Annotated in this window: 54 protein-coding genes and 1 tRNA gene (1 of these 55 running past the window's edge); 23 read left to right on the top strand and 32 right to left on the bottom strand. The window is 61.1% G+C overall.

Annotated features, from left to right (window positions below; translation table 11 throughout):
- From FHS54_RS13750 to FHS54_RS13730, 5 genes are all read right to left on the bottom strand, one after another.
- Positions 1-57 carry the 5' portion of a hypothetical protein gene (locus FHS54_RS13750; RefSeq protein WP_167304601.1) on the bottom strand. The gene continues 948 nt to the left of window position 1, outside the view, so 57 of the gene's 1005 nt are visible here — the first part of the coding sequence; the start codon lies at positions 55-57; the stop codon falls past the left edge of the window.
- A 32-nt stretch (positions 58-89) separates the two neighbouring features.
- On the bottom strand, positions 90-923 hold the full coding sequence (locus FHS54_RS13745; RefSeq protein WP_243855813.1) for an enoyl-CoA hydratase/isomerase family protein: 834 nt from the start codon (positions 921-923) through the stop codon (positions 90-92).
- A gap of 5 nt (positions 924-928) precedes the next feature.
- Positions 929-1894: an alpha-ketoacid dehydrogenase subunit beta gene (locus FHS54_RS13740; RefSeq protein WP_167305158.1), complete on the bottom strand. Its 966-nt coding sequence runs from the start codon at positions 1892-1894 to the stop codon at positions 929-931.
- 79 nt (positions 1895-1973) lie between these two features.
- Positions 1974-2957, bottom strand: coding sequence for a thiamine pyrophosphate-dependent dehydrogenase E1 component subunit alpha (locus FHS54_RS13735; RefSeq protein ID WP_167304599.1), 984 nt, complete (start codon positions 2955-2957; stop codon positions 1974-1976).
- 22 nt (positions 2958-2979) lie between these two features.
- On the bottom strand, positions 2980-4146 hold the full coding sequence (locus FHS54_RS13730; protein ID WP_167304597.1) for an acyl-CoA dehydrogenase family protein: 1167 nt from the start codon (positions 4144-4146) through the stop codon (positions 2980-2982).
- 253 nt (positions 4147-4399) lie between these two features.
- Between FHS54_RS13730 and FHS54_RS13725 the strand changes: the two genes are divergently transcribed.
- The 3 genes from FHS54_RS13725 to FHS54_RS13715 are packed head-to-tail and all read left to right on the top strand — an operon-like array spanning position 4400 to position 7657.
- Complete coding sequence (locus FHS54_RS13725; protein WP_167304595.1) at positions 4400-5800, top strand: phosphotransferase; 1401 nt, start codon at positions 4400-4402, stop codon at positions 5798-5800.
- A complete protein-coding gene (locus FHS54_RS13720) occupies positions 5797-6939 on the top strand; it encodes an epoxide hydrolase family protein (protein ID WP_167304594.1) in 1143 nt (380 codons plus the stop codon). Before FHS54_RS13725 ends, FHS54_RS13720 begins: the two co-directional genes overlap by 4 nt.
- 22 nt (positions 6940-6961) lie before the next feature.
- Positions 6962-7657, top strand: coding sequence for a 2-oxo acid dehydrogenase subunit E2 (locus tag FHS54_RS13715; RefSeq protein ID WP_167304592.1), 696 nt, complete (start codon positions 6962-6964; stop codon positions 7655-7657).
- A gap of 75 nt (positions 7658-7732) precedes the next feature.
- On the opposite strand, the gene FHS54_RS13710 is transcribed toward FHS54_RS13715, so the two are convergent.
- The 3 genes from FHS54_RS13710 to FHS54_RS13700 form a co-directional block, all read right to left on the bottom strand.
- Positions 7733-9172, bottom strand: a complete 1440-nt coding sequence (locus tag FHS54_RS13710; protein ID WP_167304590.1) for an aromatic ring-hydroxylating oxygenase subunit alpha — start codon at positions 9170-9172, stop codon at positions 7733-7735.
- A gap of 25 nt (positions 9173-9197) precedes the next feature.
- Complete coding sequence (locus FHS54_RS13705) at positions 9198-9947, bottom strand: SDR family NAD(P)-dependent oxidoreductase (protein ID WP_167304588.1); 750 nt, start codon at positions 9945-9947, stop codon at positions 9198-9200.
- Positions 9948-10053: 106 nt separating this feature from the next.
- Positions 10054-10860: an enoyl-CoA hydratase-related protein gene (locus FHS54_RS13700; RefSeq protein ID WP_167304586.1), complete on the bottom strand. Its 807-nt coding sequence runs from the start codon at positions 10858-10860 to the stop codon at positions 10054-10056.
- 205 nt (positions 10861-11065) lie between these two features.
- On the opposite strand from FHS54_RS13700, the gene FHS54_RS13695 reads away from it, so the two are divergent.
- From FHS54_RS13695 to FHS54_RS13680, 4 genes are all read left to right on the top strand, one after another.
- A complete protein-coding gene (locus FHS54_RS13695; protein ID WP_167304584.1) occupies positions 11066-11596 on the top strand; it encodes a MarR family winged helix-turn-helix transcriptional regulator in 531 nt (176 codons plus the stop codon).
- A gap of 117 nt (positions 11597-11713) precedes the next feature.
- Positions 11714-12511: an enoyl-CoA hydratase/isomerase family protein gene (locus tag FHS54_RS13690; RefSeq protein WP_167304581.1), complete on the top strand. Its 798-nt coding sequence runs from the start codon at positions 11714-11716 to the stop codon at positions 12509-12511.
- Between the two features lie 103 nt (positions 12512-12614).
- Positions 12615-13820: an acyl-CoA dehydrogenase family protein gene (locus tag FHS54_RS13685; RefSeq protein ID WP_167304579.1), complete on the top strand. Its 1206-nt coding sequence runs from the start codon at positions 12615-12617 to the stop codon at positions 13818-13820.
- 4 nt (positions 13821-13824) lie between these two features.
- Complete coding sequence (locus FHS54_RS13680) at positions 13825-14949, top strand: acyl-CoA dehydrogenase family protein (protein ID WP_167304577.1); 1125 nt, start codon at positions 13825-13827, stop codon at positions 14947-14949.
- A gap of 12 nt (positions 14950-14961) precedes the next feature.
- Here FHS54_RS13680 and FHS54_RS16560 read toward each other — a convergent pair whose 3' ends face one another.
- The 3 genes from FHS54_RS16560 to FHS54_RS13670 all read right to left on the bottom strand — a co-directional run bounded on the left by FHS54_RS16560 (position 14962) and on the right by FHS54_RS13670 (position 16445).
- Entirely contained in the window at positions 14962-15087 is a 126-nt protein-coding gene (locus tag FHS54_RS16560) for a hypothetical protein (protein ID WP_279589141.1), read from the bottom strand.
- Between the two features lie 195 nt (positions 15088-15282).
- On the bottom strand, positions 15283-15552 hold the full coding sequence (locus FHS54_RS13675) for an SDR family NAD(P)-dependent oxidoreductase (protein WP_243855772.1): 270 nt from the start codon (positions 15550-15552) through the stop codon (positions 15283-15285).
- A 110-nt stretch (positions 15553-15662) separates the two neighbouring features.
- The gene (locus FHS54_RS13670) at positions 15663-16445 is read right to left on the bottom strand and encodes an SDR family oxidoreductase (protein WP_167304576.1); all 783 of its coding nucleotides are present in this window, start codon (positions 16443-16445) and stop codon (positions 15663-15665) included.
- Positions 16446-16658: 213 nt separating this feature from the next.
- Between FHS54_RS13670 and FHS54_RS13665 the strand changes: the two genes are divergently transcribed.
- The 5 genes from FHS54_RS13665 to FHS54_RS13645 all read left to right on the top strand — a co-directional run bounded on the left by FHS54_RS13665 (position 16659) and on the right by FHS54_RS13645 (position 21687).
- On the top strand, positions 16659-17561 hold the full coding sequence (locus FHS54_RS13665; protein WP_167304574.1) for an SDR family NAD(P)-dependent oxidoreductase: 903 nt from the start codon (positions 16659-16661) through the stop codon (positions 17559-17561).
- 86 nt (positions 17562-17647) lie between these two features.
- Positions 17648-18763 carry an alkene reductase gene (locus FHS54_RS13660; protein WP_167304573.1) on the top strand — a complete coding sequence of 372 codons (1116 nt, stop codon included), beginning with the start codon at positions 17648-17650 and terminating at the stop codon, positions 18761-18763.
- Positions 18764-18871: 108 nt separating this feature from the next.
- A complete protein-coding gene (locus tag FHS54_RS13655; protein ID WP_167304571.1) occupies positions 18872-19102 on the top strand; it encodes a biotin/lipoyl-containing protein in 231 nt (76 codons plus the stop codon).
- Between the two features lie 55 nt (positions 19103-19157).
- Positions 19158-20090 carry a 3,5-dioxohexanoate:acetyl-CoA acetone transferase gene (kce, locus tag FHS54_RS13650; RefSeq protein WP_167304569.1) on the top strand — a complete coding sequence of 311 codons (933 nt, stop codon included), beginning with the start codon at positions 19158-19160 and terminating at the stop codon, positions 20088-20090.
- The gene (locus FHS54_RS13645) at positions 20077-21687 is read left to right on the top strand and encodes a class I adenylate-forming enzyme family protein (protein ID WP_167304567.1); all 1611 of its coding nucleotides are present in this window, start codon (positions 20077-20079) and stop codon (positions 21685-21687) included. Before kce ends, FHS54_RS13645 begins: the two co-directional genes overlap by 14 nt.
- 27 nt (positions 21688-21714) lie before the next feature.
- On the opposite strand, the gene FHS54_RS13640 is transcribed toward FHS54_RS13645, so the two are convergent.
- Entirely contained in the window at positions 21715-22575 is an 861-nt protein-coding gene (locus FHS54_RS13640; RefSeq protein WP_167304565.1) for a MaoC/PaaZ C-terminal domain-containing protein, read from the bottom strand.
- Between the two features lie 169 nt (positions 22576-22744).
- Between FHS54_RS13640 and FHS54_RS13635 the strand changes: the two genes are divergently transcribed.
- On the top strand, positions 22745-23773 hold the full coding sequence (locus FHS54_RS13635; RefSeq protein WP_167304563.1) for an MDR family NADP-dependent oxidoreductase: 1029 nt from the start codon (positions 22745-22747) through the stop codon (positions 23771-23773).
- A 174-nt stretch (positions 23774-23947) separates the two neighbouring features.
- Here FHS54_RS13635 and FHS54_RS13630 read toward each other — a convergent pair whose 3' ends face one another.
- The 7 genes from FHS54_RS13630 to FHS54_RS13600 form a co-directional block, all read right to left on the bottom strand.
- The gene (locus FHS54_RS13630) at positions 23948-24250 is read right to left on the bottom strand and encodes a YciI family protein (RefSeq protein ID WP_208405012.1); all 303 of its coding nucleotides are present in this window, start codon (positions 24248-24250) and stop codon (positions 23948-23950) included.
- Positions 24251-24278: 28 nt separating this feature from the next.
- On the bottom strand, positions 24279-24803 hold the full coding sequence (locus tag FHS54_RS13625; RefSeq protein WP_167304561.1) for a MarR family winged helix-turn-helix transcriptional regulator: 525 nt from the start codon (positions 24801-24803) through the stop codon (positions 24279-24281).
- Between the two features lie 158 nt (positions 24804-24961).
- Positions 24962-26131, bottom strand: a complete 1170-nt coding sequence (locus FHS54_RS13620; protein ID WP_341785976.1) for an acyl-CoA dehydrogenase family protein — start codon at positions 26129-26131, stop codon at positions 24962-24964.
- Complete coding sequence (locus tag FHS54_RS13615) at positions 26124-27017, bottom strand: HpcH/HpaI aldolase/citrate lyase family protein (protein ID WP_167304559.1); 894 nt, start codon at positions 27015-27017, stop codon at positions 26124-26126. Before FHS54_RS13615 ends, FHS54_RS13620 begins: the two co-directional genes overlap by 8 nt.
- Positions 27014-27469, bottom strand: a complete 456-nt coding sequence (locus FHS54_RS13610; protein WP_167304557.1) for a MaoC family dehydratase — start codon at positions 27467-27469, stop codon at positions 27014-27016. Before FHS54_RS13610 ends, FHS54_RS13615 begins: the two co-directional genes overlap by 4 nt.
- Positions 27469-28665 carry an acetyl-CoA acetyltransferase gene (locus tag FHS54_RS13605; protein WP_167304555.1) on the bottom strand — a complete coding sequence of 399 codons (1197 nt, stop codon included), beginning with the start codon at positions 28663-28665 and terminating at the stop codon, positions 27469-27471. Before FHS54_RS13605 ends, FHS54_RS13610 begins: the two co-directional genes overlap by 1 nt.
- 14 nt (positions 28666-28679) lie before the next feature.
- The gene (locus FHS54_RS13600; RefSeq protein WP_167304553.1) at positions 28680-30119 is read right to left on the bottom strand and encodes a 3-oxoacyl-[acyl-carrier-protein] synthase III C-terminal domain-containing protein; all 1440 of its coding nucleotides are present in this window, start codon (positions 30117-30119) and stop codon (positions 28680-28682) included.
- A 192-nt stretch (positions 30120-30311) separates the two neighbouring features.
- Between FHS54_RS13600 and FHS54_RS13595 the strand changes: the two genes are divergently transcribed.
- From FHS54_RS13595 to FHS54_RS13575, 5 genes are all read left to right on the top strand, one after another.
- Positions 30312-31061, top strand: a complete 750-nt coding sequence (locus FHS54_RS13595) for an electron transfer flavoprotein subunit beta/FixA family protein (protein WP_167304551.1) — start codon at positions 30312-30314, stop codon at positions 31059-31061.
- 108 nt (positions 31062-31169) lie between these two features.
- Positions 31170-32099 (top strand): electron transfer flavoprotein subunit alpha/FixB family protein, encoded by a 930-nt coding sequence (locus tag FHS54_RS13590; protein WP_167304549.1) that lies wholly within the window; start codon positions 31170-31172, stop codon positions 32097-32099.
- Between the two features lie 59 nt (positions 32100-32158).
- Positions 32159-32926 carry an enoyl-CoA hydratase-related protein gene (locus tag FHS54_RS13585; RefSeq protein ID WP_167304547.1) on the top strand — a complete coding sequence of 256 codons (768 nt, stop codon included), beginning with the start codon at positions 32159-32161 and terminating at the stop codon, positions 32924-32926.
- A 162-nt stretch (positions 32927-33088) separates the two neighbouring features.
- Positions 33089-34132, top strand: a complete 1044-nt coding sequence (locus FHS54_RS13580; protein WP_167304545.1) for an alcohol dehydrogenase catalytic domain-containing protein — start codon at positions 33089-33091, stop codon at positions 34130-34132.
- Positions 34133-34726: 594 nt separating this feature from the next.
- The gene (locus tag FHS54_RS13575; RefSeq protein WP_425057319.1) at positions 34727-37108 is read left to right on the top strand and encodes a TonB-dependent receptor; all 2382 of its coding nucleotides are present in this window, start codon (positions 34727-34729) and stop codon (positions 37106-37108) included.
- Between the two features lie 41 nt (positions 37109-37149).
- Here the strand turns inward: FHS54_RS13575 and FHS54_RS13570 are convergent, their stop codons facing one another.
- The 4 genes from FHS54_RS13570 to galA form a co-directional block, all read right to left on the bottom strand.
- Positions 37150-37386, bottom strand: a complete 237-nt coding sequence (locus FHS54_RS13570) for a hypothetical protein (protein ID WP_167304543.1) — start codon at positions 37384-37386, stop codon at positions 37150-37152.
- Between the two features lie 262 nt (positions 37387-37648).
- Positions 37649-37810, bottom strand: a complete 162-nt coding sequence (locus FHS54_RS16670) for a hypothetical protein (protein WP_167304541.1) — start codon at positions 37808-37810, stop codon at positions 37649-37651.
- 148 nt (positions 37811-37958) lie between these two features.
- On the bottom strand, positions 37959-38882 hold the full coding sequence (locus FHS54_RS13560; RefSeq protein WP_167304539.1) for a ThuA domain-containing protein: 924 nt from the start codon (positions 38880-38882) through the stop codon (positions 37959-37961).
- Between the two features lie 17 nt (positions 38883-38899).
- Positions 38900-41791, bottom strand: coding sequence for a beta-galactosidase GalA (gene galA / locus FHS54_RS13555; RefSeq protein ID WP_167304537.1), 2892 nt, complete (start codon positions 41789-41791; stop codon positions 38900-38902).
- A 218-nt stretch (positions 41792-42009) separates the two neighbouring features.
- Here galA and FHS54_RS13550 point away from each other — a divergent pair, with 218 nt between their 5' ends.
- The 3 genes from FHS54_RS13550 to FHS54_RS13540 all read left to right on the top strand — a co-directional run bounded on the left by FHS54_RS13550 (position 42010) and on the right by FHS54_RS13540 (position 45066).
- The gene (locus FHS54_RS13550; RefSeq protein ID WP_167304535.1) at positions 42010-42666 is read left to right on the top strand and encodes a TetR family transcriptional regulator; all 657 of its coding nucleotides are present in this window, start codon (positions 42010-42012) and stop codon (positions 42664-42666) included.
- 511 nt (positions 42667-43177) lie between these two features.
- Positions 43178-44041 (top strand): OmpA family protein, encoded by an 864-nt coding sequence (locus tag FHS54_RS13545; RefSeq protein WP_167304533.1) that lies wholly within the window; start codon positions 43178-43180, stop codon positions 44039-44041.
- A 224-nt stretch (positions 44042-44265) separates the two neighbouring features.
- Complete coding sequence (locus tag FHS54_RS13540; protein WP_167304531.1) at positions 44266-45066, top strand: DUF2189 domain-containing protein; 801 nt, start codon at positions 44266-44268, stop codon at positions 45064-45066.
- A gap of 39 nt (positions 45067-45105) precedes the next feature.
- Here FHS54_RS13540 and FHS54_RS13535 read toward each other — a convergent pair whose 3' ends face one another.
- The 8 genes from FHS54_RS13535 to FHS54_RS13500 all read right to left on the bottom strand — a co-directional run bounded on the left by FHS54_RS13535 (position 45106) and on the right by FHS54_RS13500 (position 51663).
- The gene (locus FHS54_RS13535; RefSeq protein WP_167304529.1) at positions 45106-45783 is read right to left on the bottom strand and encodes a c-type cytochrome; all 678 of its coding nucleotides are present in this window, start codon (positions 45781-45783) and stop codon (positions 45106-45108) included.
- Between the two features lie 3 nt (positions 45784-45786).
- The gene (locus FHS54_RS13530) at positions 45787-46140 is read right to left on the bottom strand and encodes a cytochrome C oxidase subunit IV family protein (protein WP_167304527.1); all 354 of its coding nucleotides are present in this window, start codon (positions 46138-46140) and stop codon (positions 45787-45789) included.
- Positions 46141-46145: 5 nt separating this feature from the next.
- The gene (locus FHS54_RS13525) at positions 46146-46838 is read right to left on the bottom strand and encodes a heme-copper oxidase subunit III family protein (protein ID WP_167304525.1); all 693 of its coding nucleotides are present in this window, start codon (positions 46836-46838) and stop codon (positions 46146-46148) included.
- 27 nt (positions 46839-46865) lie between these two features.
- Complete coding sequence (locus FHS54_RS13520) at positions 46866-47459, bottom strand: cytochrome c oxidase subunit 3 (RefSeq protein ID WP_167304523.1); 594 nt, start codon at positions 47457-47459, stop codon at positions 46866-46868.
- Positions 47456-49174 (bottom strand): cytochrome c oxidase subunit I, encoded by a 1719-nt coding sequence (locus tag FHS54_RS13515; RefSeq protein WP_167304521.1) that lies wholly within the window; start codon positions 49172-49174, stop codon positions 47456-47458. The genes FHS54_RS13520 and FHS54_RS13515 overlap by 4 nt, the downstream gene beginning before the upstream one ends.
- Positions 49174-50043: a cupredoxin domain-containing protein gene (locus FHS54_RS13510; protein WP_167304519.1), complete on the bottom strand. Its 870-nt coding sequence runs from the start codon at positions 50041-50043 to the stop codon at positions 49174-49176. The genes FHS54_RS13515 and FHS54_RS13510 overlap by 1 nt, the downstream gene beginning before the upstream one ends.
- A gap of 154 nt (positions 50044-50197) precedes the next feature.
- Positions 50198-51091, bottom strand: coding sequence for a FecR family protein (locus FHS54_RS13505; RefSeq protein ID WP_167304517.1), 894 nt, complete (start codon positions 51089-51091; stop codon positions 50198-50200).
- Positions 51088-51663 (bottom strand): sigma-70 family RNA polymerase sigma factor, encoded by a 576-nt coding sequence (locus tag FHS54_RS13500; protein ID WP_167304515.1) that lies wholly within the window; start codon positions 51661-51663, stop codon positions 51088-51090. The genes FHS54_RS13505 and FHS54_RS13500 overlap by 4 nt, the downstream gene beginning before the upstream one ends.
- 179 nt (positions 51664-51842) lie before the next feature.
- Here FHS54_RS13500 and FHS54_RS13495 point away from each other — a divergent pair, with 179 nt between their 5' ends.
- On the top strand, positions 51843-54821 hold the full coding sequence (locus FHS54_RS13495; RefSeq protein WP_208405010.1) for a TonB-dependent receptor: 2979 nt from the start codon (positions 51843-51845) through the stop codon (positions 54819-54821).
- Positions 54822-54901: 80 nt separating this feature from the next.
- The gene (locus FHS54_RS13490; protein ID WP_167304513.1) at positions 54902-56257 is read left to right on the top strand and encodes a spinster family MFS transporter; all 1356 of its coding nucleotides are present in this window, start codon (positions 54902-54904) and stop codon (positions 56255-56257) included.
- Between the two features lie 1018 nt (positions 56258-57275).
- Here the strand turns inward: FHS54_RS13490 and FHS54_RS13485 are convergent.
- Positions 57276-57352: transfer RNA gene (locus FHS54_RS13485), tRNA-Met, on the bottom strand.
- Positions 57353-57368 lie beyond the last annotated feature (16 nt).

Below are 57368 nucleotides of genomic sequence, written 5' to 3'. Positions count from 1 at the left end.
CTCGACGTCGGGAAAGTCACCTTCCCACGGCGTTTCCTTGACGGGGATCTGCATCATCTTCTCCAAATCGTGGGAACGCGGCCCGCGTGCTAGCGGGCGGAGGGGAAAGCTGGCGCGCGCTTTTCCAGAAAAGCCGTCACCCCCTCCTCAAAATCATTGTCGCCAACGCAGGCAACGATACCATCTGTCTCGGCATCCAATATCTGCGCCAGGCTGCGCCCTGCTGCGCCGTTGACCAGCCTCTTGGCGGTAACGATCGCCCGCTGCGGAGCCTGCGCCAGCCGCCGGGCCGCCTTCATCGCCTGCTCTTCCAGCACGTCGGCTTCGACAACCCGATGCAATATGCCCAACCTGTGCGCCTCGGCAGCATCGACCTTCGCCGCCGTCATCAGCAGCATGCGCGCCATCCGCACGCCCACGACCTGCGGCAGCACAGCGGTCACGCCGCCATCGGGGCTCAGCCCGACACGCTGATGCGCGAATACGAAGGCGGCGCTGTCATCGCCAATCGCATAGTCGGCGACCAGCGGATACAACAACCCCGCCCCCGCCGCCGCCCCGCGCACCGACGCGACGATGGGCCGGTCGAACGCGACGATCGCCTCTACCAATTCCCGCGCCAGCGGCAAGCGGTGAGCAAAATCCGCCTGCCGCGTCGCCACATCCTGCTTGATCGAGTCGGCAAAGCTCGCGACGTCGCCGCCAGCGGAAAACACCTTCCCCTCGCCCCGCACCAGGATGCAGCGCACTGCCGGGTCCGCCTGCGCCGCCTGAAAAAGCGCGGTCAGCTGCGGCACCGTCGTCTTGGGAATGGCGTTGCCATATTGCGGCCGGTTGAACGACAGGCGCAGCACCCCATCGCTCAATTCGACCAGATAGCTTTCGTCCGGCGCGGACTGAAGCATCCGGGCGGCCCCCTCCATCGCGATCAAGCCAGCGCCTTGCGAACGGCGGCCTCAATCGTGTCGGCGCTCGGCGCAAACGCCTGCTCCAGCGGCTTGGAAAATGGCACGGCGCAATAGGCCGCGCCCACCCGCTGGACCGGACCCTTCAATTCGCCCCACAGCTCTTCGGTAATGACCGACGCGATCTCAGCGCCAATGCCGAACTGTTTCACCGCCTCATGCGCGACGACCGCACGACCAGTCTTGCGCACCGACGCGATCACGGCCTGGCGGTCCCATGGCGATATGGTGCGCAGATCGACCACCTCCACGGAAACGCCCTCGGCGGCCAACTTGTCCGCCACGGCGAGGCTTAGCGTCACCATCAGCGAATGGCCTATGATCGTCACGTCGCTGCCTTCGCGAGCGACCCGCGCTTTGCCGATAGGAATAGCCTGCTTGGTCACCGGCGCAGGCGTCCAATAGCTCGGCATATTTTCGATGAACAGCACGGGGTCGGGATCATCGATTGCCGCGCGCATCAGGCCATAGGCATCGTCGGGCGTGGACGGAGCGACTACCTTTATGCCCGCCATATGCGCGAACCACGCCTCCAGATAATCGCTATGCTGCCCGCCGGTGGAAAAGCCAGATCCGGTCATAGTGCGAATGACCATCGGCACGCCGGTCTGCCCGCCGGACATGAAGCGCAGCTTGGCCGCATGGTTGAAAATCATGTCCATCGGCACCGCGATGAAGTTCATCAGCATGATCTCGGCCACCGGCTTGTAACCGCCGACGGCAGCGCCAATCGCCGCGCCAATGATCGCCTGTTCGGAAATGGGCGTGGATTTGACCCGGTCCACGCCGAAACGGGTGGACAGGCCCTTGGTCACGCCCATGACGCCGCCATCCTGTGCATCGGCCACGTCCTCACCCAGGACCAGCACCTTGGGGTCAGCATCCATGGCGTCGTGAAGCGCCAGGTTGATGGCGTCCACCATCGTCATCTTCTTGGGTTCAACGCCTTGCGATGCGGCAGAGGCCTGCGCGTCGGATGCAGTGATTGTGTCGGTCATTGCCATTTCCTCAAGCGATTTCTTCAGCGAACACGTCACGCTTCAGCTCGGCGACGTCGGGGAAGTCCGCGGCCATGGCGGCCTCGATTGCTGCAACGATCCGGCTGTCCACCTCCTTCTCGATGGCGACCAGATCGGCTTCCGTAGCGATCCCTTCGGACAGCAGCCGGGCGCGCAGGATCGGCATCGGGTCCTTCGTCTGCGCCTCGGCATAGATGGACTTGTCCATATAATGCCCGGCCTCACCGAAAATATGGCCGTTGAAACGGAAGGTCATCGCCTCGATCAGCGTCGGCCCCTCGCCCGCCCGCGCGCGCTCGATTGCCACCTTGGCCGCGCCATACATCTCGTCGGGGTCATTGCCGTCCACGGTCACGCCGGGCATGCCATAGGCTGCCGCCCGGTCCGAAATACGGTCGATGGCGCGCGAATATTCGGGCGCGGTATGTTCGGCATAATGGTTGTTCTGGCACAGGAATATAACGGGCAGCTTCCATACCGCCGCCATGTTCATCGATTCATGGAAAGCGCCGATATTGGTCGCGCCATCGCCGAAATTGGCCACCGAAACACGATTGCGACCGTCCAGCTTCGCCGCCCAGCCAAGTCCCGTGGCAATCGGCATGGACGATCCGACGATGCCGGTCGTGACCATCATGCCCTTTTCCGGGCAGGTCAGATGCATCGGTCCGCCCTTGCCCTTGCAGGTGCCCGTCACCTTGCCCGCCAGTTCCGCCCACATTTCGTCCAGGGGAAACCCCTTCGCCAGCATGTCGTGAATGCCGCGATAGATGGTGCAGATATAATCGTCGTCATCCAGGCTGACGGATATCGCCGACGGAATGATTTCCTGCCCGCGCGGGCTATAATAGGGCATCACCAGCTTGCCGGCCATCATCTGCTTGATGACATGCTCGTCATTCTGCTTGATCAGGGTCGCCTTGCGATAGATTTCCAGCAGCGTCGCCGCGTCTGGTTTGGGCCAATTGGACATGTCATCCACTCCAGCTGAGTTCTTAATAGGACTTCGGTAGGTCGAGCACTTTTTCGGCGATGAAGCTCAGGATCAGCTGCTCGGTAATCGGCGCAATCCGCATCAGGATCGACTCGCGGAACAATCTTTCCACCTGATATTCGGTCGAATAACCCATGCCGCCATGCGTCATGACGGCGCGGGTGCACGCCTCGAATGCGGCTCGTCCCCCTAAGAACTTGCCCGCATTCGCCTCCGCGCCGCAGGGCTTGCCCGTATCGTATAGATGCGCCGCGCGCATGATCATCCAATAGGCGGATTCCAGATAGGTCCAGTTTTCCGCCAGCGGGTGCTGGATGCCCTGGTTCTGACCGATATAGCGACCGAAAACCTTCCGCTCGGACGCATATTTCGCCGCGCGCGCCAATGCGCCCCGGCCCAGCCCGACCGCCTCGATACCCACCAGAATGCGTTCGGGGTTCAGGCTGTGCAGTATATAGTGGAAACCCTTGCCTTCCTCGCCGATCCGGTCGTCGTCCGGCACGAAATAATCGTCGATGAAGGTCGCGTTGGAATCCACCGCGTTGCGGCCCATCTTGGGAATACGGCGGACTTCGACCTGACTCTTGTCAAGGTCGGTGTAGAACAGCGTCATGCCGTCGGTCGGCTTCTTGCACTGCTCCTTGGGCGTCGTGCGCGTCAGCAGCAATATCTTGTTCGCCACCTGGCCCGAAGATGTCCAGATCTTGCGCCCGGTGACGCGGTATCCCCCCGGCACCTTCGTTGCAAAGGTCTTGATGCTGGTCGTGTCCAGTCCGGCGTCTGGCTCGGTCACGCCGAAACAGGCGCGATCGGTGCCTGCGATCAGCGGCTTGAGCATCCGCTCCTTCTGCTCGACCGTACCATGCACGACCACGGCATGAGGGCCAAAGATGTTGAGGTGGATGGTGCTGGCCGCCGAATAGCCGCCTGCGCTCGCCGACACCTCATGCATCATGATGGCCGCTTCGGTAACGCCCAGGTTCGCGCCGCCAAACTCCTCTGGCATGGTGATGCCCAACCATCCGGCATCGGCCATCGCCTTGTGGAACTCGAATGGAAACTTCTTCTCATCCTCGCAGACCGACCAATATTCGTCGCCGAAACGGTCGCAGACCTTCCGCACGCTGTCGCGGATGGCTTCCTGATCGTCCGATAAGCTTATGTCCACTGCATCACTCTCTTCGCGTTGGGTCTGCTGCTTCCAAGCGCAGTCATATTTGGTACGCGACATTACTATATACCAACTGCCTTATGTCAAGAGCGTCCACCAAAGGCCAGGCAAAACCAGCAATATTTTTGACATCTGTCGTATAGCGCCAAGGGCTATAGCCCTGCCATATCGCGTATCACGACCGCGACAGCCGCCTTCATTGCATAATATGCTACATTACGATACGCATGTTGTCGAAGGAGAGAATATCATGACAAACGCGCGTCATCTCTGGGCCGTAGCCCGCGCCTTGCGGCGCGACGTGCGCCCTTGCGTTGACGATGGTGATGCGCGCGCGACTCTGGACAACAGTATCCGGGTTCTCACCGCTACCGCCAACGGGCTGGAACCGGGGCCATCCACTTTTCTGGACCCAGCCGTCGCCCTCCCATTGGCCGCCGACACTGATCGGCTGGGTGGCCCGGCGGAAAACGCCGCCGCCTATCGTTCGACCGGCGCAATCATCGCACAAACGGCTGATCGACTGGACAAGGGCGAAGGCCTGGCCGCGTTTCGCGACGCCATCGCCTGCGAACACGCCCTGCTGCAATCGGCTATCGATCGCATGGATGAAGTTGAGCACGCGCCGCCGCGCCTGACGGGCGGTGGCACGGATTCGATCGATCCCGAACGGCTCGCGGCCTATCTGCGCCAGCGCACCGGCTGCGACTCGCTGCGCATCGACTCGTTCAAACTGGTTGTCGGCGGTCGGTCCCGCCAGACAGCGCTTCTAGGGCTGTCCGGCATGGGCGACCTGCCCGCCCGGCTCGTCATCCAGCGCGGCATCCCCAATCTGGCGGCGGGTGATGCGTTCCTGGATGAAGTGACGCAATTCAACCTGCTCGATCGTCTCCATCGCGCAGGGATGCGCGTGCCGCGCCCGGTGCTGGTCGAAACCGATCCTGCGTGGCTGGACGCCCCCTTCATGCTGGTGGAACTGGCCCCCGGCGCGACCGCCCAGCCCGAATATTGGCTGCCCGTCGATGACAGGAACGTCGCTCTGGACCTCGCCCGGCAAATGGCGATCCTGCATATGCAGCCGGTGGGGGAAGCGGGCCGTGGCCTGCGCCCCTCACGCAGCAGCTTCGATATCGAAAGCTGGAAGGCTGAACTGGACGACATGGCGCGCGAATGGAACGCCCTCGCCCGCTGGCCTTCCATCACCATGTCGGCGGTCATTTCATGGCTGCGCGCCAATGTCGATTGCCTGGATGATCGTCAGGCTATCGTTCATAATGACATGATCTTTCACAACATTCTGGCACAGGACGGCCATATTGCCGCCGTCCTTGACTGGGAACAGGCGGCCATTGGCCATCCGGGCGAAGATTTGGGCTATTGCTATCCCGTGGTCATGGCCGTGACCGATTGGGCCAGCTTCATGGACGCCTATCGCGCGGCGGGCGGCACCGACATTCCGCAGCGGCAGATCGATTATTTCGCCCTGCGCGGCGGCCTTCGGCTCATGAATCTGGTGCTAAAGGGCGGTCGCGACACCTTTGAAAAGGGCCTCAGCGACGATGTGCTGGTCGCGAGCGCGGGTGCCTATTTCACCCAGCGCCTGATGCACCGCATCGCGACCGTCCTGCAATCCATTCTGGAACGTCCATGACCCCGCCGCCTGTCGAACCCTTCACCATCCATGTCGCGCAGCAGCAGCTTGACGACCTGCGCGACCGGCTGGATCGGACCCGCTGGCCCAATGATCAGCCGGTGTCCGGCTGGGAACAGGGCGTGCCCGCCGGGCGACTGCGGGCGCTGGTCGATCATTGGCGCACAGCCTATGACTGGCGGAAGTGTGAGGCCCTGCTGAACGGGCTTGGCCAATATCGCACACGGATCGACGGGCTGGACATCCACTTCCTGCACATCCGTTCGGCGCAGCCGGACGCGATGCCGTTGCTGCTGACCCATGGCTGGCCCGGTTCGATACTGGAATTCCGCAACGTCATCGGCCCGCTGACCGATCCGCAGGCCCATGGCGGGCAACCATCCGACGCCTTCCACCTCATCATCCCCTCCCTCCCCGGCTACGGCTTTTCGGGCAAGCCGACCGAAACGGGTTGGGGCGTGGAACGGATCGCGAAGGCCTGGGCCGAACTGATGCGGCGGCTGGGCTATGACCGCTATGTCGCGCAGGGCGGTGATTGGGGATCTTCCGTGACGATGTGCCTGGCCGTCGATGAACCGGCGGAACTGGCGGGCGTCCATTTCAACATGCTGTCGATCATCCCGCCCGACCTTGCAGACAATCTCACCCCGGACGAGCAGACCGCGCTGGAATCCATGCGCCAGTTCAATGACGTCGAATCCGCTTATGCCCGGCTTCAGGCGACCAAGCCGCAGACCATCGGATATGCGCTCGCCGACTCCCCCGTCGGTCAAGCAGCGTGGATCTATGAAAAGCTGCAGCGCTGGTCCGACTGCGACGGCGCGCCGGAAAACATCTTCTCGCTGGACGATATGCTGGACACCATCACCCTCTACTGGCTGACCAACAGCGGCGCGTCGTCCGCCCGGCTCTATTGGGAAAGCATGCACAGCTTCCGGCCTCGGAACGTGCGCATACCGCTGGGCTACAGCCATTTCCCGCGCGAAATCATCTGGCCCGCGCGCCAGTGGGCGGATCGCTATTTCGACCAGATCATCCACTGGAACAGCGTGGACAAGGGCGGCCACTTCGCCGCCTGGGAGCAACCCGGCATCTTCATACGCGAAGTGCGCGACTGCTTCCGCGCGCTCCGCACCTGAATCATCATCATGGGGACCACCAATGGCAGCTGACAATATCCTCCGCCTGACGGGCATCAGGGGCATCATCGCGCAAAAAATGAGCGAGAGCCTGCAAAAGACCGCGCAGCTCAGCTTCTTCTGCGACATCGACGCCTCCGCTCTGGTAGCCGCGCGCAACGCCTGGAAAGCGGCAGGCACGAAGCTGGGCTATGAAGATCTGATCATCGCCGCCCTGATATCGGTCCTGCGCGAATTCCCCCTCTTCAACGCCGTGGAAACCACGCAAGGCGTCGAGCCGCAGGAGCAAATCCACGTCGGTTGCGCCATCGCGCTGCCCGGCGCCCTGGTCGCCCCCGCCATTTTCGACGCGGGCAGCCTTCCCCTGCCGGACATCGCGCAAAGGCGCACCGACCTGGTCGAAAGGGCCAGGGCGAACAAGCTCAGCATCGCCGAACTGACCGGCGCGACCGTGACCGTCACCAATCTGGGCCTGACGCGCGTCGAACATTTCACGCCGATCCTCAGCTACCCGCAACAGGCCATCATCGGCCTGGGCCGCATGACGCCCAAGCCATGGGTCGCGCAGGACGGCGAAACCATCGTGGTGCGGCCCGTCATGGGCCTGTCGCTGACCGTCGATCACCGCATCATCGACGGCGCGCCCGCCGGGGACTTCCTCACCCGGCTCGCTCAACAGCTTGAGGGCGGAACCGGCCTGTCTCCCGCCGAAAATTGATCCGCCCTCAATGGGAAGGGGCCGCACATCACCCGATGCGCGGCCCCTTCCCTCACTCCAATCGAAGAAGCCGCCTCAGCCCCCCTTCTTCCCCTCCAGATAGAGGTCGAGTTCGGCGTAGAAATGCTGGATGCGCCGTTCCTGTTCGGAAAAGACGACCGTCCCATTCAGCCCTTTTGACCGCATGCCCCGCTGCATCGTCACCATGTTGGCGATGTCCTGCTCGACCACTTCACCGGCCTGCGGATTGTCGTGGGTGGACCGGCGGATCGGCGGACGCACCTTGCCCGAAACATCGACATCATCCTCCACCCCCATATAGGCGGGCGGACGCCGCCCCTCGGCCAGCTTGGCGGACAGCACGAAAACGTCCTGATAACCGCGTTCCGGGTCCGTGGGATGAGGCCGGAACCGCTGGAGCAATATGCCCTCCGGGTGCATGTTCATCGTCACGTTCGGGAACAGCGACGGGTTCCAGTCATCCGTCAGCTGATTGTCCGTATAGCCGGAATAATCCACGCCATAGGGATTGCCCTCGCTACGCTTCGCCTGCTGCAACGCCCGGCGAACATGCCGTGCGTCCCCTTTCAGCGCGGACATTTTCACCCCCGCTTCCTGCAGGAAATAGGCAAGCCCCACATTGACGAAGCGATTGTCCGGCCAGCGCGGGCTAACCGATCCTACCGAAAACAGGTTTCGATTATGGCCGTTGCGATAGAAATCATATTGAACATAATGGTCGTCGACATAAGGCTTGATCTGTGGATGCGTGGCATGCGCATGATAAGTCTCGTTAAACGCCGAATACATCGTCTTCCAATTGGCCGGAATATCAATCGTCAGATGTTTGACGACGAACATGTCCTCAATCTTGTAAGACGCCATCATCGGCAGCAGGTCGGCATAATATTCTTCGAACGGCATGGGATCGGGGTTCATGCTGACGAACACCATGCCGCCCCATTCCCGCACATGCACCGGCGTCAGGTCCAGATTCCGGCATAGCGCTTCCTCACGGAAGGTATCCCGGTCGGTAACGCGCACATTCTTGCCGTTCAGGTTGAACCGCCAACTGTGCACGATACAGGTAAAGGACGTCGCGCCATGGCCGAAATCGTCCTGCACCAACTCGTTTCCGCGATGCTTGCACACATTGTAGAATGCAGCGACGCCTTCCTTGTTGCGCACGATGATCATGGACTGTCTGCCCAGGTCGAACCGGAACCAGTCGCCGACATTGGGTATGTCGCTGGAAATGCCCGCCAGCAGCCACACCTTGCTCCACAACCGCTCTTCCTCGACCGCCATCACGGCGGGATCGATCGACCTGCTGGTCTTGGCGGTCCGATAGTCGGCAATGTTGGGATGCAGCTCCTCCAGCCGCCACGGCGATTTTTTCTCATAATCGGCGGTGATTTCTCCCGGCTCCAGGACAAAGCTTTCCGGGTCGGACAGCTGTTCCTTGATCGGACGGTCGTTGAACCGGATCTCCGCATAGCGTGCATTTGCCGCCATTTACCTTACTCCTGCGTACCCCGGTTCAGAACTGGACGCGCTTCGTGAAGCCCCCGTCGATGACCAGATTGGCCCCCGTCACATAACCGGCCGCCGGGCTTGCCAGGAATGCGATCGACTTGGCGACCTCCTCCGGCGAACCCAACCGTCCCATCGGAATCTGGGCGACGATGCCGTTGTAAAGGTCGGGCATCAACGCCTTGGCGCCTTCCCAATTGCCGCCCGGATAGCTGATCGGGCCGGGGGTCACCATGTTGACGCGCACGCCCTTGGGTGCCCAAACCTGCGACAGCTGCTTACCGTAAGTAATCAGCGCCGCCTTGATGGCGTTGAACGCCTGGGGCATCAGGAACGTCTCGATCGCGGCGGTGCTCGACATGAAGATGACGGACCCGGCACCGGACTTTTCCAGATATGGCTCCAGCGCCTCGCACGCATCGACCGCGCCCAGCATGTCGATGCGATAGCTTTCGTCCCAATCCATCGCGCCCTGCGCACCGGACGAACTGATCGAATGGATGAAGATGTCGCACCCGCCCAGCTCATCAGCCAGCCCGGTCAGCATGGATTTATAGCCTTCGCGATCCTCCAGCGTGAACTCGCGCGTGACGGCCTTGCCGCCCAGCTCGCTGTTGAATTCTTCCAACGCATCGCCATTGCGTGAAAACAGGCCCAGCTGCGCGCCTTCCGCCGCGAACAGATTGGCCGCCGCGCGGCTGATCCCACGCGTCGCGCCGCCCATGATGACCTTCAATCCTGACAAGCCCAGATCCATGAACCCTCTCCCATTTTCTGATTACATCCGGCGGTGGTGGCCAAATGGGCCGCCGCGCCGATCATTCTTCATTACTATGCTAGCATACTATTATCAATAGCCGACATTAGTCGTTTTTCCAATACAGCTGATCCATGCTTTCGCCGGCATCGAAACGCGCCTGAATCGCCTTCATGCTGACCAGACTGTCGGGATGCGCGAACAGGCCCTGGCTGATCAGCTGGTCATTCTCGATACCCTGGCTCTGGTTCAGGTCTTCCGCCTCGCCCAGCATCTTCTTCATGCCCGCGACCGACTGCGGCGGCAGAGACGCAATGTGCCGGGAGAGCGTCAGCGCTTCCTCGACCGCCTTGCCCTTGGGCACCAGACGGTTAAGGCCGCCCAATTCATACAGCCGCCGCGCCGTCAGCGGCTGGGCCGTCAGCACAACTTCGGCGGTCACAGTCCGACCGATCAGGCGCATCAGGCGTGATGTGCCGCCGATGCCCGTGCCCGCGCCAATGGCGACTTCGGGCTGGCTGAACCGCGCCTGCTCTTCCGCGACCCGCAGGTCACAACCCCAGCCCAGCTCGCATCCGCCGCCCGACGTATCGCCATTTATGGCGGCAATCGTCACTGCGGGTCCGCGATTGAGCAATTGAAGCGAACGGAACCATCCCGCCGGGTCGCCACTCGCCGGCTTCCCTTCGACCAGGTTCACGATATCGCTCAGATAGGCATGTTCCAGCCAATGGCCCTCGACGGACGACGCCAGTACGATCACCCGCGCCTTCTGCTCGATCACAACTTCCAATGCGTCCGCCAATGCGGTCACGGTCGCGCAGGTGACCAGGTGCCCGGCCACGCCGCCGTCCCCCACCGTGATAAGTGCGACGCCGTCACAGGGCCATTGCGTGTCGATATTTCCAGTCACCTGATTCTCTCCCGATATTGATGGGTCAGCGTGATGGCTGCCTCCATTCCCTGACATTCGTCACTACAGTATGGAGGCACATCATACAAATGTCATTTATTGATACGGCCACATACATGATGCAAGGTCGCGATCGACAGGACATTGCCGACGCCGGGCATGATTCGTCGGCAACAGTCCGCGCATGGCATAAAGGGAATTGAGAATGGCGATCGCGAACGCAAAGTTGAAGAAAAAACAGGAATCGGATCTCCCGTCGTCGCAATGCTCATTCCCGATGTTCAAGATGACATTGGCCTATCAGGCGCAATTGCTCGCCCGGATAACGCAGGCCGACTATCTTGACCGAATCAGAAGCACGGGAATTGCGCCAGCACAGGCCTATGTATTGGGGGAATTGTGGCTGGAAGAACCCCTGTCGCAGGTAGAACTGGCCCGACGACTGGAAATCGGCAAGGCAACGATCGGCCAGACCTTACAACGTCTCGAAAAAGCGGGAATCATAGAACGTCGTCGCGTCGCGGCCGACCGGCGCCTCGCCATGGTCCACCTGACCGCAAAGGGCCAGACCCTGCGCGACCCGCTGAGAATCGGGGCATTGGAGCAGGACGAACTGCTGTTGCGTCAACTGGGTCCCGAACGGATCGCCATGTTGACCGACCTTCTCGAACAATCGAACCGGCTCTTGTCCAGCAGCCTGTCCGAAGAGACGGATGCCGCCGACCTGCCTGAATAGCCATTGATCGACCCAACCATATCCGTGGCCTCAAGGATATGGTATGCTAGCGACCTAGCTTCTGTTATGTGGGGTCATGCAGGGTCAAAAAAAACCCAGCGACCGACGGGAGAGTGCATGAAGTTCGAACATTATGAAGCGCTGGCCTTCGAGCGTGATGGACGCGTACTGACCATCAGGATGAACCGCCCGGACGACCTGAACGCCATCAGCCCCGCCCTGCATGAGGAAATGGCGCGCGTCTTCTTCGATGCCGCAGATGATCCCGACAGCGACGTCATCATCCTCACCGGGTCACGCGGTGCATTCTGCGCGGGCGGGGATTTCGACTGGCTGGAAGATCAGGCCGCCGGGCGACGCGAACCCTTTGTCAACGAAGCGAAAAGCATGCGGCGGATCGTCATGGGGTTGCTCGACTGTGCCAAGCCGGTGATCGCAAAGGTCAATGGCGACGCCATCGGCTTTGGCGCGTCCATCGCGCTGCTGTGCGACATCGTCATTGCCGCCGACCATGTCCGTTTCGCGGACCCTCACGTCAAGCTGGGGCTGGTGGCGGGTGATGGCGGCGCGCTGATCTGGCCGCAGTTGATAGGCTTTGGCAAAGCGAAACATTATCTGCTGACGGGCGACGCGATTGGCGCGGTCGAAGCAGAGCGGTGCAACCTGATCAGCTTCGTCGTTCCCGCCGCCGAACTGGACGATTATGTCGCCAAATATGCGGGGCGTCTGGCGCGTGGCGCTCAATCGGCGATCCGCTACACCAAATCGGTGACCAACATCGCGCTGCGCCAGTTGTTCAGCTCGGTTTTCGAAGCCGGGGTCGCCTATGAAGGGCTGGCGACCTACACCGCCGATTTCGGCGAAGCCGTGAGCGCCATCCGCGAAAAACGACATCCGTCCTTTAAGGGGCGCTGATCGACCGGTCTGGCATCGGACTCCTTTCCGCCTTGCGTTTCCGCGCAGATGATGTTTAAGGATATCGTATGCGGACGCACTATAATGGAAATGGGTGAGGCTGATGGATCCTGCCTACAGCAAAGAGGATGATGCGTTCCGGGCAGAGGTTCGGGCTTTCGTCGAAGCGAACCTTCCGCCCGACCTCGCGCAGCGCGGGCGCTACGACTTTCACCCCCATCGTGATGATCAGGCAGCCTGGACCCGCATCCTCGCGGACAAGGGCTGGTCCGTGCCGCACTGGCCCGCGGCCTATGGGGGGCCGGGCTGGAACGGCGTGCAACGGTTCATCTTCGAAGATGAAATGCGCCGCGCCTACGCCCCGACGGCGGATCGCATCGGGTCCGAACTGGTCGCGCCGGTCGTCTACACCTTCGGCTCTGAAGAACAACGGCAGGCCTATCTTCCCGGCATTCGGCTGGGCCAGACATTCTGGGCGCAGGGCTTTTCGGAACCGGGTGCAGGCTCCGACCTGTCATCCCTTCGCACCCGTGCCGTGCGGGACGGCGACCATTTTGTCGTCAACGGGCAAAAGACTTGGACGACCGAAGGGCATCATGCCGACATGATCTTCCTGCTCGTGCGTACCGATCCCAACGTCAAGCCGCAGGCGGGCATATCCTCGCTGGTCGTGGATCTGAAGACCCCCGGCATCACGCGCCGCCCCATCTGGACGCTGGACGAAGGGCTGACCGTCAACGAATTTTTCTTCGACGATGTACGCGTTCCGGTGGAAAATCTGATCGGACAGGCGGGGCAAGGCTGGACCCACGCCAAATTCCTGCTCGGCAATGAACGGACCAACAGCGCCGAAGTACCGCACACCCGCCGCGACATCGCCCAATTGCGCGAAATTGCGCGGATCGAACGGAAAAACGGCCGACCCCTGATCGAAGACCCCATCTTCCGCGCGAAGCTCGCCCGCATCGAAATTGACACGAAATCGCTCGAAATCGCGGTGCTGCGCGCCCTGACATCCGAAGGTCATGGCAGCGCGTCGGTCGCCTCGCTGGTCAAGGTCCGGGGTTCCGAACTACGCCAACGCGTCGCCGATCTGGCAGTCGACGCGCTGGGCGACAGGGGCATCGCCGTCAATGTCGATCCGCACGCCGAATACAGCATGGTCGGTCAGGCAGATGGCGCTGGTCCGACCCCCGGCCACGGCATCGGCATCGCAGCCAAGGCGATGTTCCGCCGCGCCACCACCATCTATGGCGGCGCGAACGAAATTCAGCGCACCCTCATCGCCAAGACCGTTCTGGAGCTGTGACATCATGGACTTCAACTACACAGCCGAACAGGACGCCCTGCGCGACAGCGTGAAACGCTTTGTCGAACGCGAATATGACTGGGAAAAACGCTTCGCCATCATTCGGTCGGCCCAGGGGGTTGCGCCGGATCATTGGTCGGCCTTCGCCGAACTAGGCTGGCTGGGCGCGGGCCTTGCCGAAGACGCGGGCGGTTTTGGCGGCAGCGCGGTGGAAAATGCGCTGATCGCCGAAGAACTGGGCCGTGGCCTGGTGACCGAGCCTTTTGCAGCTCATGTTCTTGCGACGCAATTGCTGTCCGCCATCGGAACCGACGAAGCCCTGGCCCTGCTGACAGAACTGGTCATGGCTGAAAAACGCATCGCCCCCGCCTTGCAGGAACCGAATGGCAGAGGCGACTGGCGGATCGTCGAAACCCACGCAAATCCGCCAGAATCGCCCCCCCGCCTCACCGGAACCAAGTCGCTGGTCGACTGCGCAATATACGCTGATTCCTTCATGGTTTCAGCCCGCAATGGCAAAGACACCAACCTCTATCTGGTCAACGCAAACGAAACCGGCGTCAACCTCCACCCCTATCGCACCCTCGACAATCGGCACGTCTGCGACATTCATCTAAACAACGCCCCCGCCCAACTTCTGGCCACAGGAAAACATGCCGACCAAGCCATCGCGCTGGCGGTCGACCACGCCATCGTCACGCTTTGTGGCGAAGCCTTGGGCATCATGGACACAGCGCTCTGGACAACGCGCGATTACCTCAAGGTCCGCAAACAGTTCGGCACCGCCATCGGCAATTTCCAAATACTCCAACATCGCATGGCCGACATGATGATAGAGGTGGAAATGACCCGCTCCGCCTTGTTCCATGCGCTAGGTGCTATGGATGGGAACGATGCAGCCAGGGCCGCCGCCGTGTCAGCGGCGAAAGTGCAGGCATCGACCGGTGGCCTGTTCGTCGGCCAGCAAGCTATCCAACTTCATGGCGGCATAGGCGTGACGGAAGAACTGAACATCAGCCATCATTATCGCCGCCTGTTCGTAATCGCGCGACAGCTTGGTGACGCCGATCTGCATCTGGCGCGCTTCGCGCAAGCGACGGATCGGGTGAAAAAGGCCGACGCCGATTAGGAACCGTCCAGCCTAGCCGTTGGCGCGCAGCAGGGCGACCTCCTGATTGCCCGCCTCACGCAGGGTAACAAGTCCCATGTCGTCAATCAGCCATTCGCGCGCCAGCCAGCAGGCGGCGGCGCACCATGTCAAAATCATGATAAGCACCGCCGATTACGAGCATCGCCCGCACGATTTCGGCGGACCGTTCTTCATTCATCGCGCCGCTCCCTTGCATCACCGCCAATTTGCCTGCCCACCATCCACCGGGATCATCGCCCCGGTAATGTAGGCGGCATCTTCGCTCGTCAGGAACAGGACGACGACGCCCGCGTCATCGCGCCGATCACCTGTTTAGCGGAATAGGCTGCGGTCCTGCTGGTGTCCCAGTTGATGGCGGTCGATGAAACAAGGTTGATGATCGCTCCGCCACCGCGCTGCTTCATATGCGGGTACACCGCCTGCTGCCATGATTTCAGCGCGCACCCCGTCCAGCTTGGCTTTTGTGCGGCCTGCCAGCATTGCCCGTGCTCCGCCCGACGCCAGGGCCAGCGCTATTCCGCGACCGACACCTTGTCCCGCGCCGGTAACGATGGCGACCTTGCCTGTGATTTTCGTCATCATTTTTCTTCCTGAAACCATGAATGAAACAGAGGATTGAATTGAGTGCGTCGGTGATGGAAGTCGCCACATTGGTATGGTTGCGTACTATATTTTCTTTCCGGCTAACCACTTCAATATTGCGCCGACTGGCCGCCATCGATCGGGATAACCGCGCCGTTTACAAAGGCCGCATCGGCGGACAGGAGGAAGGCGACGACGGATGCGACTTCGTCCGGCGTTCCCAGGCGGCGCATGGGGTTATGCGCGACGAAGGTGCTGGCGGCAGCCTGCCAGTCATGCGGGTCGACCTGTCGCAGCGAGGATTCGACGAGGGGCGTCAATATGGCACCTGGAGCGATTGCGTTGATGCCGATGCCCAGAGCGCCATATTCCAGCGCCGCGTTGCGGGTCAGGCCCACAATCGCATGCTTGCTGGCGGTGTAGCCTGCCTGCCGCCCCGCACCCCGGATTCCCAGCGCCGACGCGGTGTTGACGATGCGGCCATGGCCCTGGGTCGCCATCACTTTGAGGACATGTTTCATGCCGAACAGGACGCCCCTGGCATTGACCGCCATGATGCGGTCGAAAAAAGCGCCGTCCACATCCTGCGTCGTCGCCTGCCGATCTTCGATCCCGGCGTTATTGAAGAATCCGTCCACCCCGCCGAAACGCGCCACAGTCTGTTCGACATAGGCGCGAACCTGATCTTCGGACGAAACGTCGGCCTCCACGGTCAGGACATCCGCCTTTGCACATGAAGCGATCACTTCGGCCTTCACATCGTCCAGCCCCGCGCGGTTGACATCCACCAAAGACAGCCGCGCTCCATCCGTCGCGCACCGGATCGCCGCAGCGCGACCGAGGCCCGATGCAGCACCGGTGACAATGATGATCTGTTGTTCCAGCATAGGCATGCTTCTGCCCTCTCCTTTGACGGATCTTACGCGACAGATGTTGCATATCCGATCTAAAGCATATAGTACGCATACGGATTAGATCCGTAAAGAGGTCAGGTTGGATGAGGAACGACGCAGCAGCAGCCGCGCCGGTGACCGAAAATCCTTCCCGACTGAAACGGCCGACCCGGTCGGCCAGATGAATATTCCTGTGAAGGTGAGGAAGAGGGCATGAGTTTTCTGGAAGGCAGAGTGGCCATTGTAACCGGCGGGGGCCGTGGCGTGGGCCGCACCTATGCGCTGAAACTCGCCGAACATGGCGCGAAGGTGGTGGTCAACGACCTGGGCGGCGATGCGGCGGGCGGCGGTAGCGACGACCTGACCCCTGCGCAGGAGGTGGTGAACGAGATCAAGGCGATGGGGGGCGAGGCCGTCGTCAATGGCGGCGACGTGTCCAGTTGGGACAATGCGCGCGAGATGGTCGCCCAGGCGGTCGAAACCTTTGGCCGACTGGACATCCTGATCAACAATGCGGGCATCCTGCGCGACCGCATGCTGGTCAACATGACCGAAGAGGAATGGGACATCGTCGTCAAAGTGCACCTGAAGGGCACATTTGCGCCGACCCATCATGCCGCCAACTATTGGCGTACGGAAAGCAAGGCCGGGCGTCAGCCCGATGCCCGCGTCATCAACACCACGTCGCATTCCGCCCTGTTCGCCAATATCGGCCAGGCCAATTACGCCGCAGCCAAGGGCGGGATCGCCAGCTTTAGCCAGGTGGCCGCGCGCGAATTGCAGCGCATCGGCGTCACCGTGAACGCCATCGCCCCGCGCGCCGAAACGCGCATGACGGCGGGACTGCGCGAATGGACGCCCGAACAGCTGGAGCGCCGTGACCCGGAATGGATCGCGGGCTTCGTCGCCTGGCTTGCCAGCGCGGAAGCCAGCCATGTCAGCGGCCGTGTGTTCGAAGTCTGGGGCTATGGCATCACCGTCGCCGAAAGCTGGCAACATGGCCCCAGCTGCGAAGCGTCGAAGGACCCGTCCGTGCTGGGCGAACGCGTGAGCAAGATATTGAAGTTCGCGCGCGGCAATGCCGGGATCAACCCCGGCGAATGGCTGGACCCCTGATCGGCTGGCACTGACATAGATGGGCGGCGGACTGGCGAAAGTCCGCCGCCCCCTTTCACCAAATGGCAAATCTCCTGGAATGCGGCATGTCTCTTGAAGCTCTGTTTCAACCCCTGACAATCGGATCGCTGGAGATCCCCAACCGCGTGGTCATGGCCCCGCTCACCCGCGCCCGCGCCGACGACCGGCATGTGCCGACGCCGCTGCAGGGCGAATATTATGCCCAGCGCGCGGACGCGGGCCTGATCATTTCCGAAGCGACCGCCGTCGATCCGCTGGGCATGGGCTGGTATCGGGCACCGGGCATCTGGTCGGATGAGATGACCACCGCATGGAAGGGCATCACGAACCGGGTCCATGAAGCGGGCGGGCGGATATATTGCCAGCTGTGGCACATGGGCCGACTGGTCCTGCCCGACTATATTGGCGGGCAACAGCCGATTGGACCATCGCCCATAGCAGGCGAAGGCGAAACCATGGCCCCCCCGCCAGAGGATTATACGGGCGGCTTCCTGCCGATGAAGCCCTATGTCGTCCCGCGCGAAATGGTCCAGGCGGATATCGACCAGTTGGTCGCCGCCTATGGCCGTGGCGCGAGCAACGCGCAGGCCGCAGGATTTGACGGCGTCGAAATCCACGGCGCGAACGGCTACATCATCGACCAGTTCCTGCAATCAAAGACCAACCGGCGGCAGGACGGCTATGGCGGCAGCATCGACAATCGTGTGCGGTTGCTGCGCGAGGTGATCGAAGCCGTCATCGCCAAGGTCGATCCCGGCAGGGTTGGCCTGCGGGTCAGCCCGACCAGCGAGCGCAAGGGCATGGGCGATGCTGATCCCGGCGCGCTCACCGAAGCCATTGGGCGGATCGCGCAACAATATGGCCTGGCCTATATCCACCTGATCGAACCCATCGCATCGGGCTTCATGGAAAAGCCCGTCTATCCCGTGATGGATCGGCTGCGTGCCGTATTTTCGGGCACGATCATTCAAAATGGCAGCTTTGACGGTCCTGCGGCGGGCGATGCCATCTCCCAGCGCAAGGCCGACGCCATTTCCTTTGGCCGCCCCTATATCGCCAACCCGGACCTGGTCGCGCGGATAAGGCACGGGCTTCCGCTGGCCGATGCGAATTTCGATTATGCCTATATCGGGGAGGAGAAGGGGTACACCGACTATCCCACCGTCGCGCCCGCCACTTGAGCTGGGGAACGACCGCCCCTGCGAAAGGAAGTGGACAGTTTTAGTTCGCTAGCATATCTTATCGGAAATCGTCAGCGTCACGATCGCGCCGCGAAAGGAGAAATATTCATGTCGACCGAAATTCTGCTGCCCAAGCTCGGCTTTTCGATGAACGAAGGGGTTCTGTCCGAATGGCTGGTGGCCGATGGCGGCCCGGTCACAGAGGGCGAACCGCTGTTCGCGCTGGAAAGCGACAAGTCCACCCAGGAAGTCGAAGCGCCTGCGTCCGGCACGCTCAAAATCCTGAAACAGATCGGCGAAACCTATCCGGTCGGCACGATTTTGGGTGAAATCCTGTAATCATCCTTCGCAAGAACAACCATAGTTTGGAGAGGCGGCGTACAGCCGATAGCCTATGAAACGCACCGACAAGGTCATCATCACTTGCGCTGTCACAGGATCGATCCACACGCCCAGCATGACGCCCCATCTGCCCATCACCGCCGACCAGATCGCGGCGGAGGCAATCGCGGCGGTCGAGGCCGGAGCGGCGATGGTGCACCTGCACGCCCGCAACCCTGAAACCGGACAACCGTCGCAAGACCCGGAGCTGTTCCGCCAGTTCCTGCCCCGGATCAAACAGTCCACCGACGCCATCGTCAACATCACCACCGGCGGCGGGCTGGGCATGAGCCTGGCCGACCGGCTGGCCCCCGCCAGGATGTTCAGGCCCGAAGTCTGTTCGATGAACATGGGTTCGGTGAATTTCAACATTTCCGGGGCGGGCGACAAGATTTCCGATTGGCAGTTCGATTGGGAAAAGCCCTATCTGGAAATGACGAAGGACTTCATCCTGTCGAACACTTTTGCCCAGATCGAACAGGCGATGACGCAATTGTCGGACCAGGGCACCCGGTTCGAATTTGAATGCTATGACGTCGCTCACCTCTACAATCTGGCGCATTTTGTCGATCGCAAGATGGTCGAGCCGCCCTTCTTCATCCAGGGCGTGTTCGGCATATTGGGCGGCATCGGGCCTGATCCTGAAAATGTGATGCATATGAAGTCGACCGCCGATCGTCTGTTTGGCGAAGACTTCATCTTTTCCGCGCTGGCGGCGGGCAAGCACCAGATGCGCCTCATCACCCTGTCGGCGTTGCTGGGCGGATCGGTGCGCGTGGGGTTGGAGGACAGCCTGTATGCAGGCAAGGGCAAGCTCGCCACGTCCAACGCCGAACAGGTTGCCAAGATCCGGCGCGTGCTGGAAGAATTGAGCCTGACGGTGGCCACCCCGGACGAAGCCCGCGCGCTGATGCAGACAAAGGGTGGAGACGATGTCGCATTCTGACGATGGGGCCGACAGCGGCTCGCTGGAACAGGGCATGGCGATTGTGGAAGGTCCGCCGCTGGACGATAGCGGCCTCATCCTGCCGTCGGATTATCCCAATGTAGGGGCGGCGCGCGCGCCCGGTAAACCGGCTATCGTCTTTGGCGACCGCAGTTGGACCTATGCCGATCTGGACCGGGGCTGTAACGCAGTCGTCACCCTGCTGGCGGAACATGGCGTCGGGCGCGGCGGTCGCCTGGCCTATCTGGGCAAGAATAACGATCTTTTCTTCCTGATATTGATCGGCGCCATTCGCGCCGGAGCGGTTCTGGTCCCGATCAACTGGCGCAACACCGCGCCGGAAACGGCCTATGTGCTGGAAGACAGCGCCGTGACCCTGATCGTTGCGGATCGCGAATTTCTTCCTTTGATCAAGGATGCCGATCAGCGCGGCCTGCCCCTGTTGGTCGTGGATGATGACGGCCCGCAGGGGCTGCGTAGCCGGATCGCGGCGGCGCAGCCAGCGCCGCGCGCTCCGCTGGACCCGCGCGCGCCATGCCTGCAACTCTATACCAGCGGCACGACCGGGCGACCCAAGGGCGTCGTCACGTCGCAATATGCATTCGGCATCCACCGCCATGTCGAAAATATGTCAGGCTATTTCGCCGACTGGGGGGATGATGAAATCCTGCTCTCTCCCCTGCCCACCTTTCATATCGGGGGCATGTCATGGGTTTGCACCGCACTGGTGCGCGGGGCGACCGTGCATGTGATCGCGGACACTGCGCCCGCCACCATATTGGACGCCTGTCTGACCTTCGGCGTCACCCGCACCTTCATCGTGCCGACGCTGGTGCGCGGGTTGATCGCAGAGATGGACGCGCGCGCCGTCCGGGTGCCGACATTGCGCGGAATTCATTATGGCGCGGCGTCGATGGACCCGGCCCTGCTGGAGCGATCCGTCGCCCGCATCGGCTGTCGTTTCCTGCAATATTATGGGATGACGGAAATTACCGGCACCATGTCCATCCTGGGGCCGGACGAGCATGACATTAGTCGCGTTCATCTGCTCCGGTCGGTCGGCCATCCGCTGCCGGGGTTCAGCGTCGCCATTCGGGATGCGCAAGGGCGGCTTTTGCCCGTGGGGCAGCCCGGCGAAATCTGGGTCAAGGCGCCCAGCGTGATGATCGAATATTGGAACAATCCGAAGGCGACGTCCGAAGCGCTGATCGATGGCTGGTATCGGTCTGGCGACGGCGGGCGGCTGGACGAGGACGGCTACCTGTTCCTGACCGACCGGATCAAGGATATGATCGTGTCGGGCGGGGAAAATGTCTATCCCGCTGAGGTCGAGGCGGTTCTGCGCGATCATCCGGCGGTGATGGACTGCGCGGTGTTCGGCCTGCCTCATGCCAAATGGGGCGAAGGGGTGACCGCTGCGCTGGAATTGCGGCCGGGGCATGAGGTTGATCTGCAAGACATCATCGCTTTTGCGCGCCTGTCTCTGGCCGCGTACAAGATCCCGCGCCGGATCGAGGTCGGCATCACGCTTCCCCGCACTGCATCGGGCAAGGTGCAGCGGGCGCTGGTGCGCAAGCATTTCATGGATAAGGAATAGGGCGCGCACGGCGCCCCTCCCCCCCTGCTAGTTTACGCTGACCTGCGCCGAGCAGCGGTCGAGCACCACCACATCCCGTTCGGCGGCCACGGCGCGGAAACGGAGCGCGCCGCCGCCCTGCTCATAAAATTCGAAGCGGATCGTTTCGCCCGGCATGACCGGCTTGCTGAAGCGGACGAACATGCTTTTGAAGCGTGCCACGTCATTGTCGCAATAATGGGCCAGCACCGCGCGGTTCGCCAGCCCCTTGGTGCACAGGCCGTGCAGGATCGGCCTGTCGAAACCGGCCTTGCGCGCGATCGCAGGTTCGGCGTGGAGCGGATTCCAGTCGCCGCTCAACCGGTAAATCAGGGCCTGTCCCGGACGCGTCGTAATTTCTACCACGGCATCGGCTTTTCCCTCCGGCACCGGCTCTGCGGCTGGGATGGGATCGCCAAAGCCGCCTTCCCCGCCATTGCCGCGCATGAACAGCGTCGATCGCACGGTGGCCAGATGATCCCCCGTCGCGGTGTCGTATAAAGCCTTTTCCTGGTGGAGCAGCGCGCCGCGCCCCTCGCCCTTGTCCTCCACGCCTGCGACCCGATATTCGCCCCGGATCGTGCCGGTCGGCGGCATCGGCTTGTGCATGGTCAGGTGCTGCTCTGCGTGCAATATCTTGACCCAGTCGATGCCGAATTCAGGCCGCTGCGCCCAGAAACCGGGGTGGCACAGGATGTTCGCGAAGCAAGGCAGGCAGCGCAGTTCCTTTTCATAGACGAAGGGCAACTCCGCTTCATCGAGCGGGTCGAGGCCATAGCCCAGCCCCAGCGCGTGGAGGATCGTGTCACGCTTGTCATAGGATTGGACGATCGGTTCAATCGTCAGGTTCCTGATCTTGTCAATATCCAACTGTCATCCCTCCGCTAGCTTTCCGTCATCCATCCGCAAGGGGCGACGGGTGATATATGGTGCGTCATAGTACCATACGCATTAGTGCTGGTTTGGCAACCTCCTGCGTTGACCCTGTCCATTTAGATTGCTAGCGTACCACATGCGTAAATGTGAGTAGGACCCAGGCATGCAGGGATTTATCCCGCCCTTCAAGACGGACCCCATCAACCGGCAGGTCATCCTTTCCCGCCGCCCCATGGGCAGCCCCGTTGCCGCCGATTTCGCCCGCAGGGACGCACAAGTCCCGTCACCCGGTGAGGGCATGTTCCTGGTCCGCAACCTTTATCTCGCCGCCGATCCGGTGCAGCGGGGCTGGGCCGCCAACCCTGCGTTGACGCCGCTGGGGGAGCCGATGCGCGCGCTTTCGGTGGGGGTGGTGCTGGACAGCCGCGACAGCGGCATCAGGCCGGGCGACATCGTCTACGGCTTCCTGGGATGGCAGGATTATAAGGTCGCGACCCGCGCTGACCTGCTGTCGCATATCGAAAAGCCGCTTGCCCCGCTTTCGGCCTATGCCGGAGTGCTTGGCATGCCCGGCGTCACGGCGTGGCTGGCCCTGGGTGACATCGCCCCGCCCTATGATGGCGCAGGCATGCTGGTTTCGACGGCGGCGGGGACGGTGGGCAGCGTCGTGGGCCAGATCGCCCATCGCGCCGGGGCATATGTGGTCGGCCTTACCGGGAATGACGACAAGGTGAAGCTGTGCCTGGCCGATTATGGCTATGACGCGGCCTATAATTACAAGTCGGTTGATCTGGCTTCGGTGCTTGCAGAAGCGCGACCGGAGGGGTTCGACATCTATTTCGACAATACCGGCGGGCCGATATTGGACACGGCCATACGCGCCATGGCCCGGCACGGCAGGATCGTCCATTGCGGGACGGCAGCGACGCCCAGTTGGAGTCCGCCACCCACGGGCCTGCGCAACGAACGCGAGATATTGATGCGCGCGCTGACCTGCGGCGGCTTCGTCATCTTCGACCATGTCGCCCGGTTCCCCGAAGCCATAGAGCGGCTGACCGACATGGTCCTGGCGGGAGAATTGAAGTTCCACGATCATGTGGAAGCGGGCATCGACCGGATCAGCGGATCGTTGGAGGCGCTGTTCGCGGACAGCAACGCACCCAAGACGCTGGTATATATTGGCGAGGACTGACGGCTTCTCCGGCCAGCACTAGAATGAGGGTTGAATCGAAATCACTTTCCTTCGTTCGCCCTGAGCCTGTCGGAAAGCTCTACTTCTTCAGGCACCACGCGTCAGAAGAAAAAGGCTTCGACAAGCTCAACCCGAACGGCGCGATTTCCGATTGAACATACTTCGCTCTTGTTCTCAGTCGCGCCGCCACTCTCCGATGGCGGGCCGCACCGGTTGCACGATGAAGTCGCCCGTAAACACGCCTTCGATGGTGAAGGGGTCAGCCGCCAGCAGCGCCCGGACGGCAGGTTCATCCTGCGCCTCCAGCAGGAAGGAGCTGCCTTTGGGGCTGGCGTCCGGGCTGTCGCCGTCCAGCATCGCGCCCGCAACCTTCACCGCAGCGCCCTGCGCCAGCCAATAGTCGAGATGGCGCTGACGATGTTCCAGCCGCAAGGGCAGAGCGCCGGGCCGATCCGCCGCCAGAATGATGAAAAACATGATCTTCCTGGCTCCCTCGCCAAATGGCTCAGTCTTCGCTTTCCAGCAGGTTCAAGCCACCTTGTTCGCGCAGAACGTCCTTCAGATTCTGCTTTACCCGCAGCAGAACATCTTCACAGACTTCCCTGTCCGCGTCGGATACGCCTTCCAGAATGCGGCGGTTCGTGGTGGCCGCCAATTCGATCATCAACCCGATGACATCGAACCCCTGTTCAGTGATGAACACGCGCTTGGCCCGGCGGTCCTTGGCGTCCGCCTTGCGTTCCACATGGCCCGATGCTTCCAGCCGGTCGATCAGTCCACCGACCGTCACCTTGCCCACTTCCATCAGCCGAGCGAGATCGACCTGCATCATCCCGTCATTACCGGCGCGCGACAGCGTGCTCAGCACCGACCATTGCGACCGCGTGATGCCATAGGGACGCATCAGCAAGTCCATCACGGTGCGCCGGATGCGCGACACGTCGTGGACCAGATAGCCGAACGTGAATTGTTTCGCAGATGGTCTCTTGGGCGTCTTCTTCGGAGCGGCGGCCTTCAGCGTTTTCGTCATTCTCACCATCCGGTTTGAGGCGTTCAGCGCGTCATCGTCACCCGCCGATCGCTATATGGATCTAACTATCAGTAGCATATGATAGGAATCCCCATAATCAGCAAGCATATGATGAGGCCCCGATGGCCTTCTGACAAAGTCCCGTCTGCCAGCCACCGTCATTTGCCGAAAAGGTCTCTGCCGATGATCTGCTTCATCACCTCTGCCGCGCCGCCGGCGATGCGGACGATCCGCGCGTCGATATAGGCGCGCGCGATGGGATATTCGGTCATATAGCCATAGCCGCCGAAAAATTGCAGGCACTGGTCCACGACCTTCACATGCAGATTGGTGACAACCAGTTTCACCTTCGCCGCTTCGACCCCGGTCAAATTCCCCGCTAGAAAGCGTTTGATGCACCAGTCGGTGAAGGTGCGCGCCGACAGGATTTCGGCTGACAGTTCGGCCAGAACGAACTGCGTATTCTGGAAATCCGCCAGCGTCTGACCGAACATCTTGCGTTCAGCGGTGTAGGCGACGGTCCATTCCAGCGCGGCCTCCGCCACGCAAATGCTGCGAACGGCCTGGGTCAACCTTTCCTGCGCCAGCTTCCCCATCATGATGCCAAAGCCGCCGCCTTCCCGGCCCATCAGCCGCCATGACTGGGCGCGCGCGTCCTCCAGGAAAATTTCCGACGTATCCTGCGCCTTGAGGCCGATCTTTTCCAGATTACGGCCGCGCTTGAAGCCGGGCTGATGCGTGTCGATGGCGATCAGGCTGACGCCCTTTGCCCCCGCCGCCGGATCAGTCTTGCACGCGCAGACCATGATGTCGGCCAATTGGCCGTTGGAAATATATACTTTTTGCCCATTCAGTACATAGTCGTCGCCATCGCGCACCGCGCGCGTGCGGACTTCCTTGACGTCGGAGCCTGCGCCGGGTTCGGTCAGCCCCAATGCGCCAATGCATTCGCCCGACACCATGCGGGGCAGGACTTCGCGCTTAAGCTCCTCAGTCCCCGCCGCCAATATATAGGGTGCGACCATTTCGGAATGGACCGTGAAGCCGGGGCCAGTAATCCCTTTCTTCGCCAATTCCTCTATGACGACGACATTGTAGAGCCAGTCCGCGCCGAAACCGCCATATTCCTCAGGGACATTGGGGCACAATATGCCCACTTCGCCCGCCCGCTTCCACACTTCGCGGGGAACGACTTCATCCTTTTCCCACTGATGATGGTGCGGGACCAGTTCATCGTCCACGAAGCGAGCGACGGTTGCCCGGAATTGTTCATGTTCGGCGGAAAAAATGCCGCGTCCGCCATCGTCATGCATCTGTCCGTCAGCCACGGCGCGCCTCGTGCATTGCCAATGTTCTTTCAGCTTGCTTCAAATGCGGGATATCCAACATCTTGCCGTCCAGTCCCAATGTGCCGGAGTCCGGGTTGGCCGCGAACAGTTCGACCACTTTGCGGGCGAAATCCACTTCCTCCGGCGAGGGCGAGAAGCACTCGTTCATGATGTCCACCTGCGCGGGATGGATTGCCACCCGCCCGGAAAAGCCCTCCGCCCGCGAAGCCTTGCACGATGCCCGCAATCCTTCGGGGTCGCGGAAATCGACATAGAGCGTGTCCACCGCCTCGCCACCCGCTGCATGCGCGCCCAGCAGGCAGAGCGAACGCACCATCTTGTAAGTGTGCGTCCATTCGCCGGTTGCGTCTATATTGCCGCTCGCGCCGATGGCGGAGCTTAGATCCTCCGCTCCCCATGTCAGGCCATAGAGCCGTTCCAGCCGCGCCGCCGCATAATCGCCGAGGCGGAAGGGGGAAACCGCCGTTTCCGTCGCGACCGGCAGGATTTTGATCGACCCCGGTTCGACTCCTGACGCCGTTTCCAAGGCGCTCAGATAATGGCTGACCTGGGCGACATCCTCCGGCCCGTTGACCTTGGGCAGCATGATCCCATCGGGTGCCGACGGGGCAATCGCGGCAAGATCTTCCAGCGTCCAGGGCGTGTCGAGCGGATTGACCCGGACCCAAAGCTGGGACTTGCGGGTCGCGCGCGGCCGATCCTTGATGAAAGCGGGCACCATTTCGCGTGCCGCAGGCTTGCGCGCGAGCGCGACAGCGTCTTCCAAGTCCAGGATGAAGGCATCGGCGGCGACGCCGTCCACCTTGCCCAGCTTCTTTTCGCTGTCGCCGGGAATGAAGAGGAAGGAACGGATCGGTAGCGTCATGACGCTGGCCTCTTCATCTGGAGGCCGGATCGCTTGCAGGATGCGACCAGTTCATCCTTTTGATTGTAGCATTTGTGCAGGAAGGTCACGATCCCGGCTTCGGGCCGTGACTTCGACTCCCGCAGATCGATGACTTCGCTGGTGACGTGGATCGTGTCCCCGTGGAAAAGCGGGTTGGGGAAGCGCACTTCGTCCCAGCCAAGGTTCGCGACCGCCGTGCCCAGCGTCGTATCGCCGACGGAAATGCCGACCATCAGACCCAGGGTGAAGGCCGAATTGACCAGCCGCTGACCGAAGGGCGTGCCCTTCATATATTCTTCGTCCAGGTGCAGCAGCGCCGGATTATGGGTCATGCACGAAAACAGGACATTGTCCGTTTCGGTGATCGTGCGGCGGATGGGATGCTCGAAAAGCATACCCACTTCAAGTTCGTCGAACCAGACTCCAGGCATCACGCAAGCCCCAATATAGAGATGGCGGCGATGCCCTGATAAGGAACACCGCCCAGATTGTGGGTCAGTCCGATGGACGGGCTGGAAAGCTGCCGCTCCCCGGCCCGGCCCAGCAGCTGGCTGTAGACTTCATAGGCCATGCGCAGGCCCGAAGCGCCGATCGGGTGGCCGAAGCATTTGAGGCCGCCGTCAATCTGGCACGGTATTGCGCCGTCCCGATCATATCGGCCATCCAATATGTCGAATACCGCCCGGCCATCATCGGAAAAGCCCAGATCCTCCATCGTCACCAGTTCGGTGATCGAAAAACAGTCATGCACTTCGCTGAGGCTGACCTGTGCCTTGGGGTCGGTAATGCCCGCTTCCTTATAGGCGCGGGCCGCCGCGTTGCGGGTGTTGGCGACATAGCTGCCGTCCCAGTCGTTGGTCTGCGTTTCCCGGCCCGAACTGGTGGAAAGCTGCAACGCCTTGATCGTCACCAGATCTTTCCTGCCCATGGCGCGGGCGATTTCCGGCGTCGTCACGATGGCGCAGGCCGACCCGTCCGACACGCCCGAACAATCGAACAGACCCAGCGGATCGGAGATCATCGGCGCGTTCATGATGGTTTCCATCGACACGGCCTTGCGGAAATGCGCCTTGGGGCTGTGCACGCCATTCTGGTGGCTTTTCCACGACACATGGCTGATGGCCCGTTTCAGCTCATCCTTGCTCGTGCCATATTTGGCGCGGTAGTAGGGAGCGAGCTGGGCAAAGCCTGCGGGCGCGGAGCCCATCGGCATCCACATGTCGTTGAACGTCCCCTTGAATGGCGGGGGCAGGCCGCCAAAGCCGGTGTCCTTCAGCTTTTCCGACCCGATGGCGAGCGCGATATCGACCGCGCCCGACGCGACGGCATAGGCCGCGCCGCGCAGCGCTTCGGTGCCGGTGGCGCACATATTTTCGACGCGGGTCACGGGAATGCCTTCAAGCCGCAGCGCCATCGCGGCGGGAATGGCGCTGTTGCCGACGTTGACGCCGTCACCCCAGCAACCGAACCAGGCCGCTTCGATCTGGCTCCGTTCGATCCCCGCATCCGCCAGCGCTTCGTCAAACGCCTCCTTCATCAGCTCCGGCGATCCCGCGTCCCATCGCTCGCCGAATTTGGAGCAGCCCATTCCCAAAATGGCTACCTTGTCCTTGATGCCTGTCGCCATGTCTTGAAAACTCCTCAGGCCGCGCTCAGCGGGGTCGATTTCCAGAAGTAGCGGTTGTAGCCCCGCTGGCGGTCCTTCTCCTTGATGCGGAAGACCATGCGGACCTTGTCCCCCGTGTCGATCCCATCCTTGCCGATGTCGACCATCTCCATCAGCACGCGCGCGCCGTTGTCGAACTTGACGAAGCCGACCCAGAGCGGCGGCGATGGATGATAGGACAGCCAGTCGGCAGTCGATGTCAGTACTTCGGCCTCCTGATCCTTCAGCGATATGTTGGAGAAATTCTCGCTCGGCGCGTGGCATTGCACGCAATATTGCATCTGCGGGAACTGGACTGCGCCGCAACTGCCGCACTTGCCCGCATTGAACCCTTCCATCTGGTACGCAGACCGATATTGCTCGGTCAGTGCCGTCTTGGCGTTCTTTTCCGAACGCATGCCCCATTCGGCGTCCAGCCCTCCGTAGAAGGACAGCATCCGCAGATAGCTGTCAGTCGGCAGGGCGTCGGCAATGGCACCCGCAACGCCCCGCGCGGGGCGGTTTGCGGCGATGGCATCGGTTGCCTGAAAGATCAGAACGTCCGCGCCCTGACCAAAGCCGATCAGCAGGATGCGTTCGCCCGGTTGAGCCTTTTCCAAGGTCGCGGCCAGCATCAGCAGCGCGTGGGCGGCCCCGGCATAGCCGACCCCGTCGTCCAGCGCGCCTGCGACCGTGCCGCCGAATTGCAGTGACTTGGCCACCATCTCCGCCGCGCCCTTGAGGTAGGATGGCATCACGAAATGCTGGATGTCGCTGATCGAAAGCTGCGCCTGGGCGAGCGCGGCCTTTACCGCGCGGGGCACGATCTTCGCATAGCCCTCATCCCGGACCCAGCGTTCTTCCCAGCCATAGTCGCTCTGGGCGTCGGTGGCGCGGAAGTGATCGACAAAAACCTCCGCCAATGACGCCGATCCGATCAGCCGCGCGACCACGTCGCTTTGCGAAAGCAGGAAGGCGGCTGCGCCCGCGCCAAAGCTCATTTCCTGCCCGCTCGCTGGCTTGCCGAACGGATTATCGGACGCGATGACCAGCGCGGACTCGGTGCCCTTGAGCGCCTGAAGCAGGGCAGATGTCCCCGCCCGCTGCGATCCCGCCGCGTCCGATGTGCCGACGCCATCCGGTGCGCCTATGGCTCGCGCCACGATCGCCGCATTCTGCAAGTCGGCATAAGGCAGGTTCGTCGATGCCAGGCGAACCGCCTTGACCTCTTCCAGGCTTGTCCCGGACAGCGCATCGCGCGCCGCCTCCACCCCCATGGTGATCGCGTCTTCGTCCCAGCTGGTGAAGGCCCGGCTGCCCTTTGCCTGCCCACGCAAGCCCGGCGCCATCCACCCGTGCGCCGCCGCGATGGCGGCACGGTCCAGCCTGAGACGGGGAACATAGGCCCCATAACGAGAAATGCCGAGTTGAGTCATCCACCTCACCTGTTCAAGGACGCGGCCGACGACGCCCGGACACCCGTCGTCGAGACAGCCTCATATAAGCCGATGACTCGATTTAGTACGCTAGGGTATTTTACGCAAGTGGCTTATTGACGCACTTCGGCTTTACGAGCGCGATATCGTTTTGTAGTATACCATATACCTACGAACCTATGGAGAGGATTCATGAAGATCCTTGTGCCCGTGAAGCGGGTCATTGACTATAATGTGAAGCCGCGGGTGAAGGCGGACGGCACGGGCGTCGATCTGGCGAACGTCAAGATGAGCATGAACCCGTTCGACGAGATCGCGGTCGAGGAAGCCATTCGCCTGAAGGAAAAGGGCGTGGCGACCGAGGTCGTGGCGGTATCGATCGGCGTTGCCAAGGCGCAGGAGACGCTGCGTACCGCGCTGGCGATGGGCGCGGATCGCGCGATCCTGATCCAGACGGATGATGAAGTCGAACCGCTGGGCGTCGCCAAGCTGCTCGCCAAGGTGCAGGAAGAGGAAGGCGCTGGCCTGATCATCCTGGGCAAGCAGGCGATCGACGATGACAGCAACCAGACCGGCCAGATGCTCGCCGCGCTGCTGAACCTGCCTCAGGGCACGTTCGCCAGCAAGGTAGAGGTCGAAGGCGACAAGGTCAGCGTCACCCGCGAAGTCGATGGCGGCCTGGAGACGGTCAAGCTGAACGTCCCCGCGATCGTCACCACCGACCTGCGTTTGAACGAGCCGCGCTATGCGTCGCTGCCCAACATCATGAAGGCGAAGAGCAAGCCGCTCGCGACCAAGGCGCCTGCTGATTATGGCGTGGACATCGGCGCTCGTCTGGAGACGCTGAAGGTGGTCGAACCGGCCAAGCGCTCGGCCGGCGTCAAGGTCGCCGATGTCGATGAACTGGTCGCGAAGCTGAAAGCTCTGGGCGTCGCTGCCTGACCATCATTCCAAGCCCGTTCGGGCTGAGCCTGTCGAAGCCTGCTTCCTGTCAAGAGAAGAAAGGCCCTTCGACAAGCTCAGGGCGAACGGTGATAGAGGATCGAGAATATGAAGACTCTGGTATGGGTTGAACATGAGGGCGGCGCCGTCAAGGACGCGACCCTCTCCGCCGTCACCGCTGCTGCAAAGCTGGGTGAAGTGCATCTGCTGGTCGCTGGCGCTGGCGTCGGTGGCGTGGGTGAAGCAGCCGCGAAGATCGCGGGCGTGGGCAAGGTCCATGTCGCCGATGATGCAGCTTTCGGCCATGCGCTGGCTGAAAATGTCGCGCCGCTGGTCGTTGAACTGATGGGTAGCCATGACGCGTTCGTCGCGCCTGCCACCAGCAACGGCAAGAATATCGCGCCGCGCGTTGCGGCTCTGCTCGACGTGATGCAGATCAGCGACATATTGTCGGTCGAGAGCGAAGACACGTTCACGCGCCCGATCTACGCGGGCAATGCGATCGCGACGGTCAAGTCGAAGGACGCGAAGAAGGTCATCACCGTTCGCGGCACCGCTTTTGAGAAGGCGACGCGCGAGGGCGGTTCGGGCGCGGTGGAAGCTGTTGCCTCGACGGGTGACAAGGGCATTTCGTCCTTCGTCGGGGCGGAGATCGCCAAGCAGGAGCGGCCGGAACTGACAAGCGCCAAGGTGATCGTGTCGGGTGGCCGTGCGCTGAAGGATGGCGAGACCTTTGAAGAGGTCATTTATCCCTTGGCGGACAAGCTGGGCGCGGCGGTGGGCGCTTCGCGTGCTGCGGTTGATGCGGGCTATGTGCCCAACGACTATCAGGTCGGCCAGACCGGCAAGATCGTGGCGCCGGAAGTCTATATCGCTGTCGGCATTTCCGGCGCGATCCAGCATCTGGCGGGGATGAAGGATAGCAAGACCATCATCGCCATCAACAAGGATGAGGATGCACCGATCTTCCAGGTCGCGGACATCGGTCTGGTTGGTGATCTGTTCAAGGTCGTGCCGGAATTGACCGGGAAAGTCTGACACGTCGAGGCGGGAGTGACGCTCCGCCACGCGCCCACCGACAGAAAGGAACGTGGCGCATGTCATATGTTGAGGTCAGCACAGACGGCGCGGTCACGCACATTGTGCTGAACCGCCCGGCCTCACATAACGCCCTGACCCCGGACATGCATCACGATCTGGAAGCAGCTTTCAACGGATTCGCGCAGGATCCCGATGCGATGATCGCGGTCGTCACCGGGGCTGGCGACCGCGCCTTTTGTGCAGGCAGCGACCTAAAATTCGATGTCCTGAACATGCGTTATCCCGACCATGGCTATGCGGGGCTGACCCAGCGGTTCGACATGGCCAAACCCGTTATCGCCGCCGTCAACGGCTATGCCCTTGGCGGCGGGTTTGAACTGGCCCTTGCCTGCGACATCATCATTGCGACGGATACCGCCAGTTTCGGGCTGCCTGAACCACTCGCGGGAATGGTCGCGCTGGGCGGCGGCCTGCACCGGCTGGCGCGGCAGATTGGCCTGAAGCAAGCGGCCGGACTGATACTAACGTCCCGCGTCATCAGCGCGACCGAAGGGCATCGGCTGGGTTTCGTCAATGAGGTCGTTCGACCTGATGATCTGCAGTCGGCGGTGGCAAGCTATTGCGCCGACATATTGCGCGCATCCCCCGCCGCAATTCGCGCGTCGAAGCAGGCGATGATGCGTGGCCTTGACGAGCCTTCCGTTGCAAAGGCACTCGCGCATCAGGCCAGCTATCCCGAATTTGCAGAATGGCGGGAGAGTGCAGATGCGAGGGAAGGCCCCCTGGCCTTCTCGCAGAAACGTCCTGCACGCTGGACGTCCTGACCCGTTTGGCATCCGACGCCACTCAGAAACAAATATCGGGACATATATCTGCGCCTCATTATGTGGATAGCCTGGTTTGCAATGACTGACATTAGTTGGATATTGATGTAGATCGAGAACGCCTGAACACCATCGAGGGCGCATAGGAAAGAGGATCGAGACGTGCTTCAATCCACAGGATATGCCGCATCACAATCGGGCGCGCCGCTCGTTTCGATGGCGTTCGAGCGACGCGAGCCGGGTCCGCACGACATTGTCATGACGATCACCCATTGCGGCATTTGCCATTCCGACCTGCATGCCATCGATGACGATCTGGGCAATAGCTGCTTTCCGGTGGTCCCCGGCCATGAGATTGTGGGGGTCGTAACCGCCATCGGCGATGAAGTTGATCGGTTCCAGGTCGGCGACAAGGCCGCCATCGGCTGCTATATCGACAGCTGCCGGTCATGCGGCCCCTGCCTGTCCGACAGGCAACAGATGTGCATCGCCATGATCCCGTCGTTCAACGGCACTGAAAAGGACGGGGATCATCGCACCTGGGGCGGATTTTCGACAAACTACGTCGCCGATCAGGACTATGTTCTCAAAATTCCCCAGACCATGGACAGCGCCCAGGCCGCGCCGATCCTGTGCGCGGGCATCACCGTCTGGTCGCCATTGCAGAAATGGCGGGTGGGGCCGGGCAGCAAGGTCGGCATCGTCGGGCTGGGCGGACTTGGCCACATGGCAGTGAAGCTAGCGGTCGCCCTGGGAGCGGATGTCACCGTCTTCACCACGTCAGAAGCGAAGGTGGTCGACGCGATGCGGCTTGGCGCGCACAACGCTATCCTGTCGAATGATGGGGTGGCGATGGCTGTTGCTGCAGGCACGCTGGACTTCATCCTCGACACCGTGTCCGCACAGCATGACATTGACGGCTATATCGAGGCGCTGAGGCCGGAAGGAACGCTGTGCCTTCTTGGCATCGGGCCGGGCGGGCTGCAGATCGCCAATCTGTCGGTCGTGTTCGGACAGAAATGCATCGCGGGATCACTGATCGGGGGCCTTGATCAAACGCAGGCAGTCATCGACTTTTGCGCCGCCCACGACGTCATGCCTGAAATCGAGTTGGTGCCCCTCGCCCAGATCAATCAGGCGCTCGACCGGCTGCGGCGCAATGACGTCAAATATCGCTTTGTAGTGGAGATGACGACCGGAAATTAGGTCCATGGTGGCACGGATCACGGCAATAGCGCCCTTTATCCTGTCATCCAGTCCTGCGTCGGCATGTGGTAAGAATTCTACACGGGCTAAGTTGGGATAATTACTCCAGAGGCTCAACTTAGACAGGTCAATAAGCATCTACTGAGGCTTGCCGCGCCAGCCCTGACGGTGGTCGCTGCATGTTGTAATAGGCAGTCCACTGGCCAAGGCGAGTATAGGTTCGCTGCCGACAGCGGAGGATGTGCGCCCCATGAGTGGGCGCTGGCGACGATCATCGATGTTGCTCCGAACGCTGGCGTGCCACCGCGCACGCGTCCAAAGACATTGCCGCCGTTCCCGATATATCCAGCCCATTTTCGCGACCGTCATCCGTGGTGCGAAGGAAGCGGCGGGAGACGCAGGCTGCGGTCGTGGCACCATGATTCCGCGGTCGAGGACCAATATTCTCACGCGCAAATGGGGCATCGGCCCTTGGAGGGCTGAACGGTGCCGTGGCAAAGATGTCACTCTGGTCGAACAAGCGGTGGCAAGCGCTTGACAAGCGCATCCATAATAGACACCCACGTCGGATAAATAACATCAATATGGGAGAAAATGATGAGGGGAAATTTCCGTTATAGCTCTGCGCTACTGCTGGCAACCGTCGGCGCGACGGCATTGTCCAGTGCCGCTTTGGCGCAGAATGCTCCAGCCGCTACGGACAACCTGAGCACGGGCGCCAATCAGCCCGCAACCGAGATCATCGTAACAGCGACGCGTCGTGCGCAGAGCCTTCAAGACGTTCCGATGAGCATCAACGTCGCAACCGGTGAGCAGATCGAACGGCTCAAAATTTTCGACATCAAGGATGTGCAGCAACTCGCGCCGGGCCTTGAACTGCGCAATGACAATGGCCGCGCCAACTCTGCAACACTGCGCGGTGTCACCTTTGATCCCGATCAGGGCACCGGCCCTGCAGTCGATCTCTATTTCAACGAAGTTCCGGTAGATGCGCAGACGGCGTTTACCGCCATCTACGACATCGATCAGATTGAAGTTCTGCGTGGACCGCAAGGCGCGCTGCGTGGCCGTACGGCTCCATCGGGCGCGATTACCATCCGTACTCGCCGTCCCAACCTGAATACGATCGAAGGTTTTATTCAGGGCACGGCAACAGAGGACGATGGCTATAACGTTCAGGGCGGCGTTTCTCTGCCGATCGTTCAGGACAAGATAGCGATCCGGGCTGCCATGCTGGTCGATGGAAACCGCCTGAACCAGGTTCGCAACATCACCCGCGGCGATCGTTCGCGCAGTCGCACGGAAAGCGCCCGTTTGTCGGTGGCATTCCAGCCGGCCGAAGGCTTCGACATCAACGTGATGTATCAGTATCTCAATGCTGACAACCGCCTCTACCCGCAAGTTTTCGGTGCCGGCAACCCAGCCATCGGCAATCCCCCGGTCGGCCTGGACGACCGTTTCACCCTTGCGGAAGGTCGCAGCCGGTTCCTGAACCATAGCCATCTAGTGACGCTGGACGCCAAATATGACTTTGGACCGGTGACGCTGGCGTTCATCGGCGGTCATCAAGAAACTCTGCTGACCCAATATGGCGAACGCGATCCGGGCAACGCGGTTGCTGGCTACGCCGCGACCCAAGTCGTGCGCTCGCCTTATAATGTTGATACGGCAGAACTTCGCCTGTCTTCCAATAATGAAGGTTTTTTCAACTGGACCGCTGGTGTCTTCCATACGATACAGACTGGCACCACGACAGTTGACGAGCCACTTGATTTTCTCGTCAGCTTCCCCGGCGTTCCTGCGCCTGTCTTCATCGCTCCGTTGACGGGTAGGATCGACATTCCGGCCGTAGCCAAAACCTGGTCTTTTGCCGGCAGCGTACGGCTCCAGCCGACCGATCAACTGACGTTTGAAGCTGCGGGCCGGTACACGATCGATTCGGTGGTGCAATCGGCGGCGATCGACATTCCTGGCGTGGGGGTTTTGCCGATCATCGATGACAATACGAAGGCACATCCTTTCACCGGCATGGCGTCGTTGACCTATGAGGTCAGCAGGGACCTCACCGTTTATGCTTCCTATGGACGGTCATTCCGCAGGTCCACCGCAGGTGTTGGCATCCCGCAAAATATCAGCGCGGACCTGGCGATCAGCAGGCCGGAGCGTTCAGATAACTTCGAAGTAGGCTTCAAGACGGCATTTTTCGATCGCCGACTTTCGCTTGATGTGTCTGCCTTCTATCAGAAGTTCGACAACTATATTTCCCGCTTTACTGGCATTGCCACCGATCAGGGTACGAATATCGACGTAACAGGCGATGGCATTCCCGACGGTGTGTATGTTGGTCCGCCCGATGGCGGCATCGATACGACTGCCGACTACAACTATAATGGCGACGCGACGGTAAAGGGTATCGAAGCGACCATCGCGGGCCGACCGACGGACTTCTGGGATTTCTCGGTCAGCATGTCCTACGTCAAGGCGCGCTATAAGAACGCCCTGTTGCCGTGCACGACCGTTGACCCGGTTACGGGTCTGCCGGTCGTCATTCCGAACCCAGCCTTCGGCGGGGTTAACAATGTCAGCTACTGTAACCGCAGCTCGCGCATTGCGGATGTTCCTGACTTCAGCTTGACGGCGAACAGCGAAGTGCGGTTCGGTTCGGGTCCGGTGCAGCCTTTCATTCGCGGGTTGATCACTTATCGTCCGAGTGTCTTCTCTGAGAGGCAGGATTTCCGCTATCCTTCTCGTGAGCTGATCAACCTTTTCGTCGGCCTGCGCGGTGAAGAGAATAAGTGGGAAGTCTCCGCATTTGTGCGGAACCTTCTCAATCAGAACAGGATCACCAACATCGGGATTACGAACAGCAGGATTCTGGCAAGCGATGATCCAAGCGTTGTCTATGACTCCGGCTATCGCGTCGTGAACCTTACAAATCCACGCGAGTTCGGCATTTCCGGTACATTCCGCTTCTAAAGGACTTCCCGTCAGCCGGTCTGGCTGGCGGGATCTCCAAATTATTCGACAGAATATTTTGGCCGCGCCGCGAACATTATGTTCATGGCGCGGCCTTCTTGTTTGATGTGCTTTCGAAAAGGCGATTGGCGGTAGTTGCGATCGACGGCGCGAGCACAGACAAAGGGTGAATCGCGCAAATCCAGGAGGATAAGCTTGCCCTTTCCAGTGGCGGTGTTGCTCTGCCTGGGGACCGCCGCCCGCTGCGAGCACACCGGCCTCCAGATGAAGCCGGGCAAGGGCGTGGATCCTATTGGCGTCCGTCGTCGCCACACCCAGGTCGAAGCCGAGGAAGCGCAGTCAACTCAGCCCGGATCACATACTCGGTACGGGCGTCAGCAACATTGTTCTGGGCGCCAGCACCAGAACCTTGAGCATCGCCACAGGGTCATAGGCGGACGGTCGCCTTTTACCCTGTCGCCATAGGCAACTCCGCAACCAAGACGGGACAAAATCTCGAAGGCGATGACCCGTCCGAGTTCCTCCAGCGGCACCGACTCGTTATTCAAGCCATATCCGGATTGAGGCAAGCTGGACGGAAGCGAAGAAGTTGTCGTCGCGCTTGTCATAGCGGGTTGCGACGACTTTGAAGTCATTGAGTTTGAAGATGTGCGCCATCATTGGCAACAAAGGCTCGATCGCCGACCACTCGTAATCCGACAAATCAAACCGCGCCGTCGCCTGCCTCCCTTCACCGGGAAAATTGAATCAGACTTCAGCGCTACCTCCTGTCAGGCTGAGTGAACCAAATCACACGCTGATTATGCAGGGTATTCGAGAATGACCGACGGATAACTGATCAAAAGAGCCGTCAACGGGCCGTAGGTTGCGCACTGCGCTCATCCGCGCAGGGCGGACCTTCCAGACCGGCGGCCCAACTGATCGCGCCGTCGATCATGCGGAGATGATCGGGTTCGGCATAGGATTCCGGCGTGTGGCCAAGGGCAGAGTAGAATGCACGCCCCTTGCCCACACAATGGGTCCAGATCATCGGATGATCCTTCCCCATCCTGACATCGGACGATCCGGGGAAGGGAAACATCTTCATCTCCGGTCGATAGCTGCCCTCATCTATCGAAGCGAGGATGTGATAGCCCTTGGCGCGCGGGCTGGATTTGAACGAATACCATTCGTCGGTGCGGGTCCAGCTTGCCCCCAGATGACGGGTCGCCGGATGATCCCGGTCTTCGATGTGCAACGTCGCCTTCTGGAACTGCGGTCCCATGGTGTGGCCGATGAACTGTGCGCCGATCAGGTCGTTGACATACCAGTCCCAGGCATAGCTGGGGTCGCCGCCCGAACCATGCAGCGCAACGAAACCGCCTCCGGCTTCGATCCATTTCCTGAAAGCATCGCGCTGCGCGGGCGTCAGTACGTCGCCGCTGACACTGTTCCAGACCATGACCTTGAAACGCTTAAGCAAGGCGGGTTGAAAGACAGCTCCATTTTCGGTGGTGAAGCTGCTCCAGCCCCGCTTGCGCGCGATCTCTTCCAACGCCTGGTTGGCCGCCTTGATCTGGGCATCGTCGCGATATCCGTTGGTCTTGGAAAAGATGAGGACGGCGGTCTCGCCCGAAACGCGCGGCAGAACCGGTGGGACGTCGTCGTAGGTCTGGCCGATGCCGAACGCCAACCTCCCAAAATTGGCCGGACCGAAGCCGACGATAAAAAGCGTCAGGAACGCCAGGAACAGGACGAGGATCGTCCCGCCGATCCATTTGAACGCGCGCTTCATATCTGCATCCCCCCCGATTATTGCCCAGTTTCCAGGAACACCGGCCCGGACAGGCCAACGGCCGATCCGGCAGGCGCTGCCAGGATGGTTCCTACTACTATCTCGCTGCGTCCAGGCGCAATCTTCACCTCCATCGGCGCGGGAGCGGCATCCGCCTTTCGCGCGACGATGACGCCGTCTACCACGATATCGCCCTTGCCGCTGATCTGCGCGAATTTGAGCAGCCCGCCGCTTTTCGTCATCGCGGCGGTCAGGGGCACGCGCGTCATCAGCATGGTGAAACCGGCCTCGGTCACGACCGCAGGCGCTTCTCCCGCAATTACCGGCGACCAGCTGTTCATGTCATTGTCGGCCAGGTCGGGAAGTGCGGTCGGCCGGTCCTTCACGACCGGAGACTGTCGCCAGCCCGCGACATTCTGGCGCAGGGACGGCGGCAGGACATGGCGGATCGACGCTGGGCGAACCTTGATCGCGGTCGCCGCGCCGCCGACGCCGGAAGCCGTCGCGCGCAGCGACAACTGACCGGCACCGTCACGGTTGGTCTGCACGATCACTTGCGCCAGACCGTTGAACAGCTTCACCTGATGGCCTTTTGACGAAGCAAGCGACGTCGGATCGCCATTGCCGACGCCGATGATCCGCCCGCCGGTGATGGCAAGGGTGACGTCCAGATCGGCGAGCGGCACCGCCCTGCCCTTCGCATCGAGCGCCTCGATCGTGATCGGCTGCGCATCCACGCCGTCCCCGGCCATTTCGTCACGATCGGTGCGCAGCCGCAGCTTGACCGGCACACCAGTCGTTTCCACCCGCGTCGTGGCAACGACCTTCCCATCGCGCCACCCGCGCGCTTCGAGCACGCCGGGGCTGTAGGGAACGTCGAAACTGATCATCTCATATGGGTCCGGCTTGCCTTCGCCGACCAGCTTGCCGTTGCAGCGTAGTTCGACCTGATCCAGGTTGGTCGCCAGCATGACCGGGATCTTCTGCCCCTCGCGCCCCGCCCAGTTCCAGTGCGGCAGGATGTCGAGATGCGCCTGCGCCTTGTCCCACAGCGCGCGGCGGATGAAGAAGGCGGCCTTGGGAAAGCCGCACAGGTCCAATATGCCGAAATAGCTTGAATTGGTCGGCCACACATGCGGCGTCGGTTCGCCATGATAGTCGAAGCCTGTCCAGACAAAGCCGCCCGCCATGAAGGGGCGCGAGTCGATGGTCTGCCACGATGCCCGTTGCGACAGTCCCCACCCGGCATGTTCGCTGTCGTCACTGGCGCGGATGTTTTTGCTTTTGTCCGTCGTCCATTCGCCGCGCGTCATGAACCCGCTTGTATCTTCCGAACTCATCATCGGGATGGTGGGATTGGCGGCGTGGAAACGATCATAGGTCTGATGCTGATAGTTGAAGCCGACAACATCGACCGCCTGGCTGACATTTACCGGCGTGAACATGCCTGCGTTCATGGCCGCCGTGACCGGACGGCTGTCGTCGAGCGCCTTCACCACCGCCGTCGCGCGGCGCACCATCTCGTAACCGATGCGGCTGCCCTGCAACGGTTCTTCATTGAAGATCGACCACAATATGATCGAGGGACGGTTGCGGTCCCGTCGCACCAGCCATTGAAGCTGTTCAATATAGTCGGGGCTGATGTTGAAATTGCGGTTCTCATCCATGACGAGCATGCCCAGCCGGTCGCACACGTCGAGCAGCGCAACATCCGGCGCGCCATGGGAGCAGCGTATCGCGTTGCACCCCATCGCCTTCATCTGACGCACGCGCCATTCAACAATTGCGGGCGGCACGGCCACCCCAACCCCGGCATGATCCTGATGCAGGCAGACGCCCTTGATCTTCGTCGGGACGCCGTTGAGGAAAAATCCCTTTTCCGCGTCGAACCGGATCGTGCGGAAACCGCAAGGTGTGGTGCGTTCGTCCACCACCTTCCCATCGCGCAGCAGGCGCGTGCGCACGGTGTAGAGCGTGGGCGTTTCAATCGACCAGAGCTGCGGCCTGACCCCGCGCATTTCCGTCGTGACGGTGGCCTGCTCCAGCGGCGCGGCCTGCCCCTTCTCCTGCGCGGATGCGACCACCGATCCGTCCGGTCCGATCAGGTCGGCTACGATCGCGATGTCCGCGCCCGCCTTTTCAATCGAATAGACCGTCGCCGTCACCGGCACGCGCCAGCTGCCATCATCGTCGATCCGTGGGTCAGCATGAACGCCGTCCGTCACGATCCCGACCGGCGCACGGTCCACCAGCCATACGTCGCGATAAATCCCCGCGCCTTCGTACCACCAGCCTTCCGCGCTGTCGGCGTCGACGCGCACGGCGAGGATGTTCGGTTTCCCGTCAAAGCTGGCCATCGCGCTGATGTCGATGGTAAAGCCGCTATAGCCCGACCAGTTATGCGCGACCGGCGTCCCGTTGAACCAGACCGACGCGTTGGTGGAAATCGCCCCGAACTGAATTTCCAGATACCGCCCCTGCAAAGCGGGGTCGAGCGTGATGTCGCGCCGATACCAGCCATAGCCGCGCTTGCGATACCCCTGCGCGGCGTTTTCCGACTTGTTGGGCGGCGTCTCTATCGCCCAGTCATGGGGCAGATCGACCGTCTGCCAGGCTTCGTCGTCGAAATTGATCGCCGCCGCACCGCGCGCGCCGCCAGCCTTTGCCGCGACATAGGCGATCGAATGCAACTTGATGGGGGGAGGCGTGATGTCGCCCAGATGGAAACGCCAGCCGACATTGAGGGACGCGCCCTCATGCGGGATCATCCCCATGGACGCAGCGCCGCGCGAGGTTGCGCCAACGCGCCTTGCAAATGCGTGCGACGGGTTAAGCGAGGCGGCAACTGGCGCCGCTGCGGCCACCGACGCGAGAAATGCCCGCCGCGTCACGGCAAATCGATCAGTCACATGCGTCCCCTTTGCCCTGCCGTTAAGACCCTAAATCAGACTGGAAGATTGTCGAAGCGTTCGATCAGGGGGGCATATTGCCCCACCGTTCGACAAAGTAAACAGATACGGCGATTTATTTGCGCAACTGGCGGACCAATGCCGCCGCCGCCCATTGACGCTGGGTGGCGGATGTTCGATAGGGCCGTATTCGCAGGCCATACTTGGGGGGCAGAATAGTGAAACCGCCCAGGAAATCACCGGCCCGGCCCCGTTCCGGTAGAATAGGCCGACCCACGCTGGATCAGGCCAATCTGATCGAAACGGAAATCCTGTCAGCCGCCACCTTGCTGTTCCGCGCACGGGGTTATGATGCGACTTCCATGGAAGCGGTCGCGAGCGCAGCCGGTATATCCAAACGGACATTATATCTTCGGTATCGCTCCAAGGAGGCCCTGATAAAGGCCGTGATCGAAGATCGCGTCGCACACTGGGCAAAGACCGCGAGTCGGAATGATGTTGGCTTGAGCGATGATTTCAAGACCAGAATGGTCCAGCATGCCCGGACGCTGGCGCACGCCTTGGGCGACAAGGAAATACGCGATTTTAGCCGCTTGATCGATCAGACTTCGACCATATTTCCCGACTTCGCCAAATTCTTCTACAACGTTGGCTATCGATATGAGCTGGATTTTCTTGCGGCGGAAATTCGGCGAGGCACGGCGAACGCCGGGATCCCAGCCAAGAACCCGGAACGTGTCGCCCAACTGTTGCTCAACATGATCATGGGGTGGCGCAACAGCGAAGATCCGGTCCGCGAACTTAGCGCGGCGGAAGTGGACGATTTCGCGGAATATGCGGTCGAACTGTTATTTTCCGGCCAAAGCGCCTGGTAAAGCTGTGGGGCCTGCGGTTCGGCATGTTACCGGCACACCGATGGCACCGCTGTTGTCACACATATCCATCGTGCAGTTCGACCCAGGCATGAAAGCGAGCCAAATGATTGTTTCGCAGGGATAAAGTTTCCCGGCGAGATTGCCTATCCGTACAATCATTCCCAATCCACCTGAACAACTGGCCATTTATTGGGACAGTCCCCCCAATAGCTATTGGGCTATTGGCCAAGGATAGATGTATCGTTGCCCGTTGCGGCGCGCGTCGCTTCGTCGCACGGAGCGCTCCAATTGCCTGCACAAACGCCTTGGTTAGCGACCTGTTCATGTGCCAGAAAGGTGAGTCTGAACAGCAGGCCTTTCATGGCGCTTTTTCGCGGCGTCATGAGCGGCCCGTCTTGCGAAGTGAATGGAGGGGGTTCTGACAGCTGAATGCGCCATCACGCGGGCGGCAGTCGGACGAGAAGCTGTGGCAACACAGGCCCGACTGATCGAATTTTCGAGGAGTAGCGTGATGAATGTCATTTCCAACAGCAAATATCTTCTGATGCTTGCCCTGATGTCCGGGGTATCATCCACCAGCCTGTCGGCGCAGACCCAGGACCCACCGGGCGCCGACGTTTCGGCGACCGCATATATGCCCGCCGAAGCCACCGAGGGGCCAGAGATCAAGGGCATCATTTCCGCGCGCAGCGGCGACAAGATGCAGGTCACGGCCGAAGACGGCACCAAATCCGTGATCGTCATCAACGACGCCACCCGGATCAGCGCCAGCAAGGGCCTTTTCGGCCTCAACCGCAGCAGACTTGCGGCAACATCGCTGCTTAACGGCCTGCCGGTTACCGTGAAGACTTTGCAATCAGGTGGCGACCTGGTGGCGAGCCAGATCAAGCTTCAGAACAAGGATCTGAAGACCGCGTCCATGATCCACAACGGAACGGCCCAGCAGTTTGACGAACAGACCGCGGCAACCGAAGCGCTGCGCGGTCGCATGGGTGAGATCGACCAGTATAATATCAAAAGCACGACGAACGTGAATTTCGACACCGGCAAGGCAGTGCTGTCCGCTCAGGCGAAAAATGACCTCTGCACCACCGCAGCCACCGCCGAGGGAATGAGCAACGCCCTGTTGCTTATCGTGGGCTACACGGATTCCACAGGCGACGAGGAATATAATCAGATGCTGAGCGAAAAGCGGGCCGGTCGCGTCGTCAATTATCTTCAGCAGGCCTGCGGCTGGAAGCCCTATCGCATGCTGACCCCCACCGGCATGGCCGAAGCGGACCCGCTGGCGAGCAATGACACCGCAGAAGGCAAGGCACAGAATCGCCGCGTTGCGGTGAACATCCTGGTCAGCAAAGGCCTGGACGGCCTGTAAGACGTGCGGGGTGGGCTTTGCTCACCCCGCTGTTTTGGGCTGCGCGCCCCGGATCATCCCACTTCCCGCGGCAGTCGGAAAGGTGTAACGTGCCCCTATTGGCCATGAGGCGTTCCTCATGCCGAGACGATGCCCTGACGGGGTCTAAAAACCCGCATCGCACCAGTCCCGACAGAGGGCAATGAAACGTAGCGTCCTTGGCGAACTTCGAAGGGAGAGCCGCCATGGCAATTACCCATCCAGGCGACGTGACATCGCCGCGCGATGAATATGAAATTCGCAAGATCGGTTTACACGACCTACGCATCGCCTTGCAGCAGGGATGGGAAGATTTTCAGGCCAAACGAGGCGATCTGATCTTCCTTGGCCTCATTTACCCGCTGGTCGTTCTGTTCGCGATATTGGCGGCCAGCCAGGTTTCCATATTGCCGCTGCTGTTTCCGCTGCTCACTGGCGCGGTGCTGTTCAGCCCCCCGCTCGCAAGCGGCTTTTATGAATTGGCGCGCAGGCGCGAACAGGGGCTGGATTCCCGCTGGCGGCATTTTCTGGATGTGGTGCGGGGACCGTCCGCGCCTTCGCTGTTCGACCTTACCAGCGTGACGGCGATGCTCTTCCTGGGCTGGATCGGGGCGGCCTGGTTCACCTATCAATGGACTGTGGGTCAATTGGGACCGGAAGCGGTTTCATCGGTTGGTGCCTTCCTGAATTCGGTGTTCGGCACGGCTGAAGGATGGAGCATGATCATCATCGGCAACCTTCTGGGCCTGGGGTTCGCCATCGTGGCGCTGGCGATCAGCGTGGTTTCCTTCCCGATGATCGTGGACAAGAAGGTGAACTGGGGCGTCGCGATGCGCACGTCCATCCGCGTCGCATGGAACAACCCGGTGACGGTGGCGGCCTGGGGCCTGATCGTGGTTGCGCTCCTCATCCTGGGCGCTTTGCCCGGACTGGTCGGACTGGCTGTGGTGTTGCCGCTGCTGGGCTATGCGACGTGGCATCTCTATACCCGCGCGGTGGTGCGGTAATAGCAACATACAGGCTTGGGTGAACGGTTCGAAGGCGCTCTACGGAGTGCCTTCGCCGCTTTGGGTCGGTGGGGGCAGCGGCGGCGCGCCGTCGCCCAATGTCGCAAGATATCGGATCAGCGCCGCCCGGTCCTCTGGCCTGCGCAGCCCGGCAAAGCTCATCTTTGTGCCGGGCACATTGCGCGCGGGGGACGCGAGGAATTCGAACAGGTCACGATAGCCCCATATTCCGCCATGCCCTTTCATCGCGGGCGAATATGCAAAGCCGGCATGGGTTCCGACGCCGCGCCCGACCACATCCCACAAATTGGGGCCGATCCGGTTCGGCCCGCCCGGCGTCAGGTCATGACAGCTCACGCAAAGCTGCATCTTGGCCCTGCCCGTGTCCAGATTGGCGGTGGCGAGCAGCGTGCCCAGATCCATGACCGGCGCGACCGCTCCTGCGGCGCTGCCTGCGGAAGGCATCGGCGACTTCCCCTGCATCTGATGGCGCCAGGCGATCACCCGGCTGGCCTCCCCCGGCGCGCCAAGGCTGGCGGGCCAATCCCGCTGCACTTGCGCCATGTCGATGCGCGCGGGCGCGTCGTCGGGTGCATAGGCAAGGCCGCCTGCCTCCGCGCTCGAATATAGCTTCCCGGCGAACCAGTTAAGGCTCCACAGCGAAGTCGCCGCGCCCGCGACGCACAACCCTGTGACCAGCCAGCGCATACGGATCATGGCTCAACCCCCTCCGCCCATGAAGATGGCGCGCGTCCACCAGGCATAGTCAGCTTCGATCGTCATGATCCGCACCAGCACCAGCAGCAGCAACGGCGGCACGAGGATAGCGTAGATCAGCGACAGCCTTTCCCACGCCAGATGCATGAAGATCGACAGGATAAGGCCCGCCTTCAACAACATGAACAGGATGATCAGCGTCCAGCGGATGATCCCCTGAACTTGCATGTAATCGACCATGTAGGACATGGCGCTCAGCACGAACAAATAGCCCCAGACCTTGAGGTACAGGCTGATCGGATGCTGCCCACCTTCATGGATGGTTTCGGACTGCGCGGCGGGGATGTCGTGCTTCATGGCGGTCACCACAGGTAGAAAAAGGCGAAGATGAAGACCCAGACGAGGTCAACGAAATGCCAGTAAAGCCCGGCAATCTCGACTGCGCTATAGTCGCCAGTCCGGTCATAATGGCCGCGCGCCACCTTCGACGCGATGATCAACAGCAGGATGACGCCGCAACTGACATGCAGCCCGTGAAAGCCCGTGATCATGAAAAAGCTCGCGCCGAATTGGGGCGCGCCCATGGGGTTGCTCCACGGGCGCACGCCTTCATGGATCAGCTTGGTCCATTCAAACGCCTGCATGCCAAGGAAGGCCGCGCCGAAGATGGCCGTAAGCAGCATCAGCACAGCGGTTTTCCGTCGGTCGCGCCTATATCCGAAATTCACGGCCATCGCCATGGTGCCGCTGGAACTGATCAGCACGAAGGTCATGATGGCGATCAGGACAAGCGGAATGGATTGACCGCCGATCGTCAGGGCGAAAACCTCCGCCGTGTTGGGCCAGGGCGTGCTGGCCGACATCCGCATCGTCATATAGCCGGTCAGGAAGCAGGAGAAGATGAAGGTATCAGACAGCAGGAAAATCCACATCATCGCCTTGCCCCAATGGGTGTGGCGAAACACTTCCCTGTCGGCGGACCAATCGGACACAATATCGCGCAAGGCGGGCGTGATGATTTCCCGATCTCGTTTATCAGGCGTCGTCAGAGACATGGCGATACAGTCCCTTCCCGATGGGTTTCAGGTCGATACAAGCAGTCCGGCCAGCAATATCCAGATGACCAGAAGGAAATGCCAATAGAGCGCGCACAAGCGGATATGGCGGATATTGCCCCCGATCAGCGCCCACCCCGCCGCGCCCAGCCCGCCCATGATGTGCACCCCGTGCAGGGCGGTCAGCAGGTAGAAAAAGGCATTGGCCGGATTGGCCGCCAGATAATAGCCAGCCGCCTGATAATGGCGCCACAGCATCCATTGGCCGATGAGGAAGCACAGCCCCAGCGCCGCGCCTGCGATTGAAGCCCGAACCGCCCTGCCCTGCGCCCTCGCGCGCCGCGCGACTTCCCAGGCGATGCTGCTGCCCACCAGAACCGCGCTGTTGATCCACAATAGCGGGGGATCGGGCATCGGCACCCAGTCACTGCCCATATGGCCCATCGCGCTGTGCAGCCCCATGCGCATGACATAGGCCGCCACCAGCAGCGAGAACATGACGCAGGCGACCGCGACATAGGCGGAAAGGCCCACCGCCCCCGCCGATGGACGGTCGGGCGGCAGATCCCTGTCGCTCTTCGGCTCCCAGCTTTTTTCGGCAAGGCGCGTAAACAGGCTCATGCGCGCGGCTCGGTCTGTGGAATGAAATCCCTGGCCGCGCCCGGCACACTATAATCATAGGCCCAGCGATAGACGACCGGCAGATGCGGCCCCCAATTGCCATGAGCGGGCGGCGTTTGCGGCGTCAGCCATTCCAGGCTGGCCGCGCCCCAGGGGTTGGGGTCGGCGCGCGGTCCCCGGAACAGGCTCCAGATCATGTTGAAGAAGAATAGCCCCTGCGCGGCGAACACGATCAGTGCAGCGATGGTGATCCATTCATTGGCCAGATGCACGGACTCCGGGATGAACGCCGTTTCGCCCAGCGCATAATAGCGCCGCGGCACCCCCAAAATGCCGAGATAATGCATCGGCAGGAAAATCGCATAGACGCCCAGGAAGGTGATCCAGAAATGGAGCTTGCCCAGCGTCTCATTCCACATCCGCCCGAAAATCTTGGGATACCAATGATAGATCGCGCCGAATATCACCAGCACCGGCGACACGCCCATGACCATATGGAAATGAGCGACGACGAAGAAAGTGTCGGACAGCGGCACGTCGACGCTGACATTCCCCAGGAACAGTCCCGACAGCCCGCCATGGATGAAGGTGAAGATGAACGCGATGGCGAACAGCATCGGCACGCGCATATGGATGTTGCCCCGCCACAGGGTCAGCAGCCAGTTATAGACCTTGATCGCGGTCGGAATGGCGATGATCAACGTCGATGTGGCAAAGAAGAACCCGAAATAGGGGTTCATGCCGCTGACATACATATGATGCGCCCACACGACGAAGCTGAGCGCGCCGATGATGACAATCGCCCAGACCATCATGCGATAACCGAAGATGTTGCGCCGCGCGTGGACGCTGATCAGGTCGGACACGATGCCAAAGGCAGGCAGCGCGACGATATAGACTTCAGGATGGCCAAAGAACCAGAAGAGGTGCTGAAACAGCAGCGGGCTTCCCCCCTCCGTCGGGGTGATGCGACCCATGCTCTGCATTGTCGGCATGAAGAAGCTGGTGCCCGCAAAATGGTCGAACAGCATCATGATCGCCGCGACGAACAATGCGGGAAAGGCGAGCAGGCCCATGATCGAAGCGGTAAAAATGCCCCACACCGACAGCGGCATCCGCATCAAGGTCATGCCCTTGGTCCGCGCCTGCAGCACCGTGGTCACATAGTTTAGGCCGCCCATGGTGAAGGCCGCGACGAAGATGGCCAGGCTGACCAACATGGTCGCGATGCCCCACTGATGCCCCGGCGTCCCTTCGGTAATCGCCTGCGGCGGATAGAGCGTCCAGCCAGCGCCCGTCGGCCCACCCGGCACGAAGAAGCCCGCGACCAGCACGATCACCGACAGCAGATAGAGCCAGTAGCTGAGCATATTGACGAAGGGGAACACCATGTCCCGCGCGCCGACCATCAGCGGGATCAGGTAATTGCCGAACCCTCCCAGCAACAGCGCGGTCAGCAGATAAACGACCATGATCATGCCGTGCATCGACACGAACTGCAGATAATTGTCCGGCTGGATCGAGGGGAAAAGTCCGGGGAAGCCAAGCTGCAGACGCATCAGGGCGGACAGTATGAGCGCGACCACCCCGATCAAAATAGCGGTCACGCTATATTGGATCGCGATCACCTTATGATCCTGGCTCCAGACATATTTGGTCAACCAGCTGCGGGGATGATGCAGCGGGCGCAGGTCGTCGGCCAGTGTCGTTGCCATCAGCGAATGCTCCGGGGGGCGGATATGGTGCAGGCATTGGCCTTGATCAGCATGATCGAAATGGCTGCCTGAGGCATGTCGGCGAGAATTTGCGAAAAGCTCGTCTGCTGCGCCTGCCATTCTGCAAAGGCTTTGGGCGTTTCCACCACCACCTTGCCGCGCATTTCATGATGGCCGGTTCCGCACAGTTCCGCGCACAGTATATCGTATGTGCCGGCCTTGGTCGGCGTCATCCAGAAATAGGTGACGATCCCCGGCACCAGATCCATCTTCGCCCGGAACTCCGGCACGTAGAAGTCGTGCAGCACATCCTTGGACCGAAGCACGATCTTCACCGGCTTGCCCACCGGCAGATGAAGGTCGCCCGCCTCCACCAACAGGTCGTCCCGGCCATAGGGATCGAGCGGATCAAGCCCCAGCACATTGTCGGGACTGATATATTTGACCGCCGCCGCCCCCAGCACGCCGTCGGGTCCGGGGTAGCGGAACGACCATTGCCATTGTTGCCCGACCGCCTCGACGATCGCCGCTTCCTTGGGCACGGACACATATTTGCCCCATGCCACCAGACCCGGCGCCAGCATCCCGGCAATGCCGATCGCGGTCCAGAATGTCAGCCGCTTTTCAAGGGTGGCATTTTCCGGCTCATAATGCGCCTTGTGCCCCGGCCTGTTGCGATAGCGCACCAGCACCCAGGCCATGAACAGGTTGAGCAGGATGAAGGCAGCCGCGCAAATCCACAGCGTCACGTCCAGCGCGGAATCGATGGAACCCCAATTGGAAGCGAGCGGCGTGCGCCACCAGGGACTGAACAAATGAAAGGCGACCGAACCAAGCACCAACAAGGCGATGGCGACCGCAATCGGCACAGGCCCTCTCCCATCATGCTGGCGCCCCTGGCCGCTTTCCCGGCCATTCTTGCGAGTCGCCTCTGCAACAATCCGACAACAGACTATCGGATAATGAAAAAGTTCGCAAAGTAGATGGTGCGATCACGCCATGCTGTTCGAACTTGCACGCCCCTCAATCCATAGGACCGAGCAGGATTTCATTATCCGTCCGTCGCACGATCTTCAGATCGAAGAACGCGCAGAGGGCATTTGCAAACGCGTCCATCTGTCCGACCCTGAAACTGCCTTCGAGTTGTCTGGAACCCAATCCCGCATCCACCAGTCGGATCTTGCGTGCCGAATAGCGATTGGCCTCAGCGACGGCATCGGCGACGGATGCACGGGTAAATTCCAGACGCCCTTCGCGCCACGCGGTCATGCTGGCGGCATCGACGGCGGTGGGCCGTCCCATCGCCCCGTCTGCCGTCATGGTGATCTGCTCGCCGGGCGAAAGCATGGTCCGCTGAGGCTTTTGGCGTCCCTGGGCATAGGATGTCTCGACCGATACGCGGCCATGAACCAAGGTGACCGTGCGATCTTTGCCAACCGCCGAAACATCGAAATCGGTGCCGATGGCGGTCACCGTCATCATGCCACTGGTGACACGGAAAGGACGTTGCGGATCATGTGCGACCGCGAAACTGGCGCGCCCCTTCAGCAGGACCAGCCGCCTTTCGTCGTCGGCAAGGCGGACGGACACGGCGCTGTCAGTATCCAGCGTCACATGGGAGCCATCGGCTAACGCGATCTCCTTGCGCTCACCGACCAGCGAAGCGATGACCTCATCCGAAGGGGGAGCAGGCAGGAAGATGGCGAAGAAGGCGATAGCCGCCGCTGCGCAGATGCCAGCGGCAAATGCGCGCGGCCACAGCCATTCGCGAAAAGCGTGCCATTTGGCCCGACGCCGCTCCAGCGCATCGACATAGTTGCGCGCTTCGACCATCGGTGAACTGTCGCGCAGGGCAACCAGCATGTCCTGCAGCATGGCATCATGTTGCGCCATCGGTGATGAGGGGGACCTATTCATGGCCGCTGCCCTCCTTCGGCTTCTTCCAGCCGCATTCGGCAATGAGCCAATGCCAGGCGGATATGTTTTTCGACCATGGATATGCTGATGCCCAGGCGCTCCGCTATGTCCGATTGATGAAGATTATCGATACGATGCAGCATCAATGCCGCCCGGCGCTTGACCGGCAATTCCGCCAGCGCCCGTTCAATGATTTGCAGTTGCTGGCGCGCGATCATTGCCCGTTCCGCCGAAGGTTCGGGACTGGCGACGTCCATCGCGGGGATGTCGCGTTCCCATCGGTGGCGCACCGTGAACTGGCGCGCCCTGTCCTTGACCAGATTGGTGGCGGCCACATGCAAAAAGCCTGTCGCGTCGCGGATCGGCGTTCGTTCCGCCGTTTGCGCCAGCCGGGTATAGGCATCCTGAACGATGTCATTGGCTTCATCGCCAACGTGGAAACGGCCACGGACGAAACGCATGATCCGGGCATATTGCCTGGTGGCTTCGGCCATATAGGACACGACGACAGGATTTTCATCCGTGATCGTCGGGCTTACGCGCTCAGCAGGCGTCATCATATGCCCCGACACTATGCTCTCCCTGCTGCCAAGCATCGGTCAAGTCCGTGGCGCAGTCAATCTTCGTTCCCGGAAAGGGGGCGCTGAAAAAAATTGCTGCTGGGATTGCGGATTGTGCATTGGGCCGCGTCCTCTTCAATAGATCAAGAATGTGGGGACAATGATCCGCACAAAAATGGAGAGGGGACAATATGAAGAGCTTTCGAAAGCTGGCCCTGTGCGCCAGTGTTGCGCTGGTCACCGCCGCCGCCATGCCATATGGGGCCGCCGCCGCGCAGGTGCATCAGACGCCGCGCAGCTTCTTCATCGAAGCACAGCCGCTCGACACGGCGCTCAAAACCTTTGCGCGCCAATCGGGCGTGCAGATCCTTTTTTCCGGCAAGGACGTGTCGGGCAAGATTGCCCGTTCGCTGAAGGGAAGTTTCGTAGCATCCACCGCGCTTGACCGGCTGCTGGCCAATAGCGGCCTGCGCGCGATCAGCGTAGGCCCCGATGTGATCGTGCTGCGCCGCGCGGATGTTCCGGGGCCGGTTGATATCAGTGCCTTTACGCCATCCCAACAGGAAGCGCCGCCGGTCGCGACCCTTCCGACCGCCAGTCAGGACGAAAGCCAGCCCGGATCCCAGGACATCGTCGTCACCGGCTCGCTGATCCGTCAGTCCTCCACCGCCACGCCGCTTAGCGTCATCGACAGCAGCACGCTGCAGGCGCGGGGCATAACCAATGCGTCGGACCTGGTCCGCATCCTGCCCGCCAACGCCGGTTCGGAAGCCCAGATCGACCAGCTTAACCAGCCGCTGACATCCGGCACCGCACAGTTCAACCTGCGCAATCTGGGCCTGGGGTCGACATTGGTGCTGGTCAATGGCCGCCGCCAGACGTTGAGCGCCGTTGCGGCGACGGATGGCAGCACCTTCACCGACATCAATTCGATCATGCCGCTGATCGCGCTCCAGCGGGTAGAAGTGGTGAAGGATGGTGCCGCCGCGACCTATGGGTCGGATGCCGTGGCCGGCGTCGTCAACTTCATCACGCGCAAATCCGTCGACCGCCCGGAAATTTCAGGCCGCATGAATTTCATGGACGGCGCGCAGCAATATAATCTGGAAGGCATTGCCGGTTTCAAGATCGGTCAGGGTGACCTCGTGGTCGCTGCCTCCTATTATGAAAGCACCCGGCTGGCGACCAATGAACGCAGCTTTTCGCGCGCGCGGACCTTCGGACGCCCAGCCTGGCATTCGGTATCCAGCTTTGGGCAGCCCGGCTCTTATTTCGTGCCGTCCCAGAACAGCTTCGTACCCGACCCCGACTGCACCAATGCCGCCTTTCCCGACAGCTACATGAACTCGCCCGCAGACAGCTTTTGCCGTTTCGACTTTTCCGATTTCTTCGATCTGATCCCCAAGGAACGGCGGGCGCAGATCTTTTCAACTTTCAATATGCCGCTGAGCGACGCGGTCACGCTTAATCTTGAAGCGGGTTATGCCAACACCTATTCGGTGACGACATCCTCGCCATCCTTTCCCATCCTGGCGGTGACGCCGGTCGTTCCCGCCAGCCATCCCGACAATCCCTTTGGTGAGGATGTCCGTTTCCGTGGGCGATTGCTGGGGTCCAGCTACGGCCCGTCTATCGCGACGTTCAACTATGACACATTCCGCTTCGCCGGTGGCCTGGAAGGTCCCCTTGGCGGCAGCTGGCAATGGGCGACCAACGCCACCTACAGTCAGCAGAAAGCGCGCTATAACAAGCCCGACACGATCGCGTCCGCTTTGAACAATGCGCTCAATGGATTGGGCGGCGCTGGATGCGACCCGGCCACGGGCACGCCGGGGGTCGGACCGTGCCAATATTATAATCCGTTCGGGTCGGCGACGACCGGAACCGGCACAGCCAACAGCCCTGAGCTTATCCGCAGCCTGATCGGCTATTCCGACCTGCGCGGAAAAACCAGCCTCTTCACGGCTGACGGCGTGATCACCGGCAATTTGTTCGACTATTCGGGCGGCACCATCGCGGCGGCCTTTGGCGTCCAATATCGCCGCAGCACCTTCCGTCATGACTGGGGCGACCTCGTCAACGCAGGCGAGCTTATCACCCTGGGGCAGGCACCCGACTTTTCCGGCGATCAGGAAAATATCTCTGCCTTTGGTGAGTTGAAGGTGCCGTTTGGCGATCGGGTGGAAGCCCAAATCTCTGGACGCTATGAAAAATATCTCCACAGCTTTGGCAATTTCAGCCCGAAAATCGGCCTGTTGGCTCGACCGATCGATGAAGTCTCTCTGCGGGCGTCCTTTGGCAAAGCCTTCCGCGCGCCGTCCGTCTATCAGCAGGTGGCGGTCCAGTCGGCTCAACCGTCGGTCAGTGACGGGGGCACCTTTGTCTTCGTCAACACCCAGACCTTCGGCAACCCCAATCTGGACCCGGAAAAATCGACCAACTATAATCTCGGTGCCACGCTGCGGCCTGTGCGCGGGCTTGAACTGGGGATCGATTTCTACAGCTTCAAATATAAGGACCTGATCGTCAAGGAAAACGCCCAGGCCATCATCAACCAGGCGCTGGCGGATACCGCAGGCGGTCTAACCGGCACTGAAGCACAGTCCCGCGTAGTCCGCGACATCAACGGCACGTTGCAACTCGTCCGCCTCAGCTTCATCAACGCCTCGTCGGTAAAGACCCAGGGCATCGACGTCACCGCCCGCTACACGCTGGATACCGATATCGGCACGTTCAACGTCAACGCGGCATGGACGCATATCAGCAAATATGACATCCGCCTCGCGCCGGGATCGGCCGTGCTTGACGGGGTCAACAGTGTGAACTTCAACAATCTGGGCCGTTCATTGCCGCGTGACCGGGTGGAATATGGACTGTCTTGGCAGAAGGATGCGCACCGCCTGACAGTGCTGGGTCACTATGTCTGCGGCTATGACAATGATCGCACCGGCATCACCCAGACCCGGATCAAATCGCAGAACACGTTCGACGTTGAATATAGCCTGTCTCTGGACGGACTTCTGGGTCTGGGATCGACCCAGATCAGTGTCGGGGCGGTCAATATTTTCGATCGCGACCCACCCTTGGCGCAGCTTAACCTTGGTTTCGATCCAATCGTGCACGATCCACGCGGTCGCGTTATCTCCGTCGGGTTGAAGCAGGGATTCTGATCTTCACCACTTGATCCAACGGGCCGGGGACATATTCCCCGGCTCAATCGGCCTGTCGCACAGGAAAGGAATGGAATAGCTTGTCCAAGGCTTATGGCTCCGAGGGCCAGGGATTATCCAACCGGCAGGCCAATTATGCACTGGCGGCATTTCTGCTCGCCTATGTGCTGTCCTTCGTCGATCGCCAGATCCTCAGCTTGATGGTCGACCCGATCCGGCGCGACCTTGACATCAGCGACTTGCAAATGGGCCTTTTGCAGGGGATGGCTTTCGCGCTGCTCTATGCCATTTTGGGCGTGCCGGTAGGCTTGCTGGCCGACCGCTGGCCGCGCAAGTGGATCATCACCGTCGGGGTCGCGTTCTGGAGCGCGGCGACCGCCCTGTGCGGCCTAGCCAGCAATTATCCGATGCTGTTCGCCGCGCGCATGGCGGTAGGCATGGGGGAAGCTACGCTGTCTCCTTCGGCGCACTCCTTCCTCAGCGACGCCTATCCCCGGCACAAACTGGCGCGAGCGATGGCCATCTATACATTGGGCATCACCATCGGCGGCGGGCTGGCGCTGATGATCGGCGGCGCCGTGATCGACCTCATCGGTGCGCGCGAAACCGTCAGCCTTGGCATGTTCGGCACGATGCGATCGTGGCAGGCCAGCTTTCTGATCGTCGCCAGTCCCGGCATTATCGTCGCGGTCCTGGTCGCATTGGTCCGGGAGCCACCCCGTGGCAGGAACCAGACGCCAGCGATGATAGCGATGGGCCATCAGCCAAAAGCAGCGGACATTGGCCTGCGCGCGATGTTCGGCCATTTCGCCCGCAACCCAAAGGTTTTTGCCAGCATATATGTTTCCTCCTGCCTGCTCGGCGTCATGGGCTATGGCATGACGGCCTGGTATCCTTCGCTGCTGATCCGCAATTTCGGCCTGTCTCCGGGTGAAGCCGGACGATATCTGGGCTTTATTTTCCTGATATTGGGAAGCGCTGGAACTGTGTCTGGAGGACTGCTGTCCGAACGGATGGCATTGCGCGGACGACAGGACGCCAATCTGCGGGTTGTCGCCCTGGCCGCCGCAGGAACCGCAATCCCAGCGACACTTGCGCCGCTGATGCCGTCACAATGGTCGGTGCTGTTAATGTTCGCGCCAGCCTGTTTTTTCTTCAATTCCTATTTCGGCTGTTCCGTAGCCGCGCTGCAACTGGCCACGCCCCCCCGCATGCGCGCGACCAATTCGGCGCTATTCCTCCTCGCCAATGCGCTGATCGGCCTCACCGCGGGATCGGCGATTATCCCGCTACTCGACAGCTTGTTTTTCGGCGGCAGCGGCAACATCGCCCTGCCGCTGGCATCGGTTGCCGCGATCGCCAGCACCACCGCCGCCGTCATAGCCTTCGCGGGATGCCGCACTTATGGCGAACTGGCGACCGCGCAGGCCGCATGAGTCGGTGGAGAGGGCATTAGTTTTCTGGTGGTCTATGACGTGACGGCGTGGGCGACCCCCGCATGAGTATGGCTCTATCGTGATGCGCAGACCGCATCAGCTTTTTAGCCAATTTTCAGATCGGTGCGTCGGTGCGGAGGCTTGTGCATCGACACATTATTGAGCGCGGAGGCTGATAGCCTTCAGGTATAGAGCGGGGATCGCCGCGCCGTGCGACGCAGCAGCGGTGAAGCGCATGACACGCGGAATGGTTGGTCGGCAGTGCGCCCAACTCCTCGGAACTGCGCAAGTCGCAACAGTCACGCTTGGGGACAAGACAGCAGCATCACCCCGGGGGCGATTAGCGCGCAAGGACGTCGCTGCGTCCTCCACGGCGTGACCATTGTCCGCGCCACTAAGCGACGCGCGCGCCTGTCAGCGCCAGACCGATGACGGCGGTTTGACTTGTGGTCTGCGGGCGCGAAAAAGCCGAAGCGGACGGAAAAATGATGGTCGCCGTGGAAATCTGAATTGATGAACCCAGTCCGCGTCAGCATGAGGCCTGCGCTTCGCACGGGGGCTACACCCGCATCTCGGTCAAATCGACCGAGATCTGCAGATCTCGTTCATTCATAGATCCGCACGCCACATTCGCGCCCGGCGGCTGAAACTGCTGCCACCAACTCGCGCTTCTGCTAGTCAATCCATACCCATCCCTGCTCTCCGCTCAAACTGGCAACGATTACTGTGCCTTGGGCCGTTGCGACCTTGAGGTAGGAGCCGGAACACCGAAATGCGGCCCTCAATTGATAAGGCGCTATCGGGGGCATTCTCTCCCTGAAGACGGCCATGTTGAGCGGGAGAGCGCCGACGGCCCAGGTTCACCCGCCGCTGCTGGTATATGAGCGCAACGTTGAAGCTGCATTGGCGGCCTGTTGGCGGACGTTTTAGGCGGTTGGAAGTGGTTTTGGTGTGATGGGGGGGTAGCACGCACGAAAGCCTCAGTCTTGTGGGACTGAGGCTTTCGTTGTGGTGTTGTTGGTTGCGGGAGCAGGATTTGAACCTGCGACCTTCAGGTTATGAGCCTGACGAGCTACCGGGCTGCTCCATCCCGCGTCACCAAAGGCAAAAG

The sequence above is a fragment of the Sphingobium vermicomposti genome (genome assembly GCF_011762025.1).
Taxonomy (GTDB): Bacteria; Pseudomonadota; Alphaproteobacteria; order Sphingomonadales; family Sphingomonadaceae; genus Sphingobium; species Sphingobium vermicomposti.
Note: the sequence above shows the minus strand (reverse complement) of the source record. Positions and strands in the feature narration are given on the sequence as shown.

Coding starts and splice junctions, on each gene's coding strand:
- FHS54_RS13745 (WP_243855813.1), bottom strand. CDS start 923: ATGGAGGGGGCCGCCCGGATGCTTCAGTCCGCGCCGGACGAAAGCTAT.
- FHS54_RS13740 (WP_167305158.1), bottom strand. CDS start 1,894: ATGACGATGGTGGACGCCATCAACCTGGCGCTTCACGACGCCATGGAT.
- FHS54_RS13735 (WP_167304599.1), bottom strand. CDS start 2,957: ATGTCCAATTGGCCCAAACCAGACGCGGCGACGCTGCTGGAAATCTAT.
- FHS54_RS13725 (WP_167304595.1), top strand. CDS start 4,400: ATGACAAACGCGCGTCATCTCTGGGCCGTAGCCCGCGCCTTGCGGCGC.
- FHS54_RS13720 (WP_167304594.1), top strand. CDS start 5,797: ATGACCCCGCCGCCTGTCGAACCCTTCACCATCCATGTCGCGCAGCAG.
- FHS54_RS13715 (WP_167304592.1), top strand. CDS start 6,962: ATGGCAGCTGACAATATCCTCCGCCTGACGGGCATCAGGGGCATCATC.
- FHS54_RS13710 (WP_167304590.1), bottom strand. CDS start 9,172: ATGGCGGCAAATGCACGCTATGCGGAGATCCGGTTCAACGACCGTCCG.
- FHS54_RS13705 (WP_167304588.1), bottom strand. CDS start 9,947: ATGGATCTGGGCTTGTCAGGATTGAAGGTCATCATGGGCGGCGCGACG.
- FHS54_RS13695 (WP_167304584.1), top strand. CDS start 11,066: ATGGCGATCGCGAACGCAAAGTTGAAGAAAAAACAGGAATCGGATCTC.
- FHS54_RS13690 (WP_167304581.1), top strand. CDS start 11,714: ATGAAGTTCGAACATTATGAAGCGCTGGCCTTCGAGCGTGATGGACGC.
- FHS54_RS13685 (WP_167304579.1), top strand. CDS start 12,615: ATGGATCCTGCCTACAGCAAAGAGGATGATGCGTTCCGGGCAGAGGTT.
- FHS54_RS13680 (WP_167304577.1), top strand. CDS start 13,825: ATGGACTTCAACTACACAGCCGAACAGGACGCCCTGCGCGACAGCGTG.
- FHS54_RS16560 (WP_279589141.1), bottom strand. CDS start 15,087: ATGATTTTGACATGGTGCGCCGCCGCCTGCTGGCTGGCGCGCGAATGG.
- FHS54_RS13675 (WP_243855772.1), bottom strand. CDS start 15,552: ATGATGACGAAAATCACAGGCAAGGTCGCCATCGTTACCGGCGCGGGA.
- FHS54_RS13670 (WP_167304576.1), bottom strand. CDS start 16,445: ATGCCTATGCTGGAACAACAGATCATCATTGTCACCGGTGCTGCATCG.
- FHS54_RS13665 (WP_167304574.1), top strand. CDS start 16,659: ATGAGTTTTCTGGAAGGCAGAGTGGCCATTGTAACCGGCGGGGGCCGT.
- FHS54_RS13660 (WP_167304573.1), top strand. CDS start 17,648: ATGTCTCTTGAAGCTCTGTTTCAACCCCTGACAATCGGATCGCTGGAG.
- FHS54_RS13655 (WP_167304571.1), top strand. CDS start 18,872: ATGTCGACCGAAATTCTGCTGCCCAAGCTCGGCTTTTCGATGAACGAA.
- kce (WP_167304569.1), top strand. CDS start 19,158: ATGAAACGCACCGACAAGGTCATCATCACTTGCGCTGTCACAGGATCG.
- FHS54_RS13645 (WP_167304567.1), top strand. CDS start 20,077: ATGTCGCATTCTGACGATGGGGCCGACAGCGGCTCGCTGGAACAGGGC.
- FHS54_RS13635 (WP_167304563.1), top strand. CDS start 22,745: ATGCAGGGATTTATCCCGCCCTTCAAGACGGACCCCATCAACCGGCAG.
- FHS54_RS13630 (WP_208405012.1), bottom strand. CDS start 24,250: ATGTTTTTCATCATTCTGGCGGCGGATCGGCCCGGCGCTCTGCCCTTG.
- FHS54_RS13625 (WP_167304561.1), bottom strand. CDS start 24,803: ATGACGAAAACGCTGAAGGCCGCCGCTCCGAAGAAGACGCCCAAGAGA.
- FHS54_RS13615 (WP_167304559.1), bottom strand. CDS start 27,017: ATGACGCTACCGATCCGTTCCTTCCTCTTCATTCCCGGCGACAGCGAA.
- FHS54_RS13610 (WP_167304557.1), bottom strand. CDS start 27,469: ATGCCTGGAGTCTGGTTCGACGAACTTGAAGTGGGTATGCTTTTCGAG.
- FHS54_RS13605 (WP_167304555.1), bottom strand. CDS start 28,665: ATGGCGACAGGCATCAAGGACAAGGTAGCCATTTTGGGAATGGGCTGC.
- FHS54_RS13600 (WP_167304553.1), bottom strand. CDS start 30,119: ATGACTCAACTCGGCATTTCTCGTTATGGGGCCTATGTTCCCCGTCTC.
- FHS54_RS13595 (WP_167304551.1), top strand. CDS start 30,312: ATGAAGATCCTTGTGCCCGTGAAGCGGGTCATTGACTATAATGTGAAG.
- FHS54_RS13590 (WP_167304549.1), top strand. CDS start 31,170: ATGAAGACTCTGGTATGGGTTGAACATGAGGGCGGCGCCGTCAAGGAC.
- FHS54_RS13585 (WP_167304547.1), top strand. CDS start 32,159: ATGTCATATGTTGAGGTCAGCACAGACGGCGCGGTCACGCACATTGTG.
- FHS54_RS13575 (WP_425057319.1), top strand. CDS start 34,727: ATGATGAGGGGAAATTTCCGTTATAGCTCTGCGCTACTGCTGGCAACC.
- FHS54_RS13560 (WP_167304539.1), bottom strand. CDS start 38,882: ATGAAGCGCGCGTTCAAATGGATCGGCGGGACGATCCTCGTCCTGTTC.
- FHS54_RS13545 (WP_167304533.1), top strand. CDS start 43,178: ATGAATGTCATTTCCAACAGCAAATATCTTCTGATGCTTGCCCTGATG.
- FHS54_RS13540 (WP_167304531.1), top strand. CDS start 44,266: ATGGCAATTACCCATCCAGGCGACGTGACATCGCCGCGCGATGAATAT.
- FHS54_RS13535 (WP_167304529.1), bottom strand. CDS start 45,783: ATGATCCGTATGCGCTGGCTGGTCACAGGGTTGTGCGTCGCGGGCGCG.
- FHS54_RS13530 (WP_167304527.1), bottom strand. CDS start 46,140: ATGAAGCACGACATCCCCGCCGCGCAGTCCGAAACCATCCATGAAGGT.
- FHS54_RS13525 (WP_167304525.1), bottom strand. CDS start 46,838: ATGTCTCTGACGACGCCTGATAAACGAGATCGGGAAATCATCACGCCC.
- FHS54_RS13520 (WP_167304523.1), bottom strand. CDS start 47,459: ATGAGCCTGTTTACGCGCCTTGCCGAAAAAAGCTGGGAGCCGAAGAGC.
- FHS54_RS13515 (WP_167304521.1), bottom strand. CDS start 49,174: ATGGCAACGACACTGGCCGACGACCTGCGCCCGCTGCATCATCCCCGC.
- FHS54_RS13505 (WP_167304517.1), bottom strand. CDS start 51,091: ATGAATAGGTCCCCCTCATCACCGATGGCGCAACATGATGCCATGCTG.
- FHS54_RS13495 (WP_208405010.1), top strand. CDS start 51,843: ATGAAGAGCTTTCGAAAGCTGGCCCTGTGCGCCAGTGTTGCGCTGGTC.